The organism is Saccharothrix espanaensis DSM 44229, assembly GCF_000328705.1.
In the GTDB taxonomy this organism is placed as follows: domain Bacteria; phylum Actinomycetota; class Actinomycetes; order Mycobacteriales; family Pseudonocardiaceae; genus Actinosynnema; species Actinosynnema espanaense.
On the sequence record NC_019673.1, the window covers coordinates 7182878 to 7238215 of the forward strand.

Annotated in this window: 59 protein-coding genes, 4 tRNA genes, 1 pseudogene and 1 riboswitch (1 of these 65 running past the window's edge); of the genes and pseudogenes, 35 read left to right on the forward strand and 29 right to left on the reverse strand. The window is 73.0% G+C overall.

Translation table 11 applies throughout. From position 1 onward, the window contains the following. Positions 1–122 precede the first annotated feature (122 nt). Positions 123–1118: a C40 family peptidase gene (locus BN6_RS31030; protein WP_231904803.1), complete on the forward strand. Its 996-nt coding sequence runs from the start codon at positions 123–125 to the stop codon at positions 1116–1118. 165 nt (positions 1119–1283) lie between these two features. Here BN6_RS31030 and BN6_RS31035 read toward each other — a convergent pair whose 3' ends face one another. From BN6_RS31035 to BN6_RS31065, 7 genes are all read right to left on the reverse strand, one after another. Beyond that, a complete protein-coding gene (locus tag BN6_RS31035; RefSeq protein ID WP_041314663.1) occupies positions 1284–2420 on the reverse strand; it encodes a glycoside hydrolase family 19 protein in 1137 nt (378 codons plus the stop codon). 304 nt (positions 2421–2724) lie between these two features. Continuing rightward, the gene (locus BN6_RS47085; protein ID WP_158509467.1) at positions 2725–3504 is read right to left on the reverse strand and encodes a hypothetical protein; all 780 of its coding nucleotides are present in this window, start codon (positions 3502–3504) and stop codon (positions 2725–2727) included. 87 nt (positions 3505–3591) lie between these two features. Then, complete coding sequence (locus tag BN6_RS31045; RefSeq protein ID WP_015103801.1) at positions 3592–4437, reverse strand: alpha/beta fold hydrolase; 846 nt, start codon at positions 4435–4437, stop codon at positions 3592–3594. Beyond that, positions 4434–5300 (reverse strand): LLM class flavin-dependent oxidoreductase, encoded by an 867-nt coding sequence (locus tag BN6_RS31050; protein WP_015103802.1) that lies wholly within the window; start codon positions 5298–5300, stop codon positions 4434–4436. Before BN6_RS31050 ends, BN6_RS31045 begins: the two co-directional genes overlap by 4 nt. Then, the gene (locus BN6_RS31055) at positions 5300–6247 is read right to left on the reverse strand and encodes a zinc-binding dehydrogenase (protein WP_015103803.1); all 948 of its coding nucleotides are present in this window, start codon (positions 6245–6247) and stop codon (positions 5300–5302) included. The genes BN6_RS31050 and BN6_RS31055 overlap by 1 nt, the downstream gene beginning before the upstream one ends. 200 nt (positions 6248–6447) lie before the next feature. Then, the gene (locus BN6_RS31060) at positions 6448–6921 is read right to left on the reverse strand and encodes a hypothetical protein (RefSeq protein ID WP_015103804.1); all 474 of its coding nucleotides are present in this window, start codon (positions 6919–6921) and stop codon (positions 6448–6450) included. Between the two features lie 266 nt (positions 6922–7187). Further along, on the reverse strand, positions 7188–7895 hold the full coding sequence (locus BN6_RS31065; protein WP_015103805.1) for an SDR family oxidoreductase: 708 nt from the start codon (positions 7893–7895) through the stop codon (positions 7188–7190). Positions 7896–8004: 109 nt separating this feature from the next. Here BN6_RS31065 and BN6_RS31070 point away from each other — a divergent pair, with 109 nt between their 5' ends. The 13 genes and pseudogenes from BN6_RS31070 (at position 8005) to BN6_RS31130 (ending at position 20673) form a co-directional block, all read left to right on the forward strand. Then, positions 8005–9042, forward strand: coding sequence for a serine hydrolase (locus BN6_RS31070; RefSeq protein ID WP_148303095.1), 1038 nt, complete (start codon positions 8005–8007; stop codon positions 9040–9042). Positions 9043–9313: 271 nt separating this feature from the next. After that, positions 9314–10735, forward strand: a complete 1422-nt coding sequence (locus tag BN6_RS31075) for a Dyp-type peroxidase (protein ID WP_148303096.1) — start codon at positions 9314–9316, stop codon at positions 10733–10735. A gap of 450 nt (positions 10736–11185) precedes the next feature. Further along, a pseudogene (locus BN6_RS31080) lies at positions 11186–12147 on the forward strand (LacI family DNA-binding transcriptional regulator). A 153-nt stretch (positions 12148–12300) separates the two neighbouring features. Beyond that, entirely contained in the window at positions 12301–13632 is a 1332-nt protein-coding gene (locus tag BN6_RS31085) for a hemolysin family protein (protein WP_015103810.1), read from the forward strand. Beyond that, entirely contained in the window at positions 13629–14663 is a 1035-nt protein-coding gene (locus BN6_RS31090; RefSeq protein WP_015103811.1) for a hemolysin family protein, read from the forward strand. Before BN6_RS31085 ends, BN6_RS31090 begins: the two co-directional genes overlap by 4 nt. A gap of 231 nt (positions 14664–14894) precedes the next feature. Further along, a complete protein-coding gene (locus BN6_RS31095) occupies positions 14895–15392 on the forward strand; it encodes a toxin-antitoxin system HicB family antitoxin (protein WP_041314674.1) in 498 nt (165 codons plus the stop codon). 49 nt (positions 15393–15441) lie between these two features. Beyond that, entirely contained in the window at positions 15442–16296 is an 855-nt protein-coding gene (locus BN6_RS31100; protein ID WP_015103813.1) for a DUF4097 family beta strand repeat-containing protein, read from the forward strand. A gap of 3 nt (positions 16297–16299) precedes the next feature. Next, the gene (locus BN6_RS31105) at positions 16300–17490 is read left to right on the forward strand and encodes a cytochrome P450 (protein WP_015103814.1); all 1191 of its coding nucleotides are present in this window, start codon (positions 16300–16302) and stop codon (positions 17488–17490) included. Between the two features lie 175 nt (positions 17491–17665). Continuing rightward, positions 17666–18604, forward strand: a complete 939-nt coding sequence (locus BN6_RS31110) for an ATP-binding cassette domain-containing protein (protein ID WP_015103815.1) — start codon at positions 17666–17668, stop codon at positions 18602–18604. Further along, positions 18601–19371 carry an ABC transporter permease gene (locus BN6_RS31115; protein WP_015103816.1) on the forward strand — a complete coding sequence of 257 codons (771 nt, stop codon included), beginning with the start codon at positions 18601–18603 and terminating at the stop codon, positions 19369–19371. The genes BN6_RS31110 and BN6_RS31115 overlap by 4 nt, the downstream gene beginning before the upstream one ends. 56 nt (positions 19372–19427) lie before the next feature. After that, positions 19428–19814, forward strand: coding sequence for a SulP family inorganic anion transporter (locus BN6_RS47090; RefSeq protein WP_015103817.1), 387 nt, complete (start codon positions 19428–19430; stop codon positions 19812–19814). Continuing rightward, positions 19808–20179 carry an STAS domain-containing protein gene (locus BN6_RS47095; protein ID WP_158509468.1) on the forward strand — a complete coding sequence of 124 codons (372 nt, stop codon included), beginning with the start codon at positions 19808–19810 and terminating at the stop codon, positions 20177–20179. Before BN6_RS47090 ends, BN6_RS47095 begins: the two co-directional genes overlap by 7 nt. 230 nt (positions 20180–20409) lie before the next feature. Continuing rightward, positions 20410–20673, forward strand: coding sequence for a hypothetical protein (locus BN6_RS31130; protein ID WP_148303097.1), 264 nt, complete (start codon positions 20410–20412; stop codon positions 20671–20673). A 134-nt stretch (positions 20674–20807) separates the two neighbouring features. Here BN6_RS31130 and BN6_RS31135 read toward each other — a convergent pair whose 3' ends face one another. Beyond that, positions 20808–22049, reverse strand: a complete 1242-nt coding sequence (locus tag BN6_RS31135; protein WP_015103820.1) for an MFS transporter — start codon at positions 22047–22049, stop codon at positions 20808–20810. Between the two features lie 132 nt (positions 22050–22181). Here BN6_RS31135 and BN6_RS31140 point away from each other — a divergent pair, with 132 nt between their 5' ends. The 3 genes from BN6_RS31140 to BN6_RS31150 all read left to right on the forward strand — a co-directional run bounded on the left by BN6_RS31140 (position 22182) and on the right by BN6_RS31150 (position 25848). Next, positions 22182–23096 carry an ArsR/SmtB family transcription factor gene (locus BN6_RS31140; protein ID WP_015103821.1) on the forward strand — a complete coding sequence of 305 codons (915 nt, stop codon included), beginning with the start codon at positions 22182–22184 and terminating at the stop codon, positions 23094–23096. Positions 23097–23102: 6 nt separating this feature from the next. Next, entirely contained in the window at positions 23103–23975 is an 873-nt protein-coding gene (locus BN6_RS31145; RefSeq protein ID WP_015103822.1) for a hypothetical protein, read from the forward strand. A gap of 94 nt (positions 23976–24069) precedes the next feature. Beyond that, positions 24070–25848 carry a substrate-binding domain-containing protein gene (locus BN6_RS31150; protein ID WP_015103823.1) on the forward strand — a complete coding sequence of 593 codons (1779 nt, stop codon included), beginning with the start codon at positions 24070–24072 and terminating at the stop codon, positions 25846–25848. Positions 25849–26093: 245 nt separating this feature from the next. Here the strand turns inward: BN6_RS31150 and BN6_RS31155 are convergent, their stop codons facing one another. Beyond that, positions 26094–26465, reverse strand: coding sequence for an ArsR/SmtB family transcription factor (locus BN6_RS31155; RefSeq protein ID WP_331712611.1), 372 nt, complete (start codon positions 26463–26465; stop codon positions 26094–26096). 95 nt (positions 26466–26560) lie between these two features. On the opposite strand from BN6_RS31155, the gene BN6_RS31160 reads away from it, so the two are divergent. Continuing rightward, on the forward strand, positions 26561–27292 hold the full coding sequence (locus BN6_RS31160) for an SDR family NAD(P)-dependent oxidoreductase (RefSeq protein WP_015103825.1): 732 nt from the start codon (positions 26561–26563) through the stop codon (positions 27290–27292). Here BN6_RS31160 and BN6_RS46150 read toward each other — a convergent pair. Then, positions 27241–27639 (reverse strand): hypothetical protein, encoded by a 399-nt coding sequence (locus BN6_RS46150; protein ID WP_148303098.1) that lies wholly within the window; start codon positions 27637–27639, stop codon positions 27241–27243. The genes BN6_RS31160 and BN6_RS46150 overlap by 52 nt on opposite strands. 557 nt (positions 27640–28196) lie before the next feature. Here BN6_RS46150 and BN6_RS31165 point away from each other — a divergent pair. From BN6_RS31165 to BN6_RS31190, 6 genes are all read left to right on the forward strand, one after another. After that, positions 28197–28270 (forward strand) — tRNA-Leu (locus tag BN6_RS31165). 1 nt (position 28271) lies between these two features. Further along, positions 28272–28344 (forward strand) — tRNA-Leu (locus BN6_RS31170). A 15-nt stretch (positions 28345–28359) separates the two neighbouring features. Then, positions 28360–28433, forward strand: a tRNA-Gln gene (locus tag BN6_RS31175). A 119-nt stretch (positions 28434–28552) separates the two neighbouring features. Next, positions 28553–28626: transfer RNA gene (locus BN6_RS31180), tRNA-Cys, on the forward strand. An 89-nt stretch (positions 28627–28715) separates the two neighbouring features. Continuing rightward, positions 28716–29516, forward strand: a complete 801-nt coding sequence (locus BN6_RS31185; RefSeq protein ID WP_015103826.1) for a hypothetical protein — start codon at positions 28716–28718, stop codon at positions 29514–29516. A gap of 104 nt (positions 29517–29620) precedes the next feature. Further along, a complete protein-coding gene (locus BN6_RS31190) occupies positions 29621–30196 on the forward strand; it encodes a hypothetical protein (protein ID WP_148303099.1) in 576 nt (191 codons plus the stop codon). Between the two features lie 227 nt (positions 30197–30423). Here the strand turns inward: BN6_RS31190 and gcvP are convergent, their stop codons facing one another. The 8 genes from gcvP to BN6_RS44495 form a co-directional block, all read right to left on the reverse strand. Beyond that, on the reverse strand, positions 30424–33312 hold the full coding sequence (gene gcvP / locus BN6_RS31195) for an aminomethyl-transferring glycine dehydrogenase (protein WP_015103828.1): 2889 nt from the start codon (positions 33310–33312) through the stop codon (positions 30424–30426). Positions 33313–33466: 154 nt separating this feature from the next. Continuing rightward, positions 33467–33557, reverse strand: a riboswitch (glycine riboswitch). Between the two features lie 63 nt (positions 33558–33620). Next, positions 33621–34184 carry a MerR family transcriptional regulator gene (locus BN6_RS31200; protein ID WP_015103829.1) on the reverse strand — a complete coding sequence of 188 codons (564 nt, stop codon included), beginning with the start codon at positions 34182–34184 and terminating at the stop codon, positions 33621–33623. A gap of 710 nt (positions 34185–34894) precedes the next feature. Continuing rightward, on the reverse strand, positions 34895–35368 hold the full coding sequence (locus tag BN6_RS31205) for a bifunctional nuclease family protein (protein ID WP_015103830.1): 474 nt from the start codon (positions 35366–35368) through the stop codon (positions 34895–34897). Between the two features lie 143 nt (positions 35369–35511). Further along, positions 35512–36231: a transcriptional regulator FtsR gene (gene ftsR, locus BN6_RS31210; RefSeq protein WP_015103831.1), complete on the reverse strand. Its 720-nt coding sequence runs from the start codon at positions 36229–36231 to the stop codon at positions 35512–35514. Next, positions 36228–36692: a glycogen accumulation regulator GarA gene (gene garA / locus BN6_RS31215; RefSeq protein WP_015103832.1), complete on the reverse strand. Its 465-nt coding sequence runs from the start codon at positions 36690–36692 to the stop codon at positions 36228–36230. The genes ftsR and garA overlap by 4 nt, the downstream gene beginning before the upstream one ends. A 113-nt stretch (positions 36693–36805) precedes the next feature. Next, entirely contained in the window at positions 36806–37207 is a 402-nt protein-coding gene (gene gcvH / locus BN6_RS31220) for a glycine cleavage system protein GcvH (RefSeq protein ID WP_041314688.1), read from the reverse strand. A 39-nt stretch (positions 37208–37246) separates the two neighbouring features. After that, positions 37247–37834, reverse strand: coding sequence for a CDP-alcohol phosphatidyltransferase family protein (locus BN6_RS31225; protein WP_041314691.1), 588 nt, complete (start codon positions 37832–37834; stop codon positions 37247–37249). 183 nt (positions 37835–38017) lie between these two features. Continuing rightward, a complete protein-coding gene (locus tag BN6_RS44495; RefSeq protein WP_015103835.1) occupies positions 38018–38257 on the reverse strand; it encodes a hypothetical protein in 240 nt (79 codons plus the stop codon). A 435-nt stretch (positions 38258–38692) separates the two neighbouring features. Between BN6_RS44495 and BN6_RS31230 the strand changes: the two genes are divergently transcribed. Then, on the forward strand, positions 38693–39127 hold the full coding sequence (locus BN6_RS31230; protein ID WP_015103837.1) for an STAS domain-containing protein: 435 nt from the start codon (positions 38693–38695) through the stop codon (positions 39125–39127). Here the strand turns inward: BN6_RS31230 and BN6_RS31235 are convergent. Next, positions 39057–39872, reverse strand: a complete 816-nt coding sequence (locus BN6_RS31235) for an ATP-binding protein (RefSeq protein WP_015103838.1) — start codon at positions 39870–39872, stop codon at positions 39057–39059. The genes BN6_RS31230 and BN6_RS31235 overlap by 71 nt on opposite strands. A gap of 125 nt (positions 39873–39997) precedes the next feature. Here BN6_RS31235 and BN6_RS31240 point away from each other — a divergent pair, with 125 nt between their 5' ends. Together BN6_RS31240 and BN6_RS31245 are read left to right on the forward strand one after the other, a co-directional pair. Continuing rightward, on the forward strand, positions 39998–40423 hold the full coding sequence (locus BN6_RS31240; protein ID WP_041318740.1) for an ATP-binding protein: 426 nt from the start codon (positions 39998–40000) through the stop codon (positions 40421–40423). Continuing rightward, positions 40420–41208 carry a SigB/SigF/SigG family RNA polymerase sigma factor gene (locus BN6_RS31245; RefSeq protein WP_015103840.1) on the forward strand — a complete coding sequence of 263 codons (789 nt, stop codon included), beginning with the start codon at positions 40420–40422 and terminating at the stop codon, positions 41206–41208. The genes BN6_RS31240 and BN6_RS31245 overlap by 4 nt, the downstream gene beginning before the upstream one ends. Positions 41209–41361: 153 nt before the next feature. Here the strand turns inward: BN6_RS31245 and BN6_RS31250 are convergent, their stop codons facing one another. From BN6_RS31250 to BN6_RS31260, 3 genes are all read right to left on the reverse strand, one after another. Beyond that, positions 41362–41691, reverse strand: coding sequence for a WhiB family transcriptional regulator (locus BN6_RS31250; protein ID WP_015103841.1), 330 nt, complete (start codon positions 41689–41691; stop codon positions 41362–41364). Positions 41692–41779: 88 nt separating this feature from the next. Beyond that, on the reverse strand, positions 41780–41965 hold the full coding sequence (locus tag BN6_RS31255) for a hypothetical protein (protein ID WP_041314696.1): 186 nt from the start codon (positions 41963–41965) through the stop codon (positions 41780–41782). Positions 41966–42015: 50 nt separating this feature from the next. Next, positions 42016–42672 carry a M50 family metallopeptidase gene (locus BN6_RS31260; RefSeq protein WP_015103842.1) on the reverse strand — a complete coding sequence of 219 codons (657 nt, stop codon included), beginning with the start codon at positions 42670–42672 and terminating at the stop codon, positions 42016–42018. 71 nt (positions 42673–42743) lie between these two features. Here BN6_RS31260 and BN6_RS31265 point away from each other — a divergent pair, with 71 nt between their 5' ends. Further along, the gene (locus tag BN6_RS31265; protein ID WP_051075807.1) at positions 42744–43688 is read left to right on the forward strand and encodes an aldo/keto reductase; all 945 of its coding nucleotides are present in this window, start codon (positions 42744–42746) and stop codon (positions 43686–43688) included. A gap of 177 nt (positions 43689–43865) precedes the next feature. Here the strand turns inward: BN6_RS31265 and BN6_RS31270 are convergent, their stop codons facing one another. After that, entirely contained in the window at positions 43866–44561 is a 696-nt protein-coding gene (locus BN6_RS31270) for a DUF4383 domain-containing protein (RefSeq protein ID WP_015103844.1), read from the reverse strand. Positions 44562–45300: 739 nt separating this feature from the next. On the opposite strand from BN6_RS31270, the gene BN6_RS31275 reads away from it, so the two are divergent. Then, positions 45301–46269 (forward strand): zinc-binding dehydrogenase, encoded by a 969-nt coding sequence (locus BN6_RS31275; RefSeq protein WP_015103845.1) that lies wholly within the window; start codon positions 45301–45303, stop codon positions 46267–46269. A gap of 157 nt (positions 46270–46426) precedes the next feature. Here BN6_RS31275 and BN6_RS31280 read toward each other — a convergent pair whose 3' ends face one another. The 4 genes from BN6_RS31280 to BN6_RS42630 all read right to left on the reverse strand — a co-directional run bounded on the left by BN6_RS31280 (position 46427) and on the right by BN6_RS42630 (position 49356). Further along, positions 46427–47122 (reverse strand): anti-sigma factor family protein, encoded by a 696-nt coding sequence (locus tag BN6_RS31280; protein ID WP_015103846.1) that lies wholly within the window; start codon positions 47120–47122, stop codon positions 46427–46429. Beyond that, entirely contained in the window at positions 47119–47670 is a 552-nt protein-coding gene (locus BN6_RS31285; protein ID WP_015103847.1) for a sigma-70 family RNA polymerase sigma factor, read from the reverse strand. Before BN6_RS31285 ends, BN6_RS31280 begins: the two co-directional genes overlap by 4 nt. 80 nt (positions 47671–47750) lie before the next feature. Then, positions 47751–48650, reverse strand: coding sequence for a DUF1996 domain-containing protein (locus BN6_RS31290; RefSeq protein ID WP_015103848.1), 900 nt, complete (start codon positions 48648–48650; stop codon positions 47751–47753). A 259-nt stretch (positions 48651–48909) separates the two neighbouring features. Beyond that, the gene (locus BN6_RS42630; RefSeq protein ID WP_015103849.1) at positions 48910–49356 is read right to left on the reverse strand and encodes a hypothetical protein; all 447 of its coding nucleotides are present in this window, start codon (positions 49354–49356) and stop codon (positions 48910–48912) included. A gap of 269 nt (positions 49357–49625) precedes the next feature. Here BN6_RS42630 and BN6_RS31300 point away from each other — a divergent pair, with 269 nt between their 5' ends. After that, positions 49626–50636, forward strand: a complete 1011-nt coding sequence (locus tag BN6_RS31300) for a LacI family DNA-binding transcriptional regulator (protein WP_015103850.1) — start codon at positions 49626–49628, stop codon at positions 50634–50636. Positions 50637–50640: 4 nt separating this feature from the next. Here BN6_RS31300 and BN6_RS31305 read toward each other — a convergent pair whose 3' ends face one another. Beyond that, entirely contained in the window at positions 50641–51246 is a 606-nt protein-coding gene (locus BN6_RS31305) for a TetR/AcrR family transcriptional regulator (protein WP_015103851.1), read from the reverse strand. Between the two features lie 70 nt (positions 51247–51316). Between BN6_RS31305 and BN6_RS31310 the strand changes: the two genes are divergently transcribed. From BN6_RS31310 to BN6_RS31325, 4 genes are all read left to right on the forward strand, one after another. Further along, entirely contained in the window at positions 51317–52210 is an 894-nt protein-coding gene (locus tag BN6_RS31310; RefSeq protein WP_015103852.1) for an NADP-dependent oxidoreductase, read from the forward strand. 142 nt (positions 52211–52352) lie between these two features. Then, complete coding sequence (locus BN6_RS31315; protein WP_041314700.1) at positions 52353–52667, forward strand: PadR family transcriptional regulator; 315 nt, start codon at positions 52353–52355, stop codon at positions 52665–52667. After that, a complete protein-coding gene (locus BN6_RS31320) occupies positions 52664–53128 on the forward strand; it encodes a hypothetical protein (RefSeq protein WP_015103854.1) in 465 nt (154 codons plus the stop codon). The genes BN6_RS31315 and BN6_RS31320 overlap by 4 nt, the downstream gene beginning before the upstream one ends. Next, positions 53125–53718, forward strand: a complete 594-nt coding sequence (locus BN6_RS31325; RefSeq protein ID WP_015103855.1) for a nucleotidyl cyclase domain-containing protein — start codon at positions 53125–53127, stop codon at positions 53716–53718. The genes BN6_RS31320 and BN6_RS31325 overlap by 4 nt, the downstream gene beginning before the upstream one ends. Positions 53719–53889: 171 nt before the next feature. Here the strand turns inward: BN6_RS31325 and BN6_RS31330 are convergent, their stop codons facing one another. Beyond that, positions 53890–54528: a TetR/AcrR family transcriptional regulator gene (locus tag BN6_RS31330; RefSeq protein ID WP_158509469.1), complete on the reverse strand. Its 639-nt coding sequence runs from the start codon at positions 54526–54528 to the stop codon at positions 53890–53892. Between the two features lie 166 nt (positions 54529–54694). Between BN6_RS31330 and BN6_RS31335 the strand changes: the two genes are divergently transcribed. After that, positions 54695–55338, forward strand: the 5' portion of a protein-coding gene (locus tag BN6_RS31335; RefSeq protein ID WP_015103857.1) for a PHP domain-containing protein. It continues 346 nt past the right edge of the window; only the first 644 of its 990 coding nucleotides appear in the window; its start codon is at positions 54695–54697; the stop codon falls past the right edge of the window.

The following is a 55338-nucleotide window of genomic DNA, read 5'->3' on the forward strand; positions in this document are numbered from 1 at the left end:
CACTCGGCGATGTGGTCTAGACCATAATCGTGAACGTCATCCGGGTCAAGGATCTGAACCGACTGGTCCAGTGGGCCGTAGCCCCGGGTGTGAACACCCGACCCGGTAGGCGTTCGGTCGCCTTGGCGGCGGTCTTGCTCACCGCGTTCGGCGCGCACGCGGTGGTACCCGCCATGGCCCACGCCCAACCCTCCGCGTCCGACGCGCTCCAGGAGTACAACGACCTGTCCCGGGAGGCCGAACGTCTGCACGAGGAGCACCTCAAGGCACAGGACGAACTCGCGGGAAAGCAGGGCGAGCTGGACCGCGCGAACGCCGACCTCGGCGAGGCCGCGCGCCTGGGCGACCAGGCCAGGGCCGACCAGGAGCTGTTCCGCGGCCGGGTCGACCTGCTCACCGAGGCCACCTTCGAGGGTGCCACCTTCACCGGCCTGTCCGCACTGCTCGTTTCCGGGTCACAGCAGGACTTCCTGAACCGGATGAGCGCGCTGGACCTGTTGGCCGCCGACCACGGCGAGGCCCTGGACCGCCTTTCAGCCGCCGTCGACTCCGCCGAACGGTCCAAAGCCGGTGCGCTGGACGCACAACAGCGTGCGACGCAGGCCACCGACGACGCCCGCAAGCTCGTCGACGACATCGCCGGCCGCCAAGAAGCCCTGGACCGCCAGGTGGCGGACGCGCGGGCGCAGTACCGCTCGCTGTCGACCGCGGACAAGGCGGTGCTCGCCGCACCCGGCGACACGTCGACCGTGCCGGTGCCGTCGGGTGCGGCGGGAGCGGCGCTGGAGTTCGCCCTGGCGCAGCGCGGGGAGCCGTACGTGTTCGGCGCCAACGGTCCGGACGCGTGGGACTGCTCCAGCCTCACCCAGGCCGCCTACCGCGCCGCCGGCGTGCCCATCCCGCGCACCACCTACTCACAGGCCCTGGTCGGCCGCGCGGTGGGCCGCGGCGAGGTCCAGCCGGGCGACCTGGTCATCTACTACTCCGGGCAGTCGCACGTGGCGATGGTCGTGGACGGGGTGCGCGCGGTGCACGCGTCCACCGAGGGCGTGCCGGTGAGGATCGCCGACATCGACTCCATCGGCCCGATCAGCGTCATCCGCCGCGTCGTGGGTTGAGCCCGCCGCGCGAATCCCGTCGGGACGCGCGGAACGGGGTCCGCCACGCCTGGCGGACCCCGTTTCGTTCAGCGGGTTCCCGGCGGGAAGGCGTTTCCCGGCGGGAGGGTGTTGCCCAGTAGGACGGCTGCCCAGCAGGACGGCTGCCCAGCAGGACGGTGCTGCTCAGCAGGACAGGTTGTTGCCCGGGGCGACCCCCAGGATGCCGGTGAACCGCTGGTAGGCGTTCACCCGGCTCTGGACCTGCGCCGGGTTGCGGCCGTCGCACTCCAGGGAACCGTTGATGCTGCGGATCGTCTGGCCGAAGCCGTGGCCGTTGACCATCGCGTTGTGCGGGGTCATCGTGCCCGGCCCGTTCTGCGTGTTCCAGTACCAGAGGCCGGTCTGCCAGGCGACCGACGGGTCGGTCTGCACCAGGCTGGGGTTGGTCAGCAGCGGCAGGCCCAGCGCGTCACCGGCCGCCTTGTAGTTGAAGTTCCAGCTGAGCTGGATCGGACCGCGACCGTAGTAGGCCGCCTGCCCCGCCGGGCAGCCGTAGGGCTGGCTCGCGTCGCAGTAGTGCGGGTAGTTGGCCTGGTTCTGCTCCACGATGTGCACCAGGCCGCCGGTCTCGTGGTTGACGTTGGCCAGGAACGCCGCCGCCTCCTGCCGCTTCACCGTGTCGCTGCCGGTGTTCGCGAAACCGGGGTACGCCTTCAGCGCCGCGGTCAGCCCGCTGTAGGTGTAGAAGGAGTTCCGGCTCGGGAACATCTGGTTGAACTGGGCCTCGGTGACCACGAAACCACCCGGGAGGGGCGGGGTGGACGTCGTGGTCGTGGTCGGCGGCGTGGTGGTGCCGCCGCACCCGGTGTACGGGTCCCAGTACCAGGTGGAGACGAGCGGGTCGTAGCCCGGGTTGTCGTGCTCGGCGATGTAGTTCTTGCCGTCGGTGTACCGGACGATGCTGCCCGCGGCGTAGAACTGGCCCTGCGCCCACGCGGGGTAGGAGCAGTTCGTCGGCGGAGTGGTCGTGGTCGGCGGAGTCGTGGTGGGTGGCGTGGTGGTGGGCGGGGTGGTCGTGCCGCCGCAGGTGCCCTGGTCGGCCCAGACCGCCGCCGTGCCGGGCTTCTCGTTCTGGGTCCACCACTTGGCCGACCAGTTCCGGCCGTTGTGGGAGGCCGCCTGGCCGCCGGTGTAGACGGCGGACGAACTCCACGCGGTCGCACAGGCGGCGGCGGTGGCCGTGGTGGCGACCGCGGCGACGGTCAGTGCCGCCCCGACCACGATGGTGGCGATGGCCGCCACTACGCGGATTCTCGACACGTGATCTCTTCTTCCGTTCGAGCGCCCTCGGACGTGACGTGGCACACGCAACCAGATTGGTCTATACCAGTCAAGGGTGACGTGCGAGATTCCCGGACGATCGACGCCAAGGCGAACCATATTCCGCGCAGGACGGATAGGGCCAGGTCACGCCGGCCAGTCGACGGCGATTCCACCCGCCCGCGGAGACATACGCCGCGCGCCACGAGCGGTTCACCGCCGGCACAGCCCTCGTGACGCCGGCGGTGGTCTCGGATGACTCCGGTGGGACCACCGCGAATCGACCACCGCGCCCGAGCGGGAACTAGTGGCCGCGCACGAACACGACGACGCACGGGTGCACGACGATCCGACCGCCGTCGGCGTACCCCGGCCGGACCGTGTGCGCCACGGTGTCGACCAGGTCGTCCTCAGCGGTCGGCTCGGTGCCCACGACGTGGTGCCGCAGGTGGTCGACCAGCCGCCCGTCCGGGATCAACGGCCGCAGGCCGGACGCCACCAGCAGGCCCTCCGCCGCCCGCGCCGGCCCGTCCGGCAGGTCCGCCGCCAGGTCGGCCAGGCCGCGCACCAACGCGTCCCGCTCCACCACGACCGGCCGGGGCCGGGGCAGTTCGGCCGCCGCCGCGCCCAGCAGCGCCGCGGCGACCAGCAGCCCGAGCGCCGCGCCGGCCGGCGGGCGCACCGACGCGGGCACCGCCACCGACGTCCACCAGCCGTCCGCCGTGGCGTGCGAGCCGACCACACCGCCGTTGGACACCAGCAGCGACACCGCCGCCTGGTCGGTCTGCCCCACCACCACGGCGACGTGGGGCGTGCCGCCGCGCGAGGACGGCTCGTTGGCCCGAGCGGGCCGCACGACCACCGCCCGCGCCCCGGCCGGCAGCGCGCCGCCCACCTGCTCGGCGATGGCGGCGGCGGCCGGGTCGGTCACCCGCCGGGCGGTGTCGAGCACCGCGACCGCGAGCGCCTCGGGGTCCTCGGTCGGGGTGCCCGGGGCGAGCAGCGCGGCCAGCGCGCAGAACGTCCCGAGCGCGGCGGTGACCACGAGCGCGGCGGCGATGCGGTTCCTGCGGGTTCGCGGCACTCCCACACCGTCGGCCCGATCGGTCACCGGCTGAGCGGGCCGTCCGGGTGAATCAGCGGCGCGCGGTCGGCGCACCACGCTCGGTGGTCACGCCGTGTGCTCCACCAACCGGTCGGTGAACAGCCCCCACACCGCCGCCGGCAGCTCGTGCCCGGTGCCCGGCAGCACCAGCAGGATCGCCCCCGGGATCTCCGCCACCAGCGCCTCGCCGTGCGCCAACGGGAAAAGCGGGTCGAGTTCGCCGTGCGCGACGAGCGTCGGGGCGACCACGTCGGCCAGCCGCGAGCGCGACTCCCCACCACCGGCGGCGTGCACGTGGTTGTTGCTGCCAGCGATGTTCGGCGAGCGGTCGAAGACCCGGCCGGCCAGCGCGCGTGCGGCGTCCTCGTCCACCGGGTGGGTCCCCAGGAACGGCCGGTTGCCCGCCACCAGGTACTCCACCACCGACTCCCGCGACGTCCAGTCCGGCTCCGGCGTGCCGCCCGCCGCGAAGTACGCCGCCAGGGAGGGCGCCGGCGGCGGCAGCTCGTGCGGTGTCGGGACGACCGGGCTGGTGGCCACCAGGGTCAGGGTGGCCACCCGGTCCGGGTGGTCGAGCGCGAGCACCTGGCCGATGCCGCCGCCCATCGACAAGCCGACGACGTGCGCGCGGGCCACCCCCAACGCGTCCAGCACGCCCACCGCGTCCTCGGCCAGGTCCCGCCCCGTGTAGCCGGGCTCGCCCGGCGGGTAGGCCACCGACCGGCCGGTGTCGCGGTGGTCGTAGCGGATCACGAACCGGCCGCGCGCGGCGAGCCCGGCGCAGAACCCGTCTCCCCAGTTGTCCATGGACCCGGTCATCCCGGCGATCAGCAGCACCGCCGCGTCCTCCGGCGAGCCGAAGGTCTCGACGCACAGCTCCACGCCGTTGGCGCGCACCACTTCTTCGGTCACACCGCCACGGTAGCCGCCGCGACCAGCTCGGCCTGGCGGAACCGGTCCTCGGTGAACGGCATCGCCACGATCCGGTCCGCGCCCGCCTCGACCAGCGCCGCGAACCGCTCGGCGGCCCGCGCGGGTGAGCCGGTGACGATCACCTCGCGGGCGGCCTCCTCGGACACGCCGTAGTCGGTCATCCCCTTGACCCGCCGGTCGATCGCCGCCGCCGGCACGTCGCCCAGGGCCACGCTCACGCCGACCGTCACGCCCGGCCGGGGCCGGCCGAACTCGTCAGCCAGCTCGGTCAGCCGCGCGACACCGGCCGCGATCGCGGCGCGCGGCACGAACGCCGGGTACCAGTGGTCGCCGTACCGGGCGGCGCGGCGCAGCGCGGCCGCGCCGCCGCCACCGACCAGCAGCGGCGGCATGGTCGCCCCGGGCGAGAGCACGACCTGCGCGCCGTGCAGGCCGACCGGCGTGCCGCGGACCAGGCCGGGCAGCACGTCGAGCACCGCGTCGGTGCGCTTGCCGCGCTGCGCGAACGGGACGTCCACCGCCCGCCAGGCCGCTTCGCCGTGCGCGTCGCCGCCGCTGCCGACACCGAGCAGCACCCGGTCGCCGGAGAGGTGTTGCAGGGTGGCGACCTGCTTGGCGGTCCACGCGGGCGGGCGCAGCGCCACCACCATCACGCCGAAGCCGAGCTTGATCCGGGAGGTGACCGCGGCGGCCGTGGCCAGCACGAGGGTGCTGTCCAGGAACGGGTTGAGCGGGATCAGGTGGTCGCCGTGCCACAGCGACTCCAGGCCCACGCCCTCGGCGTGCTGCGCGAAGGCGATGATGTCGTGCCCGAAGCCGGGCAGCGTGATGCCGACGTCCATCACCGCACCTCCAGCAGCGTCTTGCCGACCGTGGCGCGGGATTCGATGACGGCGTGCGCGGCGGCGGCCTGCGCGAGCGGGAAGCGCTGCCCGACGACGGGGCGCACCGCGCCTCGCGCGGCCTGGCGCAGGACGTCGGCCACGAGTTCGCGCACCAGTTCCGGCGTGGGCCGGTCGCCGGCGACCAGCACGACACCGCGCGCGGCGGCGCGGTCCGGGTCGACCGCCGCCCACTCGCCGCTGGCCAGGCCGTAGCTGAGCATCCGCCCGCCGGACGTGAGCAGCTCGAACGCGGCCCGCGCGGTCGGCCCGCCGACGCCGTCGAACACCACGTCCACCGGCCCGGCCCGCCGCGCCCAGTCCGGCCGCAGGTAGTCGACCACGTCGTCCGCGCCCAAGCCGCGCACGACCTCGCCCTTGTCCGGCCCGCCGGCCGCGCCGACGACCGTCGCGCCGGCGGCCTTGGCGAGCTGCACCAGCAGGGTGCCGACACCGCCCGCCGCGGCGAGCACCAGCACCCGCTGCCCGGCCACCGGGCCGACGGCGCGCAGGTTCAGCAGGGCGGTCCGGCCGTCGGCCAGCAGCGCGACGGCGGTGTCCAGCGGCACCCCGTCCGGCACCACGACCACACCGGCGGCGTCGACCGCGGCCCGCTCGGCGTACCCGCCCGAACCACCGGTCGACGTCACGACCCGCTGCCCGACCAGGCCGGGGTCCACGCCGGGCCCGACCCCGGTCACCACCCCGCCGACCCCGTTGCCCGGGATCCCCGGCGGCTCGATCCCGAACGGGCCCCGGCCGGTGGCCCGGTACTGCGTCTCGACGAACGTGATGTTCGCGTAGGCCACCTCGACCAGCACCTGCCCCGGCCCGGCCACCGGATCCGGGGCCTCTCCCGCGACCAGCACCTCCGGCCCGCCGAACCCCGTCAACCACACCGCACGCACGGCATCCCCCAGTGATCGCTCCGACTGTGCCGCCCAGCCTGGTACCTCGACTTTGGTCGAGGTCAAGTGCGACTGCCGGGGGTGCTTGTCGGAGTGCGATCTTCGGGGTGGCCACCGCCGGGTGCGGGTACGGCGGAATTCCCCGGGGCCGGCCCCGGGGAATCCACTGCCGCGAACCGCTACCGGTCGGCGGCGGACGCTCAGGTTTCCCGGTAGAGCGTGAAAGCGGTCCGGACCGGTTCCCCGGAACTCACGATGTCCGAAGTCACCCCGCCGATCGACCGCGGCACCGCACTGCTGTTGTCACACCCCCGGTCCCGACTGGCGAAAGTCACCTGGGGGAACGGGGAAACAGCCGGCACGTTCCAGCTCACCGTTCCGGCGGAAAGCGTGTAAGGCGCGGTCCCGACCACCGTGGTGCTCTGCCGGAGAATTGTCGTCCGGACCGTGCCGTCGGTGCCGAACCGCACCGTCACCGGGCTGGCTCTGCCGACCACCTGGAGGTCCGTGACGAACCCGTGGTAGAGCCGGTTCGAGTAGTCCGCAGCGGCCAGCCCGCAACCGGCGTTGTCGGCGTTCGCCCTGGGCTGCAAGGCCACCAGCGCGCCCACGACGGCCAACACCCCGATCAGGCCGACCACCGCCGAGCGTCGGATCACCATCACTGTCGACATGGCACTCCCTCATTTCCCGGTTCAGCGCGCCGCGATGTCGACCGCAGCGCCGACGAAGGCGGTCGGCACCAGTGGACAGCCCGTCGAGCGGGCTCGACCGCCATTCGTGATGGACAATGCAATCAATACTCTTGTCCGGCACTGCCCATCGCGAATCCACCGAAGGAATGAGTAGCCCGCACTACCGGGTGATGACAGCCGGTGAGCCGCACACCGCTTTTCCACCGCGATTCCACCGGGTCCGGAATGAATTCACCGGCCGCCGTTCAGCGATACGCGTCCTGCCCGACCGGCCGGACCAGGATCTCGTTGACATCCACAGTGGACGGTTGGGACACCGCGTAGAGCACGGCCCGCGCCACGTCCTCGGGAGCGAGCTTCGGGTCCGCGAGCCGCGACGCCGGGATGCCGCCGGTGTCGGTCAGACCCGGCTGCACGAGCGTGACCCGCACGCCGGTGCCGACGCACTCCGCGCGGATCGCCTGCGACAGCCCGGTGACCGCCCACTTCGTCGCCGCGTACAGGTTGCCCGGCCGCACCCCGCGCCCGGCCGCCGAGCCGGTCAGCACCAGGTGCCCGCCGGAGCGGATCAGCGCGGGCAGCGCGGCGCGCGCGGTGAACGCCGGCCCGCACACGTTGGTCAGCACCATGTCGCTCCACTGCGACGGCGGCGCGCCCTGCGACGACGTGAACGAGGTGACCACGCTGGAGCCCGCGTTGGCGAACACCACGTCCAGCCGGCCCCACTCCTCCTCGACCTGGCCGACCAGCGCGGCGAGCTGCTCCCACGCCCGCACGTCGCACGACGCCGCCCACACCCGGTCCGGGCCGCCCAGCTTTGCGGCCTCGACCGCCAGCTTGTCGAGGTCCCGCGCGGTCAGCACCAGTCGATACCCCGCCTCGGCGGCCAGTCGCGCGGTGGCCAGGCCGATGCCGCGGGACGCCCCCGTGATGAGGAATACCCCTTCACCCATGTCGGCAGGCTACTGCTGGTTGGATCAACGCACCGCGCTACACCGTCAGATGCAACGAAAATCGCGGTGCCGGCGTCGAGGAGTCGGGTATCCGTTCGATCGGGGGCACATGGACATCAACCGAAGGTCCGCGCTGGGGCTGGGCTCGGCCGCGGCGGCGGGTGCCGTGCTGGGCACCGCCGGCACCGCACAGGCGCAGGAGAGCGACGCGGAATGGGAGGCGCTGATCCCGACCACAGCCGATTCGGCGCGGCGCAAGGTCGCGCGCAAGTACCAGCGGGAGACCCGGCGCGCGGGCGGCACGTGGGCGTCCTACATCGGCGTGGCCGACCCGGACGGCGTGGTGAAGGCCGCCGTCGAGCAGGACGCCGACCGGGTCGTCGAGGCGTACAGCGTGAACAAGATCGCGGTCGCGGTCGCGGTGCTGGACAAGGTCGACCGCGGCCTGATCACGCTGGACCAGCGGGTCGAGGTCACCCAGGCGATCGTCATCCAGGACACCGACGGGATCTTCGGGCTCGACGGCGCGTACCCGTCGTCGGTGACCGTGGGGCACGCGCTGGCCGCGCTGCTGACCGTCTCGGACAACACCGCCGTGCGGCTGTCCGGGCTGGTCTGCCCGGCGCTGGAGCTCAACCAGATCCTGCGGGACAAGGGTTTCACGCACACCCAGGTCGTGCCGGTGGCCAACCCGAACCGGTTCTTCCTCGGCACGACCACGCCGCGCGAGACGTTCACGCTGTTGCAGAAGCTGGTCAAGGGCGAACTGCTGTCGGAGGCGTCGACGACGCACCTGCTGACCGTGCTGCGGTCGCTGACCTCGTTCACCGACGGGATCCGGCTGGAGCTGTCGTCGGCGGAGCGGCTGAACGTGGCGACCAAGGCCGGGTGGTTCGCCGACGGCCGCAACGAGGCCGGGATCGTGTTCGACGCGGCGGGCAAGCCGGTGATCACGTACGCGCTGTTCGCTTCCGGGCAGTTCGCGGGCGACCAGACGGCGAACGCGGACAACTACAGCTCCACCCACCCGGCGCTGCGGGCACGCGCGGCGCTCGGCCGTGCGCTGTACGACTCGGTCCTGCGGATCACCACGTCCCGGCCGCGCTCCTACCGGGCGCAGCCGTACCGGGCCTACAACGGCGACTGACCCGTGGACCCCGCGAGCCGCCGAACGGCGCGGCCCGCGGGGTCCGACCGGGTGATGCACACCACGCCCGCCGCATCGCCCCACCTGCACTTCCCCCGGCCTCGAAGCGGCGCTGACCAGGCACTGTGACCTTTTCGGCGGCTCGGGGCCGCCGGTGAGCCGGTGAGACCAGCGCCCTACCCCCCGAACGGACACCACGCGCCGTGTATCCCACGGGACTCTGCGTCGTCTTGTCAGTACGGGAACATTCGGGGGAATGGAGTCTCGCCAGATGTCCGAGCTGCTGCACCTGCACGCCGAGCGGCGCGGCCTGCGGCCACCGCTGCGCGGCTCGCGGGAGATCCAGGGCAACGTGCTGGCCGCCTTCAACAAGGACCACCAGCAGTTCCGGTTCGTGCGGTTCACCGACGCGAAGCTGGGGCGGACGTGGCTCGCCGCCATGCTCGGGCACATCTCGGTGACCGCCGACGTCGAGGACTTCAACGAGGCGTTCTCGCTGGGCCGGGCGATGTTCGGCGCGGACCCGCAGACCCTCCAGGCGACCTGGACCAACCTGTCGCTGACCCCCGCCGGCCTGCTCAAGCTCGCGATCAACCCCAAGGCGGTCGAGGAGGACCTCCGCGACCGCGATCCCGAGCTGTGGCAGGGCGCGGAGGCCAGGGCGGACGTGACCGGCGACGACCCGGAGGAGTGGCGGTTCGGTCGGGACGGTCAGCGGATCCACGCGGTGGTCACGCTCGCGTCGGACACCGAGGAGCGGCTGCGGGCCGTGGACGCGCTGCTGGACCTGCTCGACGACCTGCTCGGCGTGGTCAAGGTGCACCAGGAGGAGGGCGCGACCCTGCCGGGGGCGCGGCGCGGGCACGAGCACTTCGGGTACAAGGACGGCATCTCCCAGCCCGGCGTGCGCGACTTCCACGAGGAGGACCGCAACCGGCCCGGCCACCGGCTCGGGCACGCGGGGGCGCTGCTGGTCAACCCCGGTGAGTTCGTGTTCGGCCACGACACCGAGCGCGGCGACGAGAGCCGCCGGACCGCGCGGTGGCTGCGGGACGGGTCGCTCCAGGTGATCCGCCGGCTGACCCAGGACGTGGCCGGGTGGAACCGGGCGGTCGAGCGGCACGCGGAGGCGGCCGGGACCACGCCGGAGGAGCTGGGCGCGCTGCTGATCGGCCGGCACAAGGACGGCCGGCCGCTGGCCGCGCCGACCGACGACGGCCTGGGCCTGGGCCCGGACCGCAACGACTTCGACTACGCCCACGACCCGCGCGGCACCCTGACCCCGTGCCCGGCGCACATCCGCAAGACCAACCCGAGGTCGTTCACGTTCCGCGACCCGAGGCAACGCCGGATCCTGCGCCGCGGCATCCCGTTCGGCCCGCCGCACGAGGACGACCCGCACGCGGAGCGGGGGTTGGTGTTCGTGGCGCACTGCACGTCGATCCGCGAGCAGTTCGAGTTCCAGCAGCGGGTGTGGGCGGGCAACCCCGACTTCGCCGGCGGCGAGGACGGAGCCCCGACCGGGACCGACCCGGTGATCGGCGGCGAAGGCGAGGCGAGGATCGAAACTTCCGACGTCGCGACGACGTTGACGTTCCAGCGGTACGTCCGCACCACGGGCGCCCTGTACGCCCTCGTCCCGTCCGTCAGCACGCTCCGCCTGCTGGCGGCAGGACGGGAGTTGCCCCGCTAGGGGCACCCCGGAGGCCGGCCGTGGCCGCCGTCCACGACCGGCCTCCGCGCCCGTTGGTGTGGGAAGCGGAACCCAGCCAGGCAGCTTGGGCCGGCGTCGGCTGCCAGGCGCGCGGTTTCGGTCAGGCCGAAGGGTTCTACGGGTTCGCGCCACAGGCCGATCGACTCGATTCCGTTGCACACGCAGACATCCACCGCTTCCAGCGCCGTCGCGTGTTTGATCGTGGCCTGGTTCGAGGAAGTGTCACGACAGCACGTCCACCACTTGTGCCAACGGCGCGCCGCCGACTCCGGATCGCTCGACAAACCCGCCTGTTCGGCCAAGCGCAACGTCTCCCCCCAGGTCGACCAGCCGGCGCGGCTCGCGGATGCCGGCCGAGTAGAGCTGAGCACGATCCCGCTACGACCGGCGCGTCCCGACCGCCCACCGCGCGGACGGCTACCCTCGGCGATCCCGGGACGTGGTGCGGGGGTCTCGCTGGCCACCGCGTCCCGCGTGCTCAACGGCAGCACCCGCCAGGTGAGCGACGAGCTGCGGGAACGGGTGGTCGGGGCGGCCCGTGAGCTGGGCTACCTGCCCAACGCGTCCGCGCAGGCGCTGGCCCGCAACAGCAGCGTGCTGGTGGGCCTGGTGGTGCACGACATCGCGGACCCGTACTTCTCCGGCATCGCGGCCGGGGTGACCCGGATCGTCGAGGAAGCGGGACTGGTCGTGGTGCTGGGCACCACCGGGCGCGGGCGCTGGTGATCGCCGGCAGCCGCACCACCGACCGGCACGCGGTGACCCGGCTGGCCGGGGAGCCGGCCGCGTTCACCGGCCAGGGCGGGCGGGTGGCGTGCGTCTCGCAGGCCGAGCTCGGCGTGGGCACCGTGGTCCCCGCGAACCGGGTCGGCGCGCGGGCGCCGGCCCGCGCGCTGGCGGGGCTGGGCCACCGGCGCTTCGCGGCGCTGGCCGGGCCGCCGGAGCTGCTGGTGGCCCGCGACCGGCTGGCCGGGTTCCGGGCCGGGCCGGCCGACGCGGGCGTCGACCTGCCGGACGCGCACGTCGTGCACGGCGGGTTCACCCGCGACGGCGGGCACGAGGCCGCCGCCCGGCTGCTCGCCGCACGGACCGGCGCCACCTGCGTGTTCGCCGCGAACGACGTGATGGCGATGGGCGCGATGGCGGCGTTGCGCGAGCACGGCGTGCGGCTGCCCGAAGACGTGTCGCCGGCCGGGTTCGACGACATCCCGACGCTGCGCGACCTGGCGCCCGGCCTGAGCACGGTCCGGCTGCCGCTGGAGGACATGGGCGAACGGGCCGCGCGGCTGGTGCTGGACGAGGTCGTCGGCGAGCCGCGCACGGTCCGGGTGGCGGGCGAGGTGGTGCTGCGGGCGAGCACGTCCCCACCCGGTGGAACCGGCCTGCGCTGACCCGGGTGGACTCTCTAAACTGGACGAGGCAGTCCGACCACCCCGTCGAGGAGTGAGCCCTTCCGTGCGCGACGCGCAATCGCCTGGTCACAGTACCGAGCCGGGTGCGACACCCGGCTGTCCGCAAGACCCGGCCCCCTCGGGGGGTGCCCGGTGACCGAGGTCCTGCTCAGCCTGCTCGGCCTGGTGGCCGTCCTGGCGCTGACCGTCGGGACGTTCATCGCGGTCGCCGCCGAGTTCTCGCTCACCGCGCTGGAGCGCAGCACCGTCGAGTCGCACGTCGCCGCGGTCGGCGACGCGAAGGCCAGGACGGTGGAGAAGGCGCACCGGTCGCTGTCGTTCCAGCTCTCCGGCTCGCAGTTGGCGATCACGATCACCACGCTGATCACCGGCTACATCGCCGAGCCCGCGATCGCCCGGCTGGTCGCCCCCGCGCTGTCGCTGGTGGGCGTGCCGGACTCGGTGGCCGGGCCGATCTCGCTGGTCATCGCGCTGGCGCTGGCGACGGCGCTGTCCATGGTGTTCGGCGAGCTGGTGCCGAAGAACCTGGCCATCGCCAAGCCGCTGGAGACCGCGCGGGCCGTGGCGGGCATCCAGGCCAGGTTCTCCGCGGTGTTCCGCTGGCTGATCACCGGCCTGAACGGCACCGCGAACTGGCTGGTGCGCCGGCTGGGTGTGGAACCGGCCGAGGAGCTGGCCTCCGCCCGGTCGCCGCAGGAGCTGGGCGCGCTGGTCCGCTCCAGCGCCGAGCACGGCACGATCGACGCGGGCACGGCGACCCTGCTGGACCGCTCGCTGCGGTTCGGCGACCGGACGGCCGACGAGCTGATGACGCCGCGGGTGCGGGTCGAGTCGCTGCGCGCCGACGCCACCGTGCTGGACCTGCTGGACAAGGCGCGGGAGACCGGGTTCTCCCGGTTCCCGGTCTACACCGGCGACCTGGACGAGGTGCGCGGCATGGTGCACGTCAAGCAGGCGTTCAACGTGCCGCGCGCGCAGCGGGCGACGACCCCGTTGTCCGCGCTGACCCGGCCGGTGCAGACGGTGCCGACGACGTTGGAGGGCGACGCGCTGCTGGACCGGCTGCGCGCGTCCGGCTTGCAGACCGCGCTGGTGGTGGACGAGTACGGCGGCACGGCCGGCATGGTGACGCTGGAAGACCTGGTGGAGGAGATTGTCGGCGACGTCCGCGACGAGCACGACCGCCGGGAGGGCGCGCCGGTGCGGGCGCTGGGCGGGAGCAGCTGGATCATGTCCGGCCTGCTGCGCGTGGACGAGGTGTTCGAGGCCAGCGGGTTCCGGATGCCGACCGGCGACTTCGAGACGCTGGCCGGGCTGGTGCTGGCCCTGCTGGGCCGGATCCCGGACGTCGGCGACGAGATCCGGGTGGACGGCTGGCGGATCACCGTGCTGCTGATGGACCGGCACCGGGTGGCCGAGCTCAAGGTGACCCGGGTCGAGCAGGCGGCGGAGGTGGCGCGGTGAGCGTCCTGGTGATCTTCCTGCTGCTGGCGGGCAACGCGTTCTTCGTGGGCGCGGAGTTCGCGATCATCACCGCCCGCCGGGACCGGTTGGAGGGGCTGGCCGAGCGGGGCAGCTCCCGGGCCCGGGTGGTGATCAAGGCGGGCCGCGAGCTGCCGCTGCTGATCGCGGGCGCGCAGCTGGGCATCACGCTGTGCTCGCTGGGGCTGGGCGCGCTGGGCGAGCCGGCGGTGGCGGCGCTGCTGGAGGGCCCGTTCGGGGCGATCGGGCTGCCCGAGGCGGTGCTGCACGGCGTGGCGTTCGCGCTGGCGCTGGTGATCGTGGTGGGCCTGCACACCGTGCTGGGCGAGATGGTGCCGAAGAACCTGGCCATCGCCGGGCCGGAGCGCACCGCGCTGTGGCTGGTGCCGGTGCACTACTGGTTCTGCCGGCTGGTCGCGCCGCTGCTCAACGGGTTCACCGTGGTCGCGACGGCGGTGCTGCGGCTGGTGGGCGTGACGCCGAAGGAGGAGCTGGAGTCCGCGTACACGCCCGACGAGCTGGCGCTGCTGATCGCGCAGTCCCGGCGGGAGGGCCTGCTGGAGGACTCCGAGCACCGGCGGCTGGCGCAGACGCTGTCGTCGGCCGAGCGGACCGTGGCCGACGTGCTGGTGCCGCTGGAGCGGGTCACGTCGGTGTCCGCGCGGCCGACCATGGGCGAGATCGAGGCGGCGGTGGCCGAGACCGGGTTCTCCCGGTTCCCGGTGCGCGCCGCCGACCGGCTGATCGGCTACCTGCACGTGAAGGACGTGCTGGACCTGGCGGACGCGGACCCGGGCACGCAGGTGCCGGCGAGCCGGGTCCGGGGGCTGCCGGAGGTGCGGGTGAGCGCCCGGCTGGACGAGGCGCTGGCGGCGTTGCGGCGGGCGCAGAGCCACCTGGCGCGGGCCGTGACGGCGGAGGGCGACCTGATCGGCGTGGTCGCTCTGGAGGACCTGGTCGAGGAGTACGTGGGCACCGTCCGCGACGGCACGCACGTGCGCCGCGAAGCGTGATCGCAGGCCCGCCACCGCACCGGGTGGCGGGCCGCGGTGCCACTCTGCGCCGCCTTGGTGCCATCGGCACACCCCTACAGGTGCGGCAGGCCATTCGAAGTCGCCGGATTCCACCGGCAGGAAGTCCTCAAAACACCGCTGAGCTGCGCAAACGCCACCTCACGCCACAGTGGCACAAGTTGGCACCACCGAAGACTTGCCATGGCACCACTGCACTGCCATAGTGGTGCCATGGACCTCACGCCCTTCGTCGAAAGTCTGCGCCGCGAACTCGCGACGGCCGCTGAGGCCGTCGGCGCGGACGCGGGCGCGCTGGCCCAACGGCTCACCTCGCAGATCGACTCGGTGACCCGGCTGACCCTGCTCGAAGCCCTGTCGGTGGCGGCCTCGGAGATCACCCGCGACCTGGCCCCCGGCTCGGTCGACGTGCGGCTGCGCGGGCGCGACCCGGAGTTCGTGGTCGCCGCGCCGCCCGCCGAGCCGGCCTTCCAGGACACCCCCGACGTCACCCCGCCGCCGCCCCCGCCCACCGGCGACGAGGACGGCGCGATGACGCGGATCAACCTGCGCCTGCCCGAGCACCTCAAGCTGCGGGTGGAGGACGCCGCCGCCCGCGCCGGGATCTCGGTCAACGCCTGGCTGGTGCGCGCCGCGTCGAGCGCGCTCGAACCGGCCTCCCGGCAGCCGACCCGCAACGTCGGCCAGCGCTACACCGGCTGGGTCCGCTGACCCGCTGACCTGCCCGAACGCCTTCCCGACCGACTACCAGGGGACAGCCATGCCCACTTTCGCCACGCCCGAACCGATCGCCGTCACCCTCGACCTGGTGATGGGCACGACCCGGATCACCGCCGGACACCGCGCCGACACCGTCGTCGAACTGCGCCCCGGCGACCCGGCCCGCGAGAACGACCTGCGCGCCGTCGAGCAGACCCGCGTCGAGTTCGAGGACGGCCGGCTGCTGGTCAAGTCGCCCAAGGTGCGGGGCATCTTCAACAAGGGCGGCGCGGTCGACGTGACCATCCACCTGCCCACCGGCTCCACCGTGCAGGGCAACACCGCGATGGGCAGCCTGTTCGCCCGCGGCGGGTACGGCGAGTTCCGCTTCAAGAGCGCCGCCGGCGACGTCGAGGTCGAGCGGTCCGGGCCGACCTACCTGCGCACCGCCATGGGCAACCTGGTGGCGGTCCACGTCACCGGCGAGGCCGACGTGCTCACCGGGTCGGGCGACCTGCGCGTGGACCACGTCGCCGGCAGCGCCGTGGCGCGCAACTCCAACGGCGCCATCCGGCTCGGCGAGGTCACCGGCGCGGTGCGGGCGCAGAACGCCAACGGCGACGTCGTGATCGACCGGGCGCTGGCCGACGTCACCGCGAAGACCGCCAACGGCAGCGTGCGGATCGACGAGGTGGTGCGCGGCAACGTCGTGCTGGAGACCGCCGCGGGCCGGCTGGAGGTCGGCATCCGCGAGGGCTCCGCCGCGTGGCTCGACGTCCGGACCGTGCTGGGCGCGGTGCACAACTCGCTGGAGTCGGCCACCGGCCCCGAATCCGGCACCGAGACCGTCGAGGTCCGGGCCCGCAACGGCTTCGGCGACATCGTGATCCGCCGAGCCCCGAACAAGGAGGACTGACACATGACCGACACCACCGGGTGGGCCGTCCACCCGCACCAGTTCTGGCTGCGCGGCGAGCGCCCCGCCGAACGGGTCTCGTTCGACGCGGAGAAGGGCTTATGGAACGTCTACGGGTACGAGGAGGTGGCCACCGTGCTCGCCGACCCGAAGACGTTCTCCTCGGCCCACGTCAACGACCTGTTCCCGGTCGACGTCCCGCCCGAGTCCAGCGCCGGCAACCTGCTCGACCTCGACCCGCCCGACCACCGCAAGCTGCGCAACCTGGTGAGCAAGGGCTTTTCCGCCAAGGTCGTCGCGGACCTGGAGCCGCGGATCGCCGCGCTCACCCACGAGCTGCTCGACGCGGTCGAGGGCGACCGGCTGGAGCTGGTCGACGGCCTGGCCTACCCGCTGCCGGTGATCGTCATCGCCGAGCTGCTCGGCCTGCCGGCCGCGGACCGGGAGCTGTTCCGCGACTGGGTGGACGTGCTGTTCTCGCAGAAGAACGACATCACGACGACGGCCGACAAGGAGCAGATGGAGGCCGACTTCGCGGTCCAGAACGAAGCCCTGGCCCCGATGTTCCAGTACCTGCGGGAGCACGCCGCCCAACGCCGGAAGGACCCCCGTGACGACCTGATCAGCGCGCTGGTGCGGGCGGAGGTCGACGGGGAGCGGCTGACCGACACCGAGCTGGTCAACTTCACCACCGTGCTGCTGGTGGCCGGGCACATCACCACCACCATGCTGCTGGGCAACACCACCCTGTGCCTGGACGCCCACCCCGACCAGCGGGCCCGGCTGCGCGCGGACCGCTCCGGGATCCCCACCGCGATCGAGGAGTCCCTGCGGTTCCTCACCCCGTTCTCGGTGATGGCCCGCGCCACCACAACCCCGGTGGTCGTCGGCGGCCGGGAGATCCCCGCCGACCAGCTGGTGCTGGTGTCGTTGGCCGCGGCCAACCGCGACCCGGGCAAGTTCGCCGACCCGGACGCGTTCGACGCCCGCCGCGACCCCAACCCGCACCTCGGCTTCGGCCGCGGCATCCACTTCTGCGTCGGGGCCCCGCTGGCCCGGCTGGAAGGCCGCATCGCGATCGACATCCTGCTCGACCGGTTCCCCGACCTGCGGGTGGACCCGGAGATCCCGCCGACGTTCATGCCCTCGCCGTTCATGACCGGCGTGCGCACGCTCCACCTCCGCACCGCCTAGCACGACGCGGACCCCCTCGTGGCGGGGTCCGACCCTGCCGGGCCCCGCTCCGTCCGGGCCCCGCCCCACCCCGGGGACCACACCGACCGGCACCACTCCTGTCGGCACCACTCCTGTCGGCCCCGCTCCTGTCGGCCCCGCTCCGCACTCCATCCCTCCTCTCAAGGGGACACCCATGACCATCTCGGCCTTTGGGCTGCGCAAAAGCTTCGGCGACCACGTCGTGCTCGACGGCATCGACCTGGACGTGCCGGAGGGCGCGGTCTTCTCCCTGCTCGGCCCGAACGGGGCCGGCAAGACCACCGCCGTGCAGATCCTGTCCACGCTGATCACCGCCGACACCGGGGAGGTGACCATCTGCGGGCACGACCTGCACCGCGACCCGGACGGCGTGCGCTCGGTGATCGGCGTGACCGGCCAGTTCTCCGCCGTCGACGGCCTGCTGACCGGCGAGGAGAACCTGCGGCTGATGGCCGACCTGCGGCACCTGCCGCGCACCGAGGGCCGGCGGGTCGTGCGCGGGCTGCTGTCCCGGTTCGACCTGGCGGACGCGGCGGACAGGCCCGCGTCCACCTACTCCGGCGGGATGCGCCGCCGGCTGGACCTGGCGATGACCCTGGTCGGCGGGCCCCGGGTGATCTTCCTGGACGAGCCGACCACCGGCCTGGACCCGCGCAGCCGGCACGGCCTGTGGCAGATCATCCGGGAACTGGTCGCCGGCGAGGGCGTGACGATCTTCCTCACCACCCAGTACCTGGAGGAGGCCGACCAGCTCGCTGACCGGATCGCCGTGCTCGACGGCGGGAAGCTGGTCGCCGAGGGCACCTCCGACGAGCTCAAGAAGCTGGTGCCGGGCGGGCACGTGAGCTTGCGGTTCGGCGACCTGCGCTCGCTGGACGCGGCGGCCCGCGCGCTGCCCGTGACGAGCCGGGACGACGACGCGCTGACGTTGCAGGTGCCCGGCGACGGCGGTGTGCGGTCGCTGCGCGCGCTGCTGGACGTGCTGGACCGGGCCGACGTCGAGCCCGACGAGCTGACCGTGCACACCCCCGACCTCGACGACGTGTTCTTCGCCCTGACCGGGCGGCCGACCCTGGAGGAGTCCGCGCGATGAGCGCCCACACCCTGTCCGACTCGGCGACCATGCTGCGCCGGGACTTCAAGCACCTCCAGCGCTACCCGGTGATGGCCATCAGCGGCCTGCTGATGCCGGTGTTCATGATGCTGCTGTTCGTCTACGTGTTCGGCAGCGCGATGGTGAGCACCGTCGGCGGCGGCGCGTACGTCGACTACCTGGTGCCGGGCATCCTGGTGATGGCCGTCGGCGCGGGGTCGGCCGGCACCGCCATCAACGTCAACGTCGACATGACCGAGGGGATCATCGCCCGGTTCCGGACCATGGCGATCAGCCGGGTGTCGGTGCTGACCGGGCAGGTCGTCGGCAGCATGATCCGCACGGTGGTGACGCTGGCGCTGGTGGTGGCCGTGGCGCTGCTGATCGGGTTCCGGCCGCAGGCGTCGGTCGGCGGGTGGCTGCTGGCGGCCGGCGTGCTGCTGATGCTCACGCTGGCGCTGACCTGGCTGGCCGTCGCGGGCGGCCTGGCGGCCAAGAAGCCCGAGGGCGCGAACGGGTTCTCGCTGCCGTTCCAGTTCCTGCCGTTCCTCAGCAGCGCGTTCACCCCCACCGACTCGATGGCGCCGGGGCTGGCGTGGTTCGCCGAGCACCAGCCGTTCACGCCGATCATCGACACGCTGCGCGCCGTGCTCTCCGGGACGCCGGTTGGCGACAGCGCGTGGTGGGCCGTCGGGTGGTGCGCGCTGGGCACCGCGATCGGCTACGCGCAGGCGCGCAAGCTGTACAACCGCGATCCGGCGCGGTGATCAGTCCGAAAATCCGGTGATCGCGTGAATTTCCGGTTCCGGGCACTACGGATCTCGTGGGCCGGGTCGCCGGCGACCCGTCGGCCCGGTCCGCGCTGGTGTTGGGCCTGTGCGGGCTCGCGGTGATCGTGTTCTGGAAGAAGGCCCCGGCGCGGCTGCGGCACGTCCCGGGCCCGCTCGCGGCGGTGGTCGTGGTGGCGGCGCTGGCCGCGTCCACCCAGGCCGACGTCCGCAAGCTGTCGGTGGGGGCGCTGGTCGACGCGGTGTCGCTGCCCACGGCGGAGTCGGCGACCGCGCTGCTCACCCCGCACGCCCTGGGCACGGCGCTGGTGTTCGCGCTGATCGCGTCGGCCGAGAGCCTGTTCGGCGCGTCGGCCGTCGACCGGATGCACACCGCCCGCTGTGGCGGCAGGACCGGGGCGAGGCGGTGGTGCTGGTGCTGACCGCGGTCGCGATCGTCGCCACCGACCTGCTGGAGGGCGTGCTGATCGGCTTGGTCGCCGCGCTGGTCAAGCTCGCCTGGCAGGTCTCGCGCCTGCGAGTCGAGGTCGACCGGACGCCCGCCGGGACCCTCGTCCGGCTGCACGGCGGCGCGACCTTCCTCGGGATCCCGAAGCTGCGGACGGCGCTCGACGCCCTGCCCCCGGGCGACGTCCGGCTCGACCTGTCCGCGCTCACCCACCTCGACCGCACCAGCCGCGGCGCGGTCGAGGAATGGGCACGTCAGCGCCGGGAGGAGGGCGCGAACGCCAGTGTGGACCCGCCGCCGGGCGCGGCTGAGTCCTTCGCGGACACCGGGGCTCGGTGACCACGCCACGTCGGTGCCCGGCGAGACCGAGGGGCGCGGGGTCCTCCCACCCCGCGCCCCTCCCGCGTGACCCCGATCCGGGCCGGCGACAAGCAGCAGGGCGCGGCACTCGCGTCCGGAAGGCCACCCCGACACCACCGAACCTGCCGACCGCGGTCGTCCGTTGTGGACCGGCCCCGGCCAACCGCCCTGACCAGCCGCTGCGGGTGCCGCCGGACTACGGTGTCCCCGTGGATCCGCGTGAGGACGAAGAGGACGACTTCGACCCCGAAGAGGAAGACTTCGAGGAGGACGAGGAAGAAGAGGACGAGGACGACCTGTTCGGCGTGACCTCGGAACCGCGCACCATCTGCCACCTGTGCGGCGGGGCCGGATTCGTGGCCCACCCGACTTCGGCCGTGATCGGCGGTGCGCCCCGGACCGTGGACAACGGCCGCGAGTGCCCCCACTGCCACGGCGCGCGCAAGTTCCCCGGCCTCGTCCCCCCCGTCTGACCGCGCCCGCACCTGCCTGACCGCACTCGACGGACGTCCGCCGGGGCCGGAGCCGGGCGACGCGGCTGCCGGCGGGCTCGACCGGGTCGGGTGGCGGGAGCGCCGGGCACGCGTGCTGCCCGGCGTCGGCCGGGCTAGGCGTTCTGGGCGGCGTTCGCGGCGTCCTCGGCCGCCCGGCGGTCGGTGTCGGCCTGCTGCTTCTCGAACGACCGGGGCGACAGACCCAGCCACGCCACGACCAGCGCCCCGACCTGGATCACGGCCGCCATCACGTAGACCGCCCGCAGCCCGAACCCGGCGGCGATCAGGCCGCCCGCCAGCGCGCCCAGCGGTGTCAGCCCCCAGGCCAGCGCCCGGTGGCTGGTCAGCACCCGGCCGAGCAGGCCGGGCGGGGTGAACCGCTGCCGGCTGGACTGCGAGCAGACGTTCCACACCATGACGATCGCGGCGTCGGCGAACATCACCAGCGCGATGGCGACGGGCCACGGCGGCAGCACCGCGATCAGCAGGTGGCAGGTCACCATGCCGACCTGGGAGATGCGCATCGACCACGCGTAGCCGAGCCGCGCCACGACCCGCCGCACCACGAACGACGACGCCACCCAGCCGACCGCCATGCAGGTCATCATCACGCCGTAGCCGACCGCGCCCAGGCCCAGGATCTCGTGCACGTACAGCACGAACATCGACATGTACGCGCTCGCCGCGAACGACCCGACCGCGACCGCGACCGTGATCGACAGCAGCAGCGGCGTGCCGACCAGGAACTTGAGCCCGTCGGCGATGTCGCGCAGCGGATGCTTGCGCGACGGGGTCACCGACCGGGCCGGGATGCCCCGGCTGACCAGCAGCGCGACCAGCGCGGCCAGCAGGGCGAGCCACGGCGGCATCCCGAAGCCGAAGCCGACCAGGAACCCGGCCGTGGGCGGCACGACGAACTGCACCACGCCCCGGTCGATGAGCATCAGCCTGGTGTTGGCCGCCGCGAACTCGGCGGGCTCCACCACCTCGGGCACCAGCGCGCCGCTGGCCCCGTCGCCGAGCACCTGCGCGGACGTCACGACGAACGCCAGCACCAGCACCAACGGCAGGTTGATCGCGTCCATCAGACCCGCGACGGCGAACACCGCCGCCGCGCACGCCTGCACCCCGTAAGCGAACCCGAGCACGGTCGTGCGCCGCACCCGGTCGATCAGGACTCCCGCGAACAGCGAGAACAGCAACCACGGCGACTGGCCGACGATGTTGACCAGCGACACCTCCCGAGGATCCGTCGTGATCGACACCGCCACCAACGGCAACGTCGTCAGCATCACGCCCTCGGCCACCGAACCGGACACCGCTGCGGCTTGGAGCCGCACCCACCCCCTTGACATGGGACCACCCTGTCAAGGTCCGCGACGGACACGAACGTTTTAGCCAGAGCTCAAACCGGGGTCCGGAGCGGGCTCGTGGCGGGACTAGACTGGCCACGACCCGGACGACCCCCAACCCCTGCGGGACAAGGCATGGCCCTGCGCTTCACGGTCTCCCCGCTGTGGGAGACGATCGCCGCGCTGCGGGTGCTGGCCGACCCCGGCTGCTACCCGGTGCACCGGCGCTGGATCGCCGAGGTCGAGCCCCGGCTGGCCGCGCTCGGACCGGACCCGACGCTGCTCACCACCCTGGTCACCCGGCCGGTGATCCCGGAGTTCCTGATCCCGACGCCGGGCGTGCGCACGATCGGCATCGAGGACGAGCTCAAGTTCCTGCCCCGGGTGGCCAAGCCCGCCCGGGTGGCGGCGGCGCTGCCCGACCAGTCGCGCTTCCGGCCGCTGGCCGAGGATTTGAAGGGCACCCTGACCACGATCTGCGAGCGGATCGGCCTGGTGCACGAGGCGATCATCGCCCCGGTCTGGCCGCGCCTGGAGGGCGTGCTGCAGGGCGACGTGGAGCGGCGCGGCCGGCGGATGGTCGAGGCGGGCGGCCAGGCCGTGCTGGCCGAACTGCACCCCGACGTCGCCTACGACGACCAGAACGTGACCGTGCGGCGGCAGCGGACCGCCATCGGCCAGCGGGACCTGGTGCTCGTCCCGTCGGCGTTCACCTGGCCGGACGTCTACCTGCGGGACAGCCCGGTGCGGCTGGCGCTGTGCTACCCGGCGCACGGCTTCGGCTCGCTGTGGGAGCCGTCCGCCGCGCCCACCGGCAACGCCCTGGCCCGGCTGGTCGGTGCGACCCGCGCCCGCCTGCTGCACGAGATCGAACGCCCCAGCACGGTGTCCGAACTGGCGGGCCGGCTCGGGGTCACGGTCGGCGCGGTGTCGCAGCACTTGGGCGTGCTGCGGGCGGCCGGCCTCGCGGTGAGCCGGCGGGAGGGGCGCGAGGTGGTGTCGCTGAGCACCGACCTCGGTCAGGCCCTCGCACGCGGGGAAGTACGGTAGTCCGACGTGGAGGTCTTGTCCGAGTCCGAGTGGACCGCGCGCCGCGAACGGCACCGGGCCCGCGTCCGCGCGTGGACGCTGCCGCACCACGAGCGCAAGGCGCGCGGCGAGAAGCACCCGGTGCTGGACTTCCTCTTCTCCTACTACAGCCACCGGCCGTCGCGGATGGAGCGCTGGCACCCCGGGCCGGGGGTGGTGCTGGCGGGCGACGCCGAGGAGTACCTGCGGTGGCCCGCGTACAAGCGGGTCGAGCAGGGCGTGACGCTCGACGTCGAGGCGTTCGCGGCGGAACGGGCCGCGACGATCGCGTTCACCCACCGCCTGCTCACCGCCACCGCGTCGCGCGCCCCGCGCCTGGGCTGCTTCGGGCTGCACGAGTGGGCGATGGTCTACCGGACCGACAGCGTGCGGCACGACTCGTGGCCGCTGCGGCTCGGGCACGACGGCACGGACGCCGTGGTGGAGGCGCAGAACGTGCAGTGCAGCCACTTCGACGCGTTCCGCTTCTTCACGCCGCCGGCGCGTCCGCACAACGCGTTGCAGCCCACCCGGGAGACCCAGGTCCACCTGGAGCAGCCGGGCTGCCTGCACGTCTCGATGGATCTTTTCAAGTGGTCGTACAAGCTCGACCCGGCGACGCCGTCGGAGCTGATGGCGGACTGCTTCGACCTGGCGCTGCGGGTCCGCGAGCTGGACATGCGGGCCAGTCCCTACGACCTGTCCGCGCTCGGCTACCCGCCGGTGCCGATCGAGACGCCCGAAGGGCGGGCCGAGTACGTGCGTCGGCAGAGCGCGTTCGCGGCGGCGGCGGCACCCCTGCGAGCCGCGTTGATCGAGGTCACGGGGACGCTGCTCGGGGCACCCGTCACCTCCGCGTGACACACCGTGACTTCACCCGTTCCGCAGACTTCACCTGTTAGCGTGACGCCGGTCGGGATTCGCCAGCCGTAGTCGGCCGCTGAAAGGGAAGACGATGTCTCGACACCGCGCGCTGCGGACCAAGGTGCGGCGCGGTATAGCCAAGTGGCCGGTCGCGATCGTCGGCGTGGTCGTCCTCCTGGTTCTCGGGTACTTCGCCTACACGTGGGTCGCCGGCATCGTGGACCAGCGCGCCGCCGCCCAGGCGGGTGACTGCCGACAGGGTGATGCCTCCCTCCGGGTCGCCGCGACGCCCAGCGTCGCCGACGCGGTCCGCCAGGCCGCCGAGTCGTGGAGCCGCGGCCGCCCGGTCGTCTACGACCACTGCATCCGGGTCGAGGTGCAGTCGATCCACTCCGACGTCGTGCTGCAGAGCCTCACCCAGGGCTGGGACGAGGCCGCGCTCGGCGCGCGACCGCACGCCTGGGTCACCGACTCGATGCTGTGGGCCAACCGGCTCGGCGCGCAGAACCGGGCGCTGCTCGGCGCGCAGCCGGTGTCCATCGCGGCCAGCCCGGTGCTGCTGGCGCTGCCCCAGGAGGGCGCGCAGGCGGTGCAGGCCGGTGTCGGGTTCCGCTGGACCGACCTGCCCGAGGTGACCTCGGCGGCGGGCGGCTGGGGCCGGTTCGGCAAGCCCGAGTGGGGCGACTTCAAGGTGGCCATGCCCGACCCGGCGACCAACGCGGCCACCGCGATGGTGATCCAGTCGGCGCTGGCGGGCGCGAGCCCCGACGGCAAGGGCCCGGTGACCACCGAGATGCTGGCGCTCGACCCGGTGAAGGCGACCCTGGGCCGGCTCACCGCGTCCAAGCCGGAGCAGGCGCCCCCGACCACGTGGGGCGCGCTGTCGCAGCTGGCGGACAAGCCGGGCGCGAACGCGTCCGGGTTCAGCGCGGTGCCGGTGTTCGAGGTGGACCTGTTCCGGCACAACACCGGCAAGGACAGCGGGACCGCGCCGCTGCAACCCCTCTACGGGGTGGCGGCCGGCGGCCCGTCCCCGGTCGCGGACTTCCCGTTCGTGCCGCTGGCCGGCGACTGGGTGGGCGAGGCGCAGGTGCGCGCGGCCCAGGAGTTCCGGGAGTTCCTGCTGGCCCCCGAGCAGCAGAGGACGTTGGCGGGCGCGGGGCTGCGGGTGGACACCACCACCGAGCGGCCCAAGCCCTCGCCGGGCATCCGGTGGGCGACCATGACCGACAAGCTGGTGCCCGCCGACGCCACCACCGCGCAGCAGATCTCCGCCGCGTGGGCGACGGCCGACAACGGCCAGTCGGTGACCGTGCTGGTGGACGTGTCGAAGTCGATGGAGGAGCCCGGCGGCGACGGCAAGTCGCGGATGGCGTGGGTGAAGGACGCACTGTCCGGCCAGGTGAACCGGTCGGTGTCGGGCGCGCTGGGCCTGTGGGAGTTCTCCCGCGCGCTCGACGGCGAGAAGCCCTACCGGCAGCTGGTCGCGACCGGGCCGGTGGTCGGGCAGAAGCAGCAGCTGCTCGACGGCGTGGCCGGGCTGCGCCCGCAGAGCGCGACCCAGTTGTACAGCAGCGTGGCGGCGCTCTACGAGAAGACGCTGGCCGAGTACCAGCCGGGCAAGCGCAACCGGATCATCGTGCTGACCGACGGCGCCAACGACGGCGGGCTGACCTTCGCGCAGCTCAAGACCGAGCTGGCGCGGCTGAAGCAGGACGGCAAGGACATCGCGATCAGCGTCCTGGCGATCGGCCCGGACCCGGAGCGCCAGCCGCTGGGCGAGCTGACCCGGACCAGCGGCGGCACGCTGTCGGTCGTGGACGACGGGCGCGGCGTGGACGCCGCCCTGGCCCAGCTCCTGTCCGCCTAGCCCGGCCGTCGCTCGGGCACGCGACCCCGGAACGTGTGCCGGGCCGTTGAGACCTCACTGCCACGTTGACCACAGGGCAAGTCACGATCTCGATGGCGATCGACGCCGGTTGCTCCTCGAACGATCACGGGACCACCGCTCGCCACACCTTCGATCGGTCTCGCTTCGACGGCTGTCTCCGCAAGGCCGACGCGCCACGTTCCCGTGCGACCGCGGCTCAGAAAGTCCGAGTCCCTGATGTCCGCCTAGCCCGGCGGGTCGCACTGGCCCGGCTCGCCGGACCGCAGTCGCACGTGGTCGCCCACGGCGTCGTCGACGGCCGAGGCCAGCACCGCGTCGAGCAGGTCCGGGAAGCGGGCGGCGAGGTCGTCGCGGCGCAGGCGGATGAAGCAGCGGGTGCCCTCGTTGCGGCTGGACGTCACGCCCGCCGCGCGCAGGGTGCGCAGGTGGTGGCTGAGGGTCGACTTGGCCACCGGGGCGTCGAACTCGCCGAAGTTGCGTTCCACGCCGTCCGCCAGCAGCCGCACCAGGCCGACCCGCAGCGGGTCGCTGAGGGCGGCCATCACCTCGGTCAGCCGGAGTTGGTCGACGGGTGGGTCGACGTCCTGGTGGCGCACCCTGACCAGGTTACTCGTTCGATGTGTTGCGAACATCGAACGAGATTGGCTAGATTGTTCGATGTTAGGCGAACATCGAACAACTTGGGGTGGACATGGAACTCTCCGGACAGGTCGCGCTCGTCACCGGCAGCACGTCGGGGATCGGCCGCGCGGCGGCCCGACTGCTCGCCGCCGACGGCGCGGAGGTCGTCGTGACCGGGCGCGACGCCGCCCGCGGGGCGGAGACCGTCGCCGAGATCGAGGCCGACGGCGGACGGGCCCGGTTCGTGGCCGTCGACCTCGCCGACGTAACGTCCGTGCGCCGCCTGGCCGACGCGGCGGGCGAGGTGGACGTACTGGTCAACAACGCCGGCATCTTCCCGTTCGCACCCACCCTGGAGCAGGACCCGGCGGGCTACGAGAAGCTGTTCGACGTCAACGTGCGCGCGCTGTTCTTCCTGACCGCCGCGATCGTGCCGGCGATGATCGCCAAGGGCGCGGGGGCCATCGTGAACGTGTCCTCCAACATCACCGGGCTGGGCGTGCCGGGCGGTGCCGTGTACAGCGCGACCAAGGGTGCGGTGGAGGCGCTCACCCGCACCTGGGCCGTCGAGTTCGGCGGGCACGGGGTGCGGGTGAACACCGTCTCGCCCGGACCGACCCTCACCGAGACCGTCAAGGCCACCACGGCCGAGATCGCCGAGCAGCAGGGCAAGGTCAGCGCGCTGGGCCGGGCCGCCGCGCCCCAGGAGATCGCCGAAGCCGTGCGCTACCTGGCCTCGCCGCGCGCGACCTACGTGACCGGCGCGACGCTCGTGGTCGACGGCGGCCGGCTGATCGTCTGACCCGCACCGGCCGCAGGTGGTCGAGGGGTGCGGCCGGACGGCGTGCGGGGTGACGCCGGCACGTCGTCCGGGCCTGGTCGGGTCGCAGTCGGGCTCAGCAGCACCCGGGCCGCTTCAGCCCGTCCCCGGTACCGCACGCGCAGCCGCCGCCTGCCCCACACCGCGTCCGCGATCCCCACCAGGAACGGCATCTCCTTGGCCTGCCGGAACCACCCCGAGGCGTCGAGGTGGACCCGCTCGCGGATCCGCCCGGCCCGCGACCGCAGCTCCGGTGGCAGCGCGGCGAGCAGCCGGTAGCCGCCCGCGCGACTGGAGCAGCAGGAGCCGCGAGAGCAACCGACTGGCACGCATGGCCGATTGTCCCCCGCCACCTGACATGACCTGTCAGGTCCGACGCCCCCGGCCGTCACATCACCGATCAGCGCCCGAAGGCGTCCGCTCGTGAATTGCACCGGCCTGTGCGACAGGTCGGAACAGATCCCGAAAAGGTATTGCGCGGGGGTCTGCCGTCGGGCATTCTTGGGCTACACCACGGAGAAGCGGGGAGTGCGGAGATGGCCGGCAAGTGGCAGCAGGGAGCGCAGCGCCGGCACGGCGCGATGACCTGTACCCGCCAGGGCCTGCTCGGCCTGCTGTGCTGCCAACAGCGACTGCTGCTGCTTCTGAGCTGCGCGGACTCCCTACCGTGACGTAGACGTCGTCACCAGGCCGGGAGCCGCCCATCGGGAGACCGATCCGGGCGGCTTCGTCGTTTCCGGCCACGACGACACATTCAGCCTCGGAGCGGACCCACCCCCGTCGAACGGCCTGCACCCGTTCCCCGGAGCGCTCGACCACATTCCGCTCACCCATTTACGGCCATTTCGGAATGGCCTTGTTCGAGCACGCCACGAACCATTTCATTGCGGCTTTAGCCCAACTGGTAGAGGCACCTGGCCGAGATCCAGCACAGTCGGGGTTCGACTCCCCGAAGCCGCACGCCCCCATAGCCCAACGGTAGAGGCAACGCGCTCAGAACGCGTCCAGTCCAGGTTCGAATCCCGGTGGGGGCACGCCCGACAGCACGATGCCCGTTGGTCCAGCACGGCACGGACGCCGCGCTCTGAACGCGGAGACCGAGGTTCGAATCCTCGACGGGCAGCACCCGACCGCCGAGGCGGTCACTCGCGCGTGGCCCGGTGGCTGGCTGGAGCTCATATCTCCGGTGCGCCTGGTTCGACCCCAGGACGCGCGACCAGGCACGGCACCCGCCATGCCCCGGGCCCACGTCACGACGGTCGTGAGGCGGCCTGCAAAGCCGTCGATCCCGGGTTCGACTCCCGGGTGGGCCTCCACCGTGAACGGCCCGGACCGCTCTGCCCGCTACCCCACGATCACCCGATCGAGACGTCGATTCGACGTCTCTGAAGGGTAATGTGGAGCTATGACCACCCCAGCCCCCTGGCCGATCGTGAGCCGCGACAAGCTGGTCCGCGCCTACCACCATGGGAGCGAGGCCGGCGGCGAGGCACCGTTCCGCACGCTGCGCAGGCAGAAGTGCGTGACGGCGGGCGTCGCCGTGCCGCAGCGCAGGGGTGGCCGCTTGGGGGGCCAAGTCCGGTTCTTCAGCAGGCTCAACGTCATGGCGGCGTCCTTGGTCCGGAGGGGTCTGCTCGACGAAGCGCGGATGGTCGCGACCCGCGCCCTCGAACTGGAGGACAGCGAGCCGTTCCGGGCACTGCGGGACCTGCTCGCCTCGCGGCCCACCGAGGAGGTCCGGGCGATCATCGCCGGCCGGCGGCCGGCGGCCGAGAGCCAGGCGGTGATCGTCGAGGCGGCGATCGCCACCGGCCGGGCCGAAGAGCTGCTGAAGCCGTCCTTCGCGGAGAAGGAACTCGCACGGATGCTCGCCGGCCACGTCACCTCGGTCTCCGACCACGTCGTGCTGATCAGCGACCCGTCCGGCATCGACACCGTCGTACCCCGGTGGCTCGCGGACGGCGCGCTGCGAGCCGAGGTCGGCGATCCGGTGATCGTCCGGACGGTGCAGTTGTCGGGCGACCAGGCCATGGTCGAGGTGACACCGGGCATCGACCTGGAACCGGTGCCGTACTCACCGTTCGACCGCGCCGACCACCGCACCGCCGCGATCACCCCGGCGGACCTCGACCGGATCGCGGGCCCGGCACCCACCCTGCACATCCCTGTGCCCGTGGTGATCGGGGGGCAGAGTGTCGGCGACTGACCCGCACTGGGCGCGTGTCCTGGGTGCCGGTGGTGATCGGGATGTGGATTGTCCGTGATCGAGCCATGTCGGGTGCACGCCCCCGGTGCGGTGGTGATCGGCGGATGACGGATGTCGAGTGGCGGCTCCGGGTTGCCGGAGCAGCGGATGCGGACCTGGTGGCGGCGTTCCGGTGCGCGTCGGACGATCGGACCTGGCAGGTCCAGGTCGAGCGGTTCGTAAGGTCGAACCTGCTCGACTGGGCGTCGGATCCCCGGGCGGCCTCGGACGACCCTCGTGCGCTGCTGCTCCTGGTCGCCGATGAACTCGTCGGCGTCGCCGCCCACGAGAAGGCCGTGCTCACCGCCGCCGGCGGCTGCCGGGTCAGTGCGACGAAGCTCCAAGTCGCCGCGTTGGCAGAACCCTGGCAGGGCAAGTGCTTCGCCGCCGGGGACCGGGCGAGCGACGTGCTGATGTCCGCGGTGCTGACGGACGTCCGGCACCGCCGACCGCCCCGGCACAGCCACGTCTTCGCCGTGGTCCACGAAGAGAACCACCGCAGCCTCGCCCTCCTGGCGCGCTACGGCCTGACCGAGGACCTCAGCCGGCCTCACCCGCGCTACCGCCGGGTGATCACCTCAGCGCGACGACCAGAGCGGGACCCAGCCCGGGACCCAGCCCGGGAGGCGCCCCGCCGCTGATCGTGACACCGACGCTCCTCACCAGCCCGGAGGCCACAGGCAGCACGGCAGGTCGGACTCGGCCGGCGGCACGGCAGGCCGGGCTCGATCGGCGGGATCGCCGCAGGTCGGGCTCGATCGACGGGATGGCACCGGTCGGTGGCGACGGCCCGGCAAGCACCTCGGCCACGAAACAGCGCGCGCCGGCAGGCGGGAGGCCTGCCGGCGCGCGCCGGGTAGTACGGCCGTCAGCCGCCGTAAGCGGAGACCGGGGGGCAGGAGCAGACCAGGTTTCGGTCGCCCTTCGCGCCGTCGATGCGGCGGACCGGGGGCCAGATCTTCGGGGCCGCGGTGCCCGCCGGGAAGACCGCCACCTCGCGGCTGTACGGGTGGTTCCACGCGCCGGTCACCGACGCCGCCGTGTGCGGTGCGTTGCGCAGCGGGTTGTCGTCGGCCGGCCACTCGCCCGAGCCGACCCGGTCGATCTCGGCCTTGATCGCGATCATCGCGTCGATGAACCGGTCGATCTCGGCCAGGTCCTCGGACTCGGTCGGCTCCACCATCAGCGTTCCCGCCACCGGGAACGACATGGTCGGCGCGTGCAGGCCGTAGTCGGCCAGCCGCTTGGCCACGTCGTCCACGGTCACGCCGGTCGCCTTGGTGATCGACCGCAGGTCCAGGATGCACTCGTGGGCCACGAAACCGCCCTCGCCGGTGTAGAGCACCGGGAAGTGCTCGTCCAGCCGCCGCGCCACGTAGTTGGCCGCCGCGACCGCCGTCAGCGTCGCCCGGCGCAGGCCGTCGCCGCCCATCATCCGCACGTACGCCCACGAGATCGGCAGGATCGACGCCGAACCCCACGGCGCGGCGCTGATCGGGCCGACCCCGGTCGCCGGGCCCGCGGCCGGCTGCAACGGGTGGTTGGGCAGGAACGGCGCGAGGTGCGAGCGCACGCCGATCGGGCCGACGCCGGGGCCGCCGCCGCCGTGCGGGATGCAGAACGTCTTGTGCAGGTTCAGGTGCGACACGTCCGAGCCGAACTTGCCGTACTGGGCCAGGCCGATCAGCGCGTTGAGGTTCGCGCCGTCGACGTACACCTGGCCGCCGGCCTCGTGCACCAGGCCGCACACCTCGCGCACGGTGTCCTCGTACACGCCGTGCGTGGACGGGTAGGTGATCATGATCGCGGCCAGGTCGTCGCGGTGCGCGTCGACCGTCTCGCGCAGGTGGCCCAGGTCGACGTTGCCCTTGTCGTCGCACTTCACCACGACCACGCGCATGCCGGCCATCACGGCGGACGCGGCGTTGGTGCCGTGCGCGGAGGACGGGATCAGGCACACGTCGCGGTGCGCGTCGCCGTTGGCCCGGTGGTAGGCGCGGATCGCCAGCAGGCCCGCGAACTCGCCCTGGCTGCCCGCGTTGGGCTGCAACGACACCGCGTCGTAGCCGGTGACCTCGGCCAGCCACGCCTCCAGGTCCTTGACCACGGACAGCAGGCCGTCGGCGTCGGCGGCCGGCGCGAACGGGTGCAGCTCGGCGAACTCGGGCCAGGTGATGGCCTCCATCTCGGCCGTGGCGTTGAGCTTCATGGTGCACGAGCCGAGCGGGATCATGCTGCGGTCCAGCGCGACGTCCTTGTCCGACAGCGACCGCAGGTAGCGCAGCAGCGCGGTCTCCGAGCGGTGCGCGTGGAACACCGGGTGGGTCAGGTAGTCGCTGGTGCGGCGCAGGTCGGCGGGGATGCCGTCGGCGGTGTCGGCGTCCAGGGCGTCGACGTCGGACACGGTCACGCCGAACGCCTGCCACACGGCGACCAGGTCTTCACGGGTCGTCGTCTCGTCGCAGGCGATCGACACCGTGTCGGCGTCCACCTGCCACAGGTTCACGCCCAGCTCGCGGGCGGCGGCGACGATCGCGGCGGCCCGACCCTCCACACGCGCCTGCACGGTGTCGAAGAACTCGCCGTGCACGACCTCGATCGCGCCTTCGCACAGGCCGGCGGCCAGCACGGTCGCCATCCGGTGCGCGCGGGTCGCGATCCCGCGCAGGCCCTCCGGGCCGTGGTAGACCGCGTACATGGACGCGATCACGGCGAGCAGCACCTGCGCGGTGCAGATGTTGCTGGTCGCCTTCTCGCGGCGGATGTGCTGCTCACGGGTCTGCAGCGCGAGCCGGTAGGCGCGGTTGCCGTCGGCGTCGACCGACACGCCGACCAGCCGGCCGGGGAGCTGGCGCTCCAGGCCGGCGCGGACGGCCATGAACCCGGCGTGCGGGCCGCCGAAGCCCATCGGCACGCCGAAGCGCTGGGTGGTGCCGACCACGACGTCCGCGCCGATCTCGCCGGGCGGGCGCAGCAGGGTCAGCGCGAGCAGGTCGGCGGCCACCACGGCCTGCGCGCCGGCCGCGTGGATCTCGGCGATCAGCGCCTCCTGGTCGCGCACGACGCCGGACGCGCCGGGGTAGGACAGCAGCACGCCGAAGTAGTCGCCGCCCAGGCCCAGGCCCTCCAGGCCCTGCGACAGGTCGGCGGTGACGATCTCGATGCCCAGCGGCTCGGCCCGGGTCTCGATGACGGCCAGCGTCTGCGGCAGCGTGTCCTCGTCCACCACGAACTTGGCGGACTTGCTCTTGCCGGCGCGGCGGACCAGGGTCATCGCCTCGGCGGCGGCGGTGGACTCGTCCAGCATCGAGGAGTTGGCCAGCGCCAGGCCGGTCAGGTCGGCCACGACGGTCTGGAAGTTCAGCAGCGCCTCCAGCCGGCCCTGCGAGATCTCCGGCTGGTAGGGCGTGTAGGCGGTGTACCAGGCCGGGCTCTCCAGCACGTTGCGGCGGATCACCGGCGGGGTGGTGGTGCCGTAGTAGCCCAGGCCGATCATCTGCTTGAGCGGCCGGTTGCGGGCGGCCAGGGCGCGCAGTTCGGCCAGTGCCTCGGTCTCGGTGGCGGGCGCGGGCAGGTCCAGCACCAGCTCGCGCTCCCGGATCGACTCGGGCACCGCGCGCTGCGCGAGTTCCTCCAGCGAGCCGACGCCGATCACGTCGAGCATGCGGGCCAGCTCGGCCGGCCGCGGGCCGACGTGCCGGTCGGCGAAGGGGGTGCCGTGCTCGAGAGCGGCGAGGGGGATGCGGTCCTGCGTCATAGCTGCGCCTCCGGGGCTACGGGCACACTTCTGCCGTTGCCCTCCCCCTCTGTCTTCTGCCCGTCCGGGCGCCTGAGAGCTTCACCCGGCCCGTCAGCGGGCCGGGCTTGCACCGTCGGCGGGGTCGGCGAACCGACCCGCTTTCCAGAGGCGTCTCACCCGCGCGGTCCTTGCGCCTGAGAGGTTCCGGGGAGGATTTGCTCCTTCGGCGCCGAGACGTGCTCGGACTCTCCCGCGCGGGATAAAGCGACTACCCGCGAATGGTACCCGGACCAGGGCCGGAGCCCGTAACGGACGCGACGTGGATCTCAGCCGGTCGCCCGGGTCCGCCGGCGGCGGGACAGCTCGTCGTTCGGGGCCTGCTCGATCTCCAGCCCGTCCGCCCGCTCGGCGGGGAACTCGTGGATCGTGCCGCTGATCTCCCGCATCGCCCCGCTGACCGCGATCCCGAACACGCCCTGGCCGCCTTGGAGCAGGTCCACGACCTCTTCCGGCGAGGTGCACTCGTAGACCGTCGTGCCGTCGCTGAACAGCGTGATCCGCGCCAGGTCCTGCACGCCGCGGCGGCGCAGGTGGTCGACCGCGACCCGGATGTTCTGCAACGAAACCCCGGTGTCCAGCAGCCGCTTGACCACCTTGAGCACCAGGATGTCCTTGAACGAGTACAGCCGCTGGCTGCCCGAGCCCTGGGCACTCCTTATGGTCGGGTTGACCAGTCCGGTGCGGGCCCAGTAGTCGAGCTGCCGGTAGGTGATGCCCGCGATCTGGCACGCGGCCGGGCCGCGGTAGCCCACGAGTTCATCCGGGAGCGAGGAGTCCGGGAACAGCTCACCCTGTTCGCCGAATCCGGCCCGGATGGCTTCCTCGACCACGCCTGCCTCCCCTCGGTCCGGCCACGACAGCCGGCGACCAACGTGAAGCCGCCGCGGTGCCGAATCACACCGTGGCAATTCACCTGAGTTCGACGGTAAGACCGGCTAGGGGGCAGGTCAACGCGACGCGCTGAGCGTGTCGCAGCTCAACCTCAAGTTGAGGTTGAGAGAGTCGCCTGTCGTAAGCCATTCGGGTGACGTTTAGTGATCGTTTAGCCGATCACCGCTGACGTTGGGTAATCCGGAGGTGTGACACCGGGGGGTGGCACGCGGGGTTGATCCACAACTCACCGCACACACCCACGAGGGGCCGACCCGACTCGCGGCCGGGCCACCGGCCCCTCGTGGCCCACCCCGGCACACGAACCGACGAAGACCCACTCACAGCCCGCCACCGAACGCTCGGCGTGCGCTGCGCGGACCCGTCCCGCGACCTGACGGCAACCCCTCCGGGACACCCCGGCACCGGTCCGACACCAGCCTGACGCCGATTTGGAGTCGCGGACGACCCGCGCCCGGCGGCGCGTACGACGACGCCGGCCACCGCCCGTCCCGGACGGCTCCGGGCGCGATCGGGAGGTCCGCAGACGCGGTCGGGCGACGACCGGACGGCCTGGAGAGCGCGAAAGCCCGGAGCGGTCGCTCCGGGCCGGGGCGTCCGACCTCGCGGTCGGGCACTGGGCGTGCGGCCGCCCTCGGGCGGCGTGGGCTCAGGTGTCCGCGCCGCGGAAGTCCTCCGGCGAAACCGAGTCGAGGAACTCGCGGAACTTCTCGACCTCGTCCTCCTGCTCGTCCGGGATGATCAGGCCGGCCTCGGCCAGCACCGACTCCTCGGCGTGGATCGGCACGCCGATCCGCAGCGCCAGCGCCACCGAGTCGCTCGGCCGCGCGGACACCCGGACGTCACCGTCGAACACCAGTTCCGCGAAGTACGTGCCCTCCTGCAGGTCGGTGATCCGGACCTGTTCGAGGTTGCGGCCCAGTGCCCCGATGACGTCCTTGAGCAGGTCGTGGGTCAGCGGGCGGGCGGGGCGCACGCCCTGTTGTTCCAGGGCGATGGCGGTGGCCTCCACCGAGCCGATCCAGATCGGCAGGTAGCGCTCACCCTCGGTTTCGCGCAGCAGCAGGATCGGCTGGTTGGCGGGCAGTTCCACCCGCACGCCGACGACGCGCATCTCGCTCATCGGGTATCGCCTCCCTCAGCGCGCTGAAATTCTGGCGTCCCCGCTATGCAACGAGGATCCCCCACCTACTCTTTCGACGCTACCCGCCAAGCGGGCCTTGTGCGCAACCACCCGGTATCCCGGATCACTATTCGGACACGGGTTCACCTGGGGGAAACGCGACCACCTGCGACGTCGCGCAGCCCGGACTTCACCAGGAGTGTGTGCAGCGTTACCGAAAGCGCCGCCAACTCGCGGACGACTTCGTCGGCACGCCCGCGAGCGCGCGGGTCGCGGTGCCGGTAGAGGGGGGCCACGATCTGCTCGACCAGGCCGACCTCGCGGTCGGCCGCCGCCCGGAACGCCTGCAGGTGGCGCGGTTCCAGGCCGAACTCGGTCATCGCGCGCACGGTGGTGGCGACCTGCGCGGCTTCCTGGTCGTAGAACCCGGCCGGGCCGGGCCGGACCAGGCCCTGCTGCTCCAGCTCCGCCAGCAGCGCCCCGTCCAGCCCGGAGCGGGCGAGCAGGTCCTCCCGGGTCATCCGGTGCGGGGACCCGCCGGCGAGCTGCTCGGCGGCGGGCGTGCCGTCGACCGCGCGCAGCACCCGTCCCGAGGTGCCCGCGTCGGCCGCGTCCAGGTGCTCCTTGATGACCTTCAGGGGCAGGTAGCGGTCGCGCTGGGCCGCCAGGACGTACCGCAGCCGCTCGACGTCGGCCGTGGTGAACTGGCGGTACCCCGAGGCGGTGCGTGCCGGGCGGACCAGACCCTCCGACTCCAGGAAACGGATCTTGGAGATCGTGACGTCGGGGAACTCCGATCGCAACTGCGCGAGGACCGCGCCGATGCTCGACCCCCCGCGCTGTGGCCGCCCGGCCGCCGTCACTGCGCCCCCTGACCCCCGGCGCCCGGACCGGTCAGGAACACGAGGCGGAACTTGCCGATCTGCACCTCGTCGCCGTTGGCGAGGACCGCCTGGTCGACGGGCTCGCGGTTGACGTAGGTGCCGTTGAGGCTGCCCACGTCGATGACCACGAACTCGCCGCCTTCACGGCGGAACTCGGCGTGCCGGCGCGAGACCGTCACGTCGTCGAGGAAGATGTCGCTGTCGGGGTGCCGGCCCGCGCTGGTGGTGTCCCGGTCCAGCAGGAACCGCGACCCCGCGTTCGGGCCGCGCTTGACCACGAGCAGGGCGGACCCCGCCGGCAGCGCGTCGACACCGGCGACGGCCGGTTCCTGCGCGGGTGCCTCGGCACCCTCAACTTCGGCGAGGAAGTCGGCCCGGAAAACGGAGGTCCGCTCCGGGGACTGCTCCGGCGGAACGCCTGGCCCGTCGTTCGTGCTCACCTGAGCTCTCCTCCTGCTGCTGGAACCGTCGAGACCGCTAGAACCTATCGTGCCCGAACCCTGGTCCGAGGAGCGGCTCCCCCAGCGACCGAAGATCCGGCGGAAGATCGACGTCACCCCTGTGCCGCCAGCTCCTGGTACGCGGCGGCGTCGAGCAGGTCCTCCACCGCGGCGGGGTCCTCCAGCCGCAGCTCCACCAGCCAACCCTCGCCGTACGGGTCGGAGTTGACCAGGTCGGGCTGCTGGTCCAGCGAGTCGTTGCGGGTCACGACCTCGCCCGCGAGGGGCGCGTAGATGTCGGACACGCTCTTGGTGGACTCCACCTCACCGAGCGTCTGACCCGCGGCCACCTGCTCCCCGAGTTCCGGGAGCTGGACGAACACGACTTCGCCGAGCTGCTCTTGGGCGTAGTCGGTGATGCCGACGCGCACGGTGTCGTCACCGGTGCGCAACACCCACTCGTGCTCCTCGGTGTACTTGAGCTCCTCGGGAATCACCGCGGTGTGCTCCTTCATGACGGTGGATCTTCGCTGCCGGATCTTCCCACGACCCGTTCAGGCGGGTACGACCCCCGGCGGTCGACGTAGGGCGAGGGAGAACTGGTACACGTACAAGGCCCCCGACCACAAGTAGAGCGCACCGCCCCACGCCATGAACGCGTAGGCCACCGGCCGGGCGATCAGGGCCGCGGTCGACGTGCCCTGGGCGAGCAGCAGCATGGGGAAGGCGTAGAGCAGGTTGAAGGTCGCGCCCTTGCCCAGGTAGCTGACCTCGAACGGCCCGTAGCCGCGGTGGCGCAGCACCGGCAGGCACGCGCCCACGACGAGTTCCCGGCCGACCAGGACCGCCGCCACCCACCACGGCACGATGTCGCGCACGACGAACGCGACCAGCGTGGCCAGGATGTAGAGCCGGTCGGCGGCCGGGTCGAGCACCGCCCCGAGCCTGCTCATCTGGTCCAGCCAGCGGGCGAGCTTGCCGTCCAGCCAGTCCGACAGGCCCGCGGCGACCAGGACCACCACCGCCCAGCCGTCCGCCTGCGGGCCGAGCAGCAGGTAAAGGAACAGCGGCACGCCGAGCAGCCGGAGCACGCTGAGCGCGTTCGGGATGGTCAGCCACCGGTCTGCGGGGTCGTGCGGCACACCGGAACTGTAGAGCCGGCGGCGGGGACCGGGCACGGCACGGGGTGCCCTCGGCGCGGCGGACGACCCGAATCGGTGACCGTGCGTGAGGAGGGGTGACCGAGCCTCGGACTCTGGGGGACCCGGCGCGCCGTCAGCACGGGGAGTCCGAGGGTTCGGTGGGGCGGGTGGTCCGCTTCGCGGTCAGTGCGACCGGGTGCGGCTCCAGCCTCGCCGTTGCAACTGCTCGCCGCTGAGGGCCTGCGGGCGGCCCCGGTCGTCAACGCCGACCCAGCGGGCTCGGAAACCTTCGAGCACGTAGGCGTGACCCTTGCTCCAGACCACGCTGCACGGGGCTGTGGGCAGCGATCCCGCGCCGGTGGAGACAGCGCGCGCCGCCCTGCGCTTCGCGGGCTCGGACTCGGTTTCCGTTCTGGTGCTCATCGTCGATCCCTCCGTACGGGGTGTCGCCCACGACGGTCGCGGCGTTATCCCCTGCCCAGGATTGTGCGGGAACTGTGGCGTCCGCCACCCCTGATTATCGGTAAGTCTCGCTGATCGGGCGGTTCGGTCGCCGAGTTGCGCGACACCCTTCTCCCCAGGTGTAGCCCGCCGGCCCGGGATCGAACCGTTCACCGTGCGTCATCCGCCGCCGGACGAGCGTCCGACTACACTGGGGCTGATCAAGACGCCATCTGCCCGCTTGTGGTGCCCCGATGGGCTCCGTACGGTGGTTGGCGCAGCGGTTGAGCCAACAGCCGCGCCGGGGAAGCTCCGGTTTACGGGCCACAAGTGTCGCCACGCTGCATGTACGTGCTCGGCGCCTGCCGCACGCCTGGGCTTCCCTCCCCTAGCAGTGATCAGTGAAGAGGAGTCCTCGTGACGGTGCAGGATCCGAACGTCGTGGCGACGAGCGGAGCCGGGTCCGCCGCGGATGGCACGCGTACCGCGCGGGTGGTCCGCTCGGTGGACCAGCCGGTGGACGGCGTGGCGGTCGTGGCCGTCGGCGGTGAGATCGACATGCTGACCGCCCCCGAGTTGCGCGCGGACGTGCTCGGCAGATTGGACGACGGCGACACCCTGGTGCTCGACATGTCCGCGGTGAGCTTCCTCGGCTCGGCCGGGCTGGCCGTGCTGGTGGAGGCGTCTCAGCACGCGCAGCGGCGCGGCACCGCGTTCCGCGTGGTCGCGGTGGAGCGGGCGGTGATCCGGCCGCTGGCCGCGACCGGTCTCGGTGAGGTGTTCAGCGTGCACGGCTCGGTGGCCGAGGCGCTGGCGGCGGTGCGGGCGGGCGGCGGACCGTCGGCGGGCTAGCGTGCGCCACCAGGTCCACGACCTGGTCCACGCCGGCCGCGACCAGCGCGGTGTGCGCGGGACCGCGTTCCGGTGCGCGCACCACCACCCGGTTCCCGGCGGCCGACGCCGCCTCGGCGATGCCCCGCAGGCTCCGGACGACCCCCTCGACCCGGGTCCCGAGGCCGCGCAGGTCGACCACGATCGGCACGGACCCGCCCCGGGCGGCGGTCAGGATGCGCCGCCGCACGGCGGGTCCGTCGCGCGCGGGCACGTCCCCGAGCACGACTACCTCGACCCAGCCGCTCCGTTCGACCACCAGCACCTGGTCGGTCGACGCGGGCCGGAACGTGCCGCGGGTGGTGTGCCGGGCGGCCAGCACGAGGGTGACCGAGGTGCCGTCGGCCGACCGGTCCAGCTGGACCTCGTCGACGTTCTCCCGCATCAGCAGCAGGCCGCGGCCGCGGTCGGACAGCGCGACCGGCGGCACCCGCCAGGCGCCGCAGTCGGCCACCACCACCCGCAGCCGGCCGTCCGGCCGGACCTCGGCGGCGACCCGGACCCGGCCGGGCTCGCCGGGCGGGTAGGCGTGCTCGACGGCGTTGCTCATCGCCTCGTTGACCGCGATGACCAGGTCGTACCGGTCGTCGTCGGGCAGCCCGACGGTGCGCAGCCACGCGTCGAGCCGGACGCGAACCTCCGCGAGGCGCGTGGCGATGGCGGGGAACTCCACCCCCCAGTGGCGGTTCGCGAGTCTTTCGCTCAAGAGGCCTCCCAGTCACGCAACCACGAGTCTTCCCAGTACGTGCGGGCCTTACACGTGTGAGGACCGGCGCTATCGGGTACCGATAGCTTCAGCACCATCGAGACAGAACGGACGATGAGGTGAGCGTGTCGCACACGGAGCCGCAGGGCGGCGAGTCTGATGACCCCTTGGCCGGGGTGGAGTTGCGGATGGCGGCCGATCCCACGCAGCTGTCGATCGTCCGTGCGGTGGCGGCCGACATCGCCATGCGCCAGGACTACGACCTGGATGCGATCGAGGACCTGAAGCTGGCGGTGGACGAGGCGTGCTCCACGCTGATCTCGCTGGCGGCGCCGAGCGCGGTGCTCAGCGCCAGGTTCGTGGTGGCCGGTGGTGCGGTCCAGGTGTTCACCACGGTCGGTTCGAAGCGGTCCGCACCGCCGGACCGGGACAGCTTCGGCTGGCGGGTGCTCAGCGCGCTGGTCGACTCGGTCACGACCTGGGTGGCCCCCCGGTCCGACGCCTACGAAGTGCACATCGACCTGGTCAAGCGGTCGCAGGGGACGGCGTGACGGCGTCCGAAAACGGGGGCACGACACGTTCGCAGGGGGACTACGACCACCTCGCTCCGCTGTTCGTCCGGCTCGCCGCGACGGAGAGGGGCACGGCGGAGCGCGAGCGGTTGCGCGACGAACTGGTCACCGAGCACCTGCCGGTGGCCAAGCACATCGCGCGGCGCTTCGGCCACCGCGGCGAGCCCTACGACGACCTGGTGCAGGTGGCCACGGTCGGCCTGATCAACGCCGTGGACCGGTTCGACCCGGAGCGCGGCAGCGACTTCCTGTCCTTCGCGGTGCCGACGATCATGGGCGAGGTGCGGAAGTACTTCCGCGACTCGAGCTGGTCGGTCCGGATGCCGCGCCGGCTCAAGGAGCTGCACCTGGCGATCAACGCCGGGTCGTCGCGGCTGTCCCAGCAGCTGGGGCGCGCGCCGACGCCGTCGGAGCTGGCCGAGCACCTGGGGTTGTCGCGCGACGAGATCCACGAGGGTCTGGCGGCGGGCAACGCCTACCACTCGGCGTCGCTGGACGACCTGCTGACCGCCGACGAGAGCTCCATCTCACTGGGCAGCACGCTCGGCGAGGAGGACCCGGAGATCGAGGCGATCGAGCAGCGGGAGGCGCTGCACCCGCTGTTGGAAAAGCTGCCGGAGCGGGAGCGCAAGATCGTCGTGATGCGGTTCTTCGGCAACATGACGCAGACCCAGATCGCGCAGAAGGTCGGGATCTCGCAGATGCACGTGTCACGACTGCTGGCCAAGACGCTGCGGCAACTCCGCGACCACTTGACCGAGTGAACGAGTGAACGAGTAGCGCAGCACGCACACGCGGGGCCGGTCGGACATCCGACCGGCCCCGCGTTCGCGTTGTCACGGGCCGGCGCCCAGGGGGTGTCGCCGGCCACGTGTCGCGGCCCGTCCAGGCAGGGGGTCGCCGGACGGGCGGTCGGCTCAGGCAGCCGTGTGCCGGCGCTCGGTCGTGTGCTGACGCTCGGTCGTGTGCCGGCGCTGGGCCGCGATCAGGCGGCGGCGCTCGTCCTCGCCCATGCCGCCCCAGACGCCGTAGGGCTCCTGGGCGGCCAGCGCGTGCCGGCGGCACTCCAGCAGCACCGGGCAGCGCCCGCAGAGCTGCTTGGCCCGGTCCTCGCGGGCCGCGCGGGCCGAGCCGCGCTCGTTGTCCGGGTGGAAGAAGACCGCGCTGTCACGGCCTCGGCAGAGCCCTTCCTTCTGCCAGTCCCAGACGTCGGTGACTGGCTTGGGCAGGCGCGCGGTGCTGGTCATGACGGACGTACCCCCTGCTGGAGTCGTTTCAGGTGCGATCAAGACGTACCCCAGCGGCACCGGAGAAAACGTGACGTGCCCGATCGGGTTACCCCTTCTCCTCCTGCGCCAGCCGCTCGTCCAACGTCTCGCCTTCGCGCTGCTCGCGGGCGGTGGTGCGGCCGTCGGCTGCGGTCCAGTGGTCCGGCGGCTCGTACTCCAGCGGATCGGCGTCCAGCTCGTCTTCGTCCAGTTGTTCGATCTCGTCCAACGGCTGTTCGTCGGGGTCGGTCACGACAGCTCTCCTCCCGGTCGGCGCATTCGGACCACCGGGTACCCGGGGAGCTACAGCGGTAACAACATCCGGCCGCCCAGCAGCAGCGCGCCGATCGTGGTGGTGGCGAAGACCAGCACCCAGAACAGACCGGGCACGCGGGTGATCCGGGCCAGCTGGTCGGCGTCGGAGTCGGGCGCGCGGCCGCGCATCCGGCGGCGCTGCAACTCGCCGACCGGGCGCACGCCGCCCAGCAGCAGGAACCACGCGACGAACAGCGCGAACGCGGCCTGCCACTCGGCGGTGGCGTACCAGGACACGGCGAACATCACCGCCCCGGTGGCCACCACGGACAGCACGCCGAACAGGTTCCGGATCATGATCAGCATCGCGGCGAGCAGGCCCACGGTCGCCCACAGCAGCGGCCGGACCTGCTCGGCGGTGACCAGGGCCGCCGCGCCCAGGCCGAGCAGCGACGGGGTGACGTACCCGGCCAGGTACATCAGCACGACGGCGATCCCGGTGGGCCGACCGCTGGACACGGTCACCCCGGAGGTGTCCGAGTTCAGCTTGATGCCCTCCAGCCGGCGGCCGGTGAGCAGCGCTACCAGGGCGTGCCCGCCCTCGTGCGCGATGGTGATCGTGTTGCGGCTCAACCGCCAGATACCCGGACTGGCCACCAGGACCAGGGCGAGCACGGCGGGCGCCCACTGCGCGAGTGTCGACATCACCGTCCAGGATGCCAGGCGTGATCCGGTGCTTGACCTGGAGTGCGCTCCAGGAGCCAGGCTCTCGTGCCGTGACACGACAGCACATCGGATCCCTCGACGTCGGCGCCCTGTGCCTGGGCACCCTGCCGTTCGGCAAGTACGTGGACGAGCGGACGTCCTTCGCGATCCTCGACCGCTTCGCCGAAGCCGGCGGGACGTTCCTCGACACCGCGAACAACTACGTGTTCTGGGACGGCGGCACCGGCGACGAGAGCGAGGAGACCATCGGCCGCTGGCTGGCCGCCCGCGGCAACCGGGACGAGGTGGTGCTCGCGACGAAGCTCGGCGCGCGCCCCCGCACGCCGGGCGCGGGCCTGGAGGACGCCGAGGGGCTGTCCGCGGCGGCCGTGCGCACGGCCGCCGCAGCCAGCCTGAAGCGCCTGGGCACGGACCGGATCGACCTGTACTACAGCCACGTCGAGGACCGCTCGGTCGCGCTGGAGGAGACGCTCGGCGCGTTCGCCTCGCTGGTGGCGGCCGGCGCGGTGCGGGAGATCGGGGCGAGCAACCACGCCACGTGGCGGCTGGACCGGGCCCGCGCGGTGTCGCGGGCGAACGGCTGGCCGCCGTACGCGGCGGTGCAGCAGCGGCACAGCTACCTGCGGCCCCGGCCGGACGTGAAGCTGCCGGAGTGGGCGCACGTGCACATGTCCGACGAGCTGTTCGACTACGCGCGGTCGGAGGGCGACCTGGCCCTGGTGGCGTACTCGCCGCTGCTGTCCGGCGCCTACCGGGACAAGCCGCGCCACGAGGGCTACGACCACCCCGGCACGACCCGGCGGCTGGCCGTGCTGCACGAGGTGGCGGCGGAGCTGGGGGCGACGGTCAACCAGGTCGTGCTGGCCTGGCTGCGCCGCAAGGACATCGTGCCGGTGGTGGGCGCGAGTTCGGTGGCGCAGCTGGACGAGTCGCTCGGCGCTCTCACGCTGGAGCTGGACGACGACCAGCTCACCCGCCTGGACTCCGCCTGCTGACAGCGCCGCTCCCCCGGGCACCGCGCCGGGCGGCGCGTCCTGCCCGGTCCATCCGCCCTGCGCGGTGGGATCGGCCTCGTGGCGGCGGGCCGGGGCATCCCGAGCGGCGGACCCCGCTGCGCACAGCGGAACCGGGGCACCATCCGCAGTGGACGGTGCCCCGGTTCCGGTGGTGGGTCAGCGGTAGTGCCGGGCCTTGTGCTGCTCGGCGACAGCCGGGTCGATCGGCTGGGCCGGCCGCGCGGAGACCGGCGGGTCGGCGGCCTCGACCGGCTGGGTCGGGCGCGGGGACACCGTCGGGTCGACGGCCTCGATGCGCTGGTCGTGCGGGTGGAGCGGCTCCCGGTCGCGCTGGACGGGCATCTCCGGGTCGCGAATGCTCTCGTCGCGCTCCGCGACGGGCTCGACCTCGGGCTCCTCCGGTGTGACGATCTTGCGCCGCGCGGGCAGCACCGCGATCAGCAGGCCGACCGCAGCGATGCCGAGGTGCAGCCAGTTGTCGTTGACGTTGAGCGCCAGGGGGTTGCCGATCCGCTCGACCGGGTTCGTCGCCACGACGCCGACCAGCATCAGGCCCCAGACCAGGACCACGCCGTAGACCAGGAACACGATCCAGCCGTACAGCCGGGCCAGCCCCGAGCCGGTGGCCATCAGCAGACCGAGCACGCCGAACGCCAAGTGGACGACGTTGTGCAGCGGGTTGACGGCGAAGCCGAACAGCATCGCGTGCTGGTCGCCGGTGAAGTCGCCGAACCCGGTGCGGACGAAGCCGGCGACGCCGGCGACGAGGAAAGCGAGGCCGAGCAGACCTGCCAGCACCTGGGCGGGCTGGAGGCCAGCGACCTTGACGCGACCGATGGTCGAGTGGGTCATCACGCCCTCCCATGAGGACACGAGAGCCCGCCTGCCGGGCTCCGGACCACCCCCGGCTACCCGACCGTCACAGAACGCAAACCACGGGGGCGACCGGGGGTGGGGAACGGGCGCACGGACCCGTTCCCCGTTCGACAGGAGCCACTCACCCCGCCGTGCCGGAGTCGTCCCGACCCACCCCATGAAGGCCAGGGCGTCGCGTTGCGCGATATCACGCGCAGATCACCGTGACTAATGGCGCGCACGGTCCGACAATGGCCGCGAACCCGTTTCCACGGACCCGGACCGGCCGGCTAGGCGCAGGTCAACGAGGGAGTCGGGCGCATCACCGGGCCCTGCGCGTCGCCGCGCCGGTCCACTCGGTTTCTCCGCTGTCCACGATCTCTCCCCTTTCCGGTGTCGGGTACGACTATCTCCCCGAAGTCCCATTGGGGTCAAAGGAGTTTCCGGGTCGCGGCGGATTCCTCCCGAGCACCGGGGACCGCCGGTACAGGTGCCGCCGGAAGTCGACGCCCAGCGCCACCGTCGCCCCACCGCGACCTCGGCCGCCACGCCCCGGTGGACCTCGCCTCGCCCTCCCCCACCGCGCCGCGTCCCGACGAGCCGGGGCCGCGCCCGGCCCCGGCCTTGCCCACCGTTGCCCTCGTCCCGGCCGCGCGGGGCGGCCGCGGCGGCGAGTTGACCTCCAGTTAAGTCGAACTCCTACGGTTGTTCGAGGACCTACGAATGGGGGAACCCGATGCGTGCCATCCGACAGCACGAGTTCGGACCGGCGGAGAACCTGCGCCTGGAGGAGGTGCCCGACCCGCGTCCGGACGCCGGGCAGGTGCTGGTCACCGTGCGGGCCGCAGGTGTGCACCTGCTGGACGCGTTCATCCGGCGGGGCGAGCACGGCGGTCCGTTCCCGGTGCCCGAGCTGCCCATGACGCCCGGCCGCGAGGTCGCGGGCGTGGTCGCGGAGGTCGGCGCGGGCGTCGAGGAGTCGTGGCTGGGCAAGCGGGTCGTGGCGCACCTCGGCGCGGCGAGCGGCGGCTACGCCGAGCTCGCCCGGGTGAACGCCGCCTCGCTGCACGAACTGCCCGACCACGTCACCGACGAGGACGCGGTGGCGATGATCGGCACCGGGCGCACCGCGTTCGGGATCCTGCGCGTGGCCGAGCTGACCGAGCACGACGTCGTGCTGGTGCCCGCCGCCGCGGGCGGCCTGGGCGCGTTGTTCGTGCAGGAGGCCAAGGCGCTCGGCGCGCGGGTGGTGGGCGCGGCGAGCACCGGGAAGCTGGACCTGGTGCGGGAGCTGGGCGCCGACCTGGCCGTCGACTACACCGGGCAGGACTGGGCCGACGAGGTGCGGGCCGAGGTCGGCGAGGTGAGCGTCGTGCTCGACGGCGTCGGCGGCGCGGTGGGCCGCAAGTCGCTGGAACTGCTCGGCGTCGGCGGTCGGATCGTGATGTTCGGCTGGTCGTCGGGCGAACCGACCCGGGTCGAGACGGCCGACCTCTACAACGGCGGCCTGACCGCCACCGTCGCGGTCGGCCCGCGCATCCTCAAGGGGATGAACCTGCGCGAGCTGGAGACGCTGTCCCTCCGAGCCCTCGCGGACGGCCGCCTCACACCGCGCACGACCACGTTCCCGCTGGCGGACGCGGCCAAGGCCCAGGACGCGCTGGAAAATCGGGCCACCACCGGCAAGGTCGTCCTCACACCCTGAGCCCCCGCCGGCCAGGCGCGGTTGACGCCCACAGCGGGCGAAGACCGTGCCACGACGTAGAGCCTCGCCGTCAAGAGCAAAGCGCTCACGTGGTGCGCAGCGCCGTGCGCCCCGCCCGCGGGCGGGGCGCACGGCCTTCCCCGGTCACCCCTCCGGCTCAGACCCGCACGGAGACGATCCGCTCACCGTCGAAGTCGCGGATCTCCACGGCGGCCACGTCGGCCGGCGCGACCAGCGCCGACCCGTCGAGGTTGGTGCCCTCCTTCTCGCCGAGCGCGGACACCAGCCAGCTGCCCGCCTCGTGGCTGGTGCCGTCCTTGGCGACGACGAACAGCTTGCACTTGCGGTTCTTCGCGATGCCCGCCGCCGAGACGTTCAGCCGCACCCAGCCGGCGGCCGGCTTGACCTGGACGGTCATCCGCGCGCCGGTGGCCGGGTCGACGGCGGTGCCGACCTTGGCGTCGGTGACGACGGTGGGCGGCGTGGAGCCGGCCACCTGGTCGGTCGGCGCGGTGCTCCGCCCGACGGCGAACCCGCCGCCCAGCACGACCGCGGCGACCACGGCGGCGGCCACGCCGAGCCCGAGCCGCCGTCGCCGGACCTCACCCCCGCGCTCGTCGCGCACCTGCCGCAAAGCCCGCCGCAGCAGCAGGTCCCCGCCTTCGGGCGGCCCGTCCAGCAGCATCTCGGGCGGCACCTCGCCCATGGCCTCCTCCACGGCGCGCAGCTCGTCGACCTCGGTGCGGCACCGCGGGCAGGCCGCCACGTGCTCCTCCACCGCCCGCACCTCCGGCTCGTCCAAGACGCCCAGTACGTAGGCGCCCAGCAGCTGTGGATCGTGGTTCGTGGTCATCCGGCCACCCCCTTCAGCGCGACCTGTTGTCCGACGAACGTCTCTCTCAGGGCCCGCAACGCGTAGTGCGATCTCGATTTGACCGTGCCGGGTGGCACGCCCAGCGCCTCCGCCGCCTCGGTCACGCTCCGGCCGCGGAAGTAGATCTCCATCAGCACGTCGCGGTGGTCCGACGACAGCCGGTCGAGCGCCTCCAGCACCACGACCGAGTTCACCACGGACTCCGCGTGGTCGCGCTGGACCGGTGGGCTCGTGGGGGTCTCGGCCACCTCCTGGGGCCGGGCCGCACGCGCCCTGATCCGGTCGGTGACGATGTTGCGGGCCACGGTGAGCAGCCAGCCGCGCACCGAGCCCTTGCCGTTGACCAGGGCGTCCGGGTGCCGCCACGCGCGGACCAGGGTCTCCTGGACGACGTCCTCGGCCGCCGCCCGGTCCCCGGTGAGCCTGGTGGCGTAGGCCAGCAACGCCCGGCCGTGCTCTTCGTAGAGAGACCGGATCAGCGCCTCGTCGGCCGCGGTCTCCCGTTTCCGGGACCACAAAGCCGCCATCCACCCACTCCTCTCGTCAACTCCTCGACACGGACACGGCTCCCGCGCCGGATCGGTTCAACCCCGGCCGGAGAAAGTCCTCACGGGCAGGTGCGGCCCTCGTTGACGCAGGTCGCGACCTCGGCGGCGAGGTCGTCGGGCATGACGTTGACCGACATCGCGTGGTCGGTGCGCGGGTCGCGCAACTGCTCGGGGAAGCTGTCGAGCGCGAACGGCCGGCCGAGCGGCACCTGGTAGGCGACCCGCACGCGCAGCCTCGGGATCGGGAACGTCCCCTTCGGGCACGCGCCGTTCGACGCGGCGGGCACCACGTGTGCGCGGTGCGAGGCGCTGTCGGTGTTGCGGCCGTCCCAGCAGTGGGGGAAGTCGTAGGTGCGCAGCAGCTCGCTCCGGCCGCATTCCGGGTACCGGTCGGTGTGCCGGTCCTCGAAGCCGGCGCAGGTCCACTGCGCGGTGCCCGCGCCGGAGGTCAGTGCGGCCGGGTCGCCGGTGATCATCCGCAGGAACCGGGGCATCGGCACGACCTTGCCGACCGGGCTGCCGGTGAACGTGACGCTCACCCGGGAGGGCGGCAGCACTTCACCGGTGTTGCCGTGCGCGCCGCCACCCTGGGCGTGCGCGTCGTGGCCGACGCCGTCGGTCAGCCGCAGCACGGGCCAGTAGTAGGTGGACAGGTCGCCGGCGGCGCACGAGGTCGTCGCGGCGGCCAGCGACCGGTCGGTGCTGGTGTGGTCGGTGCTCAGGTTGCCGACGTACTCGTGGGTGTGGTGCGCGCCGAACGGGGCTCCGGGCGCGATGACCATGTTGTCGGCGTTGAGGTGCCGCTGCTCGTTGCGGCCGCACTCGACGGTGAACGTCCCGGGGGACGCGTCGGCCGTGAGCGCCGGCGGTGGCGCCGGGAGGGGCACGTCTTCGATGGCGACGGACCGGCTGTCGGCCCCGCACGAGGCGAGGAGGAGCACGAGGAACAGGGGGAGCATCCGCCTCACGGGCACAAGCTTGCCATTCCGGGCGCGGGCTCCGGGCAACCGTCCGGTCACGCCGGGCCGGACACCGCCGTTCGCCGCAACGGCACTGGGCCGCGCGGCGAACAGCGGCGTGCGGGCACACCGAGCACAGCCCTTTCGCTTCGTGTGGTGGTTTCACGGCCACGCCGCAGCGGTTCCGCTGTCAGGCCGCAGATGCACGGCCAGGCCGCACAACAAGGTCCGCGGTTGCGCCGTGGTACCGAATCGGCGGCTACGCCGTGGTGGTGACGAGGGTCCGCCCGTCGACGGTGACGACGCTGATCGTCGCCAGGTCGGCCGGGTCGACCAGGGCCGCGCCGTCGAGGTCGGTGTGCTCGCGCCGGGCCGCGACCCAGCCGCCGGCGACGTAGCGGCGGCCGTGCGAGTCGGTGACGACGAGCGTGCACCGCTCGCCCGGGTCGATGCCGTCGACGGCGGCGTGCAGGCGCACCCAGCCGTCGGCCGGCGTGATGGTCGTGGTCATCCGGGTGGAACCGGTGGTGGCGACCAGGATTCGGTGCGCGGGCAGGCTGTGCCGGCCGAGGTGCAGGCCGCCGGCGAGCACCGCGGCGGCGAGCGCGGCGCTCGTCGCCGCCCGGAGCCGGCCGCGTCGCCCGCGGTCGCGGGCCTTCTCGTCCCGGACCCGGCGCAGTGCGCCTTCGAGGATCGGATCGCGCATGGTCGCCTTGTTCCTGGGTCGGTCGGGCGGGCGGTCAGCCCAGCGGGGAGGGGTTGCGGTGGTTGTTCATCGCGGTGACCTTCCCGTGCGTGGGGGAACACCCCAGACACGGAGCGGTCCGACGATCGGTTCAACCGGGTTTCCCGGCCGGCGCGCGCGGCCGGTCCACCCCGGTCCGACGGGTCTTTCCCCGGTTCCGTGCTCGCCGGCGGCTTGGTCCGCTTCACTGGTCGGGGCCGCCCCCCGAACGTCTTTTCCGGAGGTAGCGCGTGGCGATCACCATCCGCGACGTGGCACGGCGCGCGCAGGTGTCCGTGGCGACCGTGTCCCGTGCCCTGACCACGCCCGACCTGGTGCGCGCGGAGACCCGGTCGCGCGTGCTGGCCGCCGCCACCGAGCTGGGCTACCGGCCCAACCGGGCCGCGCGCGGCCTGATCACCGGCCGGACCGGCAACATCGGGATCGTCGTGCCGGACCTGGGCGACCCGGTGTTCACCGCCGTGCTGAAGGCGGCCCAGGCGCGCGCCGCGCAGGCGGACTACGCGGTGTTCGTGGCCGGCGGCGACGAGGACCCGGCCACCGAGGTGAAGCTGGTGCACGCCATGGCCAAGCAGGTCGACGGCGTGCTGGTGTGCGCGCCAGCGTCGACCGACGAGCAGGTGGCCGAGGCGGCGGGCGCGACGTCGCTGGTGCTCCTCGACCGCGACCTGCCGGGTGTGCCGGCCGCCCTGCTCGACGGCGCGGGCGGCGCGGAGCAGGTGGTGGACCACCTGGTGGCGTTGGGCCACCGGCGGGTCGCGGTGCTCGACGGGCCGCGCGCGTCGTGGTCGAACCGGCAGCGCCGCCGGGGGCTGGCGGCGGCGCGCGCACGGCACGGCGTGGACCTGGTCGACCTGGGCCCGTTCGCGCCGAGCTACGAGGGCGGCACGCGGGCGGCGGACCTCGCACTGGCGGGCGATGTGACCGCGATCGTGGCGTACGACGACATCATGGCCTCGGGCGTGCTGGCCCGGCTGCGCGACCGGGGCGTCCCGGTGCCCGGCGAGATGAGCGTGACGGGGTTCGGCGACCTGCCGTACGCGGAGCTGTGCTCCCCGCCGCTGACCACCGTGGCGGTGCCGCTGGCGGCGGCCGGGCGGACGGCCGTGGCGATGCTGCTGGCCGGGTTCGACGCGCAGGACGCCGACGTGCCGCGGGTGGTGCTGCCGACGCGGTTGGTCGTCCGGTCGACCACCGCCCCGCCGCCCGGCCCGGTCCGGCCGCGCCGCGACCAGCCGTAGCCGGTCAGCGGTTCGCGACGGCCCGACCGGCGCGTGCGGGGTCGGTGGCCGCCCAGGCGGCGTCGATCATCCGGAAGATCTCGTCCACCGCGGCCTCCGGGTCGGCCGATCCACGGGCCAGCGAGTGGGCGTCGACCACGAACCGCGCGATGGTCCGGCAGGCCGTCGTGGTCCGGGACAGCTCCGGGTCGGCGGCGATGGCGGCGGCCAGCGACTCCGCGTGCCGCAGCCGCATCGACTCCTCGTAGCCGCGCAGGGCGGGCGACCGGTCGACCAGCTGCCAGATCGGGGCGGCGGCGGGGGCCGAGCAGTGCCGCACCATGGCCCGGATCTCCTCGCGCAGCGCGGGGATCAGCGGCTCGTGCGGCGGGCGGGCGGCCACGGCGCGGGCGAGGCGGTGCTCGAAGTCCTGGTCCTGCTCGAAGACCAGGGCCTCCTTCGACGCGAAGTGGGCGAAGACGGTGGTGACGGCCACGTCGGCAGCGGTGGCCACGTCCCGGATGCCCACCTCGTCGTACCCGCGTTCCAGGAACAGCCGCAGGGCGGTGTCGGCGATGGTCCGGCGGGTCGCGGCCTTCTTGCGCTCACGGCGTCCGGTCGGCTCGGTCACCCGGAGATGCTATCAAATCCAAAAGCACACCTGTTCTGAAAGGCTAACCGTTAGGGTTACGTTCGAGCGCATGAAGAGGGTGAGCTTCGCCGAGTTCGGCGGTCCGGAAGTGCTGCGGCTGGAAGACGCCGAGGAGCCCCACGCGGGTCCCGGCCAGGTGCGCGTCGCCGTGAAGGCGGCGGGGGTGAACCCGGTGGACTGGCGCATCCGGGAGGGCCAGGTCCTGGGCGCACACCCGGTCGTCCTGCCCGCCGGGGTCGGGCTGGACGCCGCCGGGGTGGTGGACGAGGTGGGCGCGGGCGTCGACGGGGTCGAGGTCGGCGACCCCGTGTTCGGCGAGGGGTCCGACACCTACGCCGAGTTCGCCGTGCTGACGGCCTGGGCGCGGATGCCCGGGGGCCTGTCGTTCGAGGAGGCCGCCGGGTACCCGTCCGTGGTGGAGACCGCGCTGCGGATCATCGACCAGGTCGGGGTGCGCCCCGGGCAGACGCTGCTGGTCAGCGGCGCCTCGGGCGGTGTCGGGTCGGCGGTGCTCCAGATCGCCCGGGACCGGGGCGTCGCGGTGGTCGGCACGGCCGGGGCGGCGAACCAGGAGTACCTGCGCGGCCTCGGCGCCCTGGCCACCACCTACGGCGAGGGCTGGGTCGACCGGGTCCGCCGGCTCGGCCGGGTCGACGCGGCCCTCGACCTGGCCGGCTCGGGCGTGATCGGCGACCTCGTCGCGCTGACCGGCGACCCGGGGCGGGTGGTCTCCATCGCCGACCTCGACGCGCCGCGGCTCGGCGTCCGCTTCTCCGGCGTGGCCGGGAGCGTGCCGGACGCGCTCGCCGAGGCCGCCGACCTCATCTCCCGCGGCCGGCTGCACATCCCGGTCGAGAAGTCGTACCCGCTCGCCGACGCGGCGGCGGCGCACGCCGACAGCCAGGCGGGCCACACCCGCGGCCGTCGGGTCATCGTCGTCTGAGCCCGGTGCCCGGTCGGTCGGCGGACCGGCCGGGCCACCTGCGGGATTCCCCCTCACCACGACTGTGCGTGCGGAAGCGGTTGCGCAGCGCCACCACCCTAGGTAGAGTTAGACCATGGTTGCGGCGCGGAAGGGACCCAAGATGACCTTGCCCACCCAGCTCGTGCTGGGTGTGCTGCTGGAGGACCCCACGCTGGAGCGGTACGGGCTGGAGATCTGCCAGGTGGCCGAACTGCCCAGCGGGACGGTGCACCCGATCCTGGCCAGGCTGGAGCAGTGCGGGTGGCTGGAGAGCCGGTGGGAGGACGCCGACCCGCACGAGCGGGGCCGCCCCCGCCGCCGGTACTACCGGCTCGACCCGGACAGCATCGCGGTGGCCCGAGCCGCCATCGCCCGCGCCCGGGGCTCGGTGTCCCGGCTCGGGCTGCTGCGCCCGCACGCGGCGGGTGGGACATGACCCGGCGCGACCGCCTCGCCCGCATCCGGCTGCTGGCGCACGACCTGGAGGCCGTGCTCGACGGCAAGCTCGACCGGATCCTGGACCGCCACCTGGCCCACCACCTCGCGCTGGAACTGCGCCGGGCGCTGGAGCGCGACGGCGACGCCCGGCTGCGCGAGGTCTACCGGCGGGTGCTGTGGCTGGAGTTCGCGGTGGAGCGCAACTACCTGGCCACGGCCAGCTTCGAGCCGATGGTCGCCGCCGCGCGGATGATCCGGCTGGAACTGGAACCCCGGCCGGACAGCCGGCTGCTCGACCTCGCGGTGGCCGTGCTGCCGCCGTGCCACCAGGCCCGCTACCACGAGGAGTTCCGGGCCGAGCTCGCCGACCTGCCGCCGGCCCGCCGGATCCCGCACGCGGTCCGGCTGCTGAGCCGGTCCTGGCTGCTGCGCCGCGCGTTGCAGGGGGAATCGCGATGACCGTCGAACTGCCCCGCCCCTGGCGGCGGGCGCGCCCCGAACCCGGGCCCGAGTACCGGTCCATCCTGGTGGTGGACATCGCGGGCTTCGGGCGCTGGCCCAACCCGCACCAGATCGTCGCGCGGGACGTGCTGACCACCGCCGTGCGCGACGGCTTGCGCGCCGTGGGCGTGCGCCAGGCCGACCTCGGCTGGCAGGACCGCGGCGACGGCATGATGGTGCTGATCCCGGCCCGGGTGTCCAAAGTGGACATCCTGGACCCGGTGATCCCGCTGGTGGCCGCCCGGCTGCGGCGGCACAACGCCACCAGCGCGCCGCGCATCCGGGTCCGGGTCAGCCTGCACGCCGGCGAGGTGCACCGGGACGCGCACGGCTGGGTGGGCAGCGACCTGAACACCGCCTGCCGGCTCGCCGACGCCGACCCGGTGCGCGCCGGGCTGCTGGGCGACGCGGTGCTGGTCGTCTCGGACGTGCTCTACCAGAGCGTGGTCCGGCACGGCTACCGCCGGGTCGACCCGGCCGCGTTCACCCGGGTGGAGGTCGCCGAGAAGGAAGTCCGGGAACCGGCCTGGGTCGCCCAGGTCTCGTAACCGACGCCATCCACGGGCCGCCCCGTACGCGGGCTTGCCGCGCGGATGCCGTCCGGGTACGCGATGCGCGGACAGGAGCGGACAGTCCCTTGTGGACACAAAGCACCGGAACACTTCTGGCGCGCGGGATGGCGGCGTCACCGCGCCGGCCGGACACGTCGCCCGGCACCTTCACGACGAGTCGCCGTAGACCGACCGCAGCCAGACGAAGGTGAGCGTGTCGACCAGTTCGCGGTCCTTCTTCGCCGAACGGCGGGCGACCGACCGGCCCAGGAACGCCTGCTCGTTCATGGACATCAGCACCGCGGCGAGCGACCGCGCGTCCGGCCCGTCCACCGCCACCCCGGCGTCCCGCTCGATCGAGATCTGCTCGGCGGTGGCGTCGACGAACCGCCGCGCCACCCCGGTCCAGAACTCGCGCATCAGCGGGTCGGTGTCGCGGGCCCGGACGGCGGCGCGCAGCACCGGACCGTGCGCCCGCCACACCGCGAGGGTCGCGCCCAGGGCCCGCCGGATGGCGGCCTCCGGGGCCTCGCTCCCCCGCCGCAGCCAAGACGACGCCGACTCGTAAAGCGCGTCCAGCACGCGGGCGGACAGCGCGTGCAGCACGGCTTCCCGGGACGAGAAGTGGAAGTAGAACGTCGAGCGCGAGATGCCCGCGCCGGCGGCCAGCTCGTCCACCGCGATGTCGTCCAGGGAACGGTTCTGGAGCAGCCGTTCGGCGGTGTCCAGGATGGCCTGCGAGGTGAGATCGCCTTTGCTGGGCCGACGTCGTGACCCGAGGGACCCGACCGGTGACCGTGGGGACATGGCGGACATGCTGACCGCACCGCCCCGGCGACCGCAACCCTTCGCGACGAACCGGTGCCGGTTCGAGAGCACAGGTCCGGAGTGGACCGGCGCAAAGCCCACGACCGACCGGGGCGGCGACCCCGATCGGCGCGCACCCGACGCCGTGACGGGGTAGACAGAACGGGTGGATCCCCTCTGGGCATTGCGACAGGTGGCGTTCCAGCTCGAACGCGCGGGCGAACCCACCTACCGGGTCAGGGCGTTCCGCCGGGCGGCGGAGGTGGTGGCCGCGCTGCCGCCGGGCGAACTGGCGACGCGGGTCGCCAACGGCACGCTGACCGACCTCAACGGCATCGGCAAGTCGACCGCGGGCGTCATCCTCGACGCCGCGGCGGGCCGGGAACCCGCCTACCTGTCCCGGGTGCGGCCGCCCGCGGTCGGCGGGCAGGCCCTGCGCGCGCGGCTGAAAGGCGACTGCCACACGCATTCCGACTGGTCCGACGGCGGCAGCCCGATCCGCGAGATGGCCGAGACCGCGCGCGACCTCGGGCACGAGTGGGTGGTGCTCACCGACCACTCGCCGCGGCTGACGATCGCCAACGGCCTGTCCGCCGACCGGCTGCGCGCGCAGCTGGAGGTGGTGGCCGAGCTGAACACCGAGCTGGCCCCGTTCCTGGTGCTGACCGGGATCGAGGTGGACATCCTCGACGACGGCTCGCTCGACCAGCACCCGGACCTGTTGGCCCAGCTCGACGTCGTGGTCGCGAGCGTGCACTCCAAGCTGCGGATGCCGCGGGCGGAGATGACCGAGCGGCTGCTCACCGCCGT

What these genes read in the sequence shown, in the direction of transcription:
- BN6_RS31050 (WP_015103802.1), bottom strand. Translation starts at nt 5,300, where the DNA reads ATGGACGTCGGCATCACGCTGCCCGGCTTCGGGCACGACATCATCGCC.
- BN6_RS31070 (WP_148303095.1), top strand. Translation starts at nt 8,005, where the DNA reads ATGGACATCAACCGAAGGTCCGCGCTGGGGCTGGGCTCGGCCGCGGCG.
- BN6_RS31285 (WP_015103847.1), bottom strand. Translation starts at nt 47,670, where the DNA reads ATGGCGGCTTTGTGGTCCCGGAAACGGGAGACCGCGGCCGACGAGGCG.
- BN6_RS31095 (WP_041314674.1), top strand. Translation starts at nt 14,895, where the DNA reads ATGGACCTCACGCCCTTCGTCGAAAGTCTGCGCCGCGAACTCGCGACG.
- BN6_RS44495 (WP_015103835.1), bottom strand. Translation starts at nt 38,257, where the DNA reads ATGAGCACCAGAACGGAAACCGAGTCCGAGCCCGCGAAGCGCAGGGCG.
- BN6_RS31185 (WP_015103826.1), top strand. Translation starts at nt 28,716, where the DNA reads ATGACCACCCCAGCCCCCTGGCCGATCGTGAGCCGCGACAAGCTGGTC.
- BN6_RS31190 (WP_148303099.1), top strand. Translation starts at nt 29,621, where the DNA reads ATGACGGATGTCGAGTGGCGGCTCCGGGTTGCCGGAGCAGCGGATGCG.
- BN6_RS31280 (WP_015103846.1), bottom strand. Translation starts at nt 47,122, where the DNA reads ATGACCACGAACCACGATCCACAGCTGCTGGGCGCCTACGTACTGGGC.
- BN6_RS31065 (WP_015103805.1), bottom strand. Translation starts at nt 7,895, where the DNA reads ATGGGTGAAGGGGTATTCCTCATCACGGGGGCGTCCCGCGGCATCGGC.
- BN6_RS31100 (WP_015103813.1), top strand. Translation starts at nt 15,442, where the DNA reads ATGCCCACTTTCGCCACGCCCGAACCGATCGCCGTCACCCTCGACCTG.
- BN6_RS31250 (WP_015103841.1), bottom strand. Translation starts at nt 41,691, where the DNA reads ATGACCAGCACCGCGCGCCTGCCCAAGCCAGTCACCGACGTCTGGGAC.
- BN6_RS31110 (WP_015103815.1), top strand. Translation starts at nt 17,666, where the DNA reads ATGACCATCTCGGCCTTTGGGCTGCGCAAAAGCTTCGGCGACCACGTC.
- BN6_RS31115 (WP_015103816.1), top strand. Translation starts at nt 18,601, where the DNA reads ATGAGCGCCCACACCCTGTCCGACTCGGCGACCATGCTGCGCCGGGAC.
- BN6_RS31325 (WP_015103855.1), top strand. Translation starts at nt 53,125, where the DNA reads ATGACCGTCGAACTGCCCCGCCCCTGGCGGCGGGCGCGCCCCGAACCC.
- BN6_RS31320 (WP_015103854.1), top strand. Translation starts at nt 52,664, where the DNA reads ATGACCCGGCGCGACCGCCTCGCCCGCATCCGGCTGCTGGCGCACGAC.
- BN6_RS31290 (WP_015103848.1), bottom strand. Translation starts at nt 48,650, where the DNA reads ATGCTCCCCCTGTTCCTCGTGCTCCTCCTCGCCTCGTGCGGGGCCGAC.
- BN6_RS31315 (WP_041314700.1), top strand. Translation starts at nt 52,353, where the DNA reads ATGACCTTGCCCACCCAGCTCGTGCTGGGTGTGCTGCTGGAGGACCCC.
- BN6_RS31205 (WP_015103830.1), bottom strand. Translation starts at nt 35,368, where the DNA reads ATGAGCGAGATGCGCGTCGTCGGCGTGCGGGTGGAACTGCCCGCCAAC.
- BN6_RS31060 (WP_015103804.1), bottom strand. Translation starts at nt 6,921, where the DNA reads ATGTCGACAGTGATGGTGATCCGACGCTCGGCGGTGGTCGGCCTGATC.
- BN6_RS31270 (WP_015103844.1), bottom strand. Translation starts at nt 44,561, where the DNA reads ATGACCCACTCGACCATCGGTCGCGTCAAGGTCGCTGGCCTCCAGCCC.
- BN6_RS42630 (WP_015103849.1), bottom strand. Translation starts at nt 49,356, where the DNA reads ATGCGCGATCCGATCCTCGAAGGCGCACTGCGCCGGGTCCGGGACGAG.
- gcvP (WP_015103828.1), bottom strand. Translation starts at nt 33,312, where the DNA reads ATGACGCAGGACCGCATCCCCCTCGCCGCTCTCGAGCACGGCACCCCC.
- BN6_RS31075 (WP_148303096.1), top strand. Translation starts at nt 9,314, where the DNA reads ATGTCCGAGCTGCTGCACCTGCACGCCGAGCGGCGCGGCCTGCGGCCA.
- BN6_RS31150 (WP_015103823.1), top strand. Translation starts at nt 24,070, where the DNA reads ATGTCTCGACACCGCGCGCTGCGGACCAAGGTGCGGCGCGGTATAGCC.
- BN6_RS31160 (WP_015103825.1), top strand. Translation starts at nt 26,561, where the DNA reads ATGGAACTCTCCGGACAGGTCGCGCTCGTCACCGGCAGCACGTCGGGG.
- BN6_RS31140 (WP_015103821.1), top strand. Translation starts at nt 22,182, where the DNA reads ATGGCCCTGCGCTTCACGGTCTCCCCGCTGTGGGAGACGATCGCCGCG.
- BN6_RS31330 (WP_158509469.1), bottom strand. Translation starts at nt 54,528, where the DNA reads ATGTCCCCACGGTCACCGGTCGGGTCCCTCGGGTCACGACGTCGGCCC.
- BN6_RS31310 (WP_015103852.1), top strand. Translation starts at nt 51,317, where the DNA reads ATGAAGAGGGTGAGCTTCGCCGAGTTCGGCGGTCCGGAAGTGCTGCGG.
- BN6_RS31105 (WP_015103814.1), top strand. Translation starts at nt 16,300, where the DNA reads ATGACCGACACCACCGGGTGGGCCGTCCACCCGCACCAGTTCTGGCTG.
- BN6_RS31135 (WP_015103820.1), bottom strand. Translation starts at nt 22,049, where the DNA reads ATGTCAAGGGGGTGGGTGCGGCTCCAAGCCGCAGCGGTGTCCGGTTCG.
- BN6_RS31260 (WP_015103842.1), bottom strand. Translation starts at nt 42,672, where the DNA reads ATGTCGACACTCGCGCAGTGGGCGCCCGCCGTGCTCGCCCTGGTCCTG.
- gcvH (WP_041314688.1), bottom strand. Translation starts at nt 37,207, where the DNA reads ATGAAGGAGCACACCGCGGTGATTCCCGAGGAGCTCAAGTACACCGAG.
- BN6_RS31275 (WP_015103845.1), top strand. Translation starts at nt 45,301, where the DNA reads ATGCGTGCCATCCGACAGCACGAGTTCGGACCGGCGGAGAACCTGCGC.